Annotated in this window: 52 protein-coding genes, 1 tRNA gene, 2 pseudogenes and 1 riboswitch; of the genes and pseudogenes, 26 read left to right on the forward strand and 29 right to left on the reverse strand. The window is 64.3% G+C overall.

Going from position 1 to position 56,300, the window contains the following annotated elements; translation table 11 throughout:
- A pseudogene (locus HDG33_RS37580) lies at window positions 1-83 on the forward strand (IS5/IS1182 family transposase); the annotation flags it as partial.
- A gap of 85 nt (window positions 84-168) precedes the next feature.
- The gene (locus tag HDG33_RS23760) at window positions 169-1,119 is read left to right on the forward strand and encodes a LysR family transcriptional regulator (RefSeq protein WP_184034260.1); all 951 of its coding nucleotides are present in this window, start codon (window positions 169-171) and stop codon (window positions 1,117-1,119) included.
- On the opposite strand, the gene xdhC is transcribed toward HDG33_RS23760, so the two are convergent.
- Genes xdhC through xdhA form a run of 3 tightly spaced genes read right to left on the reverse strand, consistent with a single transcriptional unit; the run spans window position 1,116 to window position 5,659 of the window.
- Window positions 1,116-1,706 carry a xanthine dehydrogenase accessory protein XdhC gene (gene xdhC / locus HDG33_RS23765; RefSeq protein WP_184034262.1) on the reverse strand — a complete coding sequence of 197 codons (591 nt, stop codon included), beginning with the start codon at window positions 1,704-1,706 and terminating at the stop codon, window positions 1,116-1,118. The genes HDG33_RS23760 and xdhC overlap by 4 nt on opposite strands.
- Before the next feature lie 31 nt (window positions 1,707-1,737).
- On the reverse strand, window positions 1,738-4,107 hold the full coding sequence (gene xdhB / locus HDG33_RS23770) for a xanthine dehydrogenase molybdopterin binding subunit (RefSeq protein ID WP_184034266.1): 2,370 nt from the start codon (window positions 4,105-4,107) through the stop codon (window positions 1,738-1,740).
- 34 nt (window positions 4,108-4,141) lie between these two features.
- Entirely contained in the window at window positions 4,142-5,659 is a 1,518-nt protein-coding gene (gene xdhA, locus HDG33_RS23775) for a xanthine dehydrogenase small subunit (RefSeq protein ID WP_184034270.1), read from the reverse strand.
- Between the two features lie 228 nt (window positions 5,660-5,887).
- Between xdhA and HDG33_RS23780 the strand changes: the two genes are divergently transcribed.
- Entirely contained in the window at window positions 5,888-7,099 is a 1,212-nt protein-coding gene (locus HDG33_RS23780; RefSeq protein WP_184034274.1) for an MFS transporter, read from the forward strand.
- Between the two features lie 112 nt (window positions 7,100-7,211).
- Here the strand turns inward: HDG33_RS23780 and HDG33_RS23785 are convergent, their stop codons facing one another.
- The 6 genes from HDG33_RS23785 to HDG33_RS23810 all read right to left on the reverse strand — a co-directional run bounded on the left by HDG33_RS23785 (window position 7,212) and on the right by HDG33_RS23810 (window position 16,072).
- Complete coding sequence (locus HDG33_RS23785; protein WP_090803222.1) at window positions 7,212-8,501, reverse strand: oligosaccharide flippase family protein; 1,290 nt, start codon at window positions 8,499-8,501, stop codon at window positions 7,212-7,214.
- Between the two features lie 31 nt (window positions 8,502-8,532).
- On the reverse strand, window positions 8,533-10,269 hold the full coding sequence (locus HDG33_RS23790) for a hypothetical protein (RefSeq protein WP_184034277.1): 1,737 nt from the start codon (window positions 10,267-10,269) through the stop codon (window positions 8,533-8,535).
- 58 nt (window positions 10,270-10,327) lie between these two features.
- Window positions 10,328-11,242 (reverse strand): glycosyltransferase family 2 protein, encoded by a 915-nt coding sequence (locus HDG33_RS23795; RefSeq protein WP_184034281.1) that lies wholly within the window; start codon window positions 11,240-11,242, stop codon window positions 10,328-10,330.
- Window positions 11,243-11,399: 157 nt separating this feature from the next.
- Window positions 11,400-12,605, reverse strand: a complete 1,206-nt coding sequence (locus HDG33_RS23800) for a hypothetical protein (RefSeq protein WP_184034284.1) — start codon at window positions 12,603-12,605, stop codon at window positions 11,400-11,402.
- A gap of 4 nt (window positions 12,606-12,609) precedes the next feature.
- Entirely contained in the window at window positions 12,610-13,710 is a 1,101-nt protein-coding gene (locus tag HDG33_RS23805) for a glycosyltransferase (protein ID WP_184034287.1), read from the reverse strand.
- 142 nt (window positions 13,711-13,852) lie between these two features.
- Window positions 13,853-16,072, reverse strand: a complete 2,220-nt coding sequence (locus tag HDG33_RS23810; protein WP_184034290.1) for a GNVR domain-containing protein — start codon at window positions 16,070-16,072, stop codon at window positions 13,853-13,855.
- Between the two features lie 220 nt (window positions 16,073-16,292).
- Here HDG33_RS23810 and HDG33_RS23815 point away from each other — a divergent pair, with 220 nt between their 5' ends.
- Window positions 16,293-16,676: a hypothetical protein gene (locus HDG33_RS23815; RefSeq protein ID WP_184034293.1), complete on the forward strand. Its 384-nt coding sequence runs from the start codon at window positions 16,293-16,295 to the stop codon at window positions 16,674-16,676.
- Between the two features lie 463 nt (window positions 16,677-17,139).
- Here HDG33_RS23815 and HDG33_RS23820 read toward each other — a convergent pair whose 3' ends face one another.
- From HDG33_RS23820 to HDG33_RS23840, 5 genes are all read right to left on the reverse strand, one after another.
- Entirely contained in the window at window positions 17,140-18,384 is a 1,245-nt protein-coding gene (locus HDG33_RS23820; protein WP_184034296.1) for a glycosyltransferase, read from the reverse strand.
- A 92-nt stretch (window positions 18,385-18,476) separates the two neighbouring features.
- Complete coding sequence (locus HDG33_RS23825; RefSeq protein ID WP_184034642.1) at window positions 18,477-19,361, reverse strand: polysaccharide deacetylase family protein; 885 nt, start codon at window positions 19,359-19,361, stop codon at window positions 18,477-18,479.
- Between the two features lie 61 nt (window positions 19,362-19,422).
- Window positions 19,423-20,676 (reverse strand): NAD(P)-binding domain-containing protein, encoded by a 1,254-nt coding sequence (locus HDG33_RS23830; RefSeq protein ID WP_184034299.1) that lies wholly within the window; start codon window positions 20,674-20,676, stop codon window positions 19,423-19,425.
- Window positions 20,677-20,711: 35 nt separating this feature from the next.
- Window positions 20,712-21,701: a carboxylate--amine ligase gene (locus HDG33_RS23835; RefSeq protein ID WP_260330580.1), complete on the reverse strand. Its 990-nt coding sequence runs from the start codon at window positions 21,699-21,701 to the stop codon at window positions 20,712-20,714.
- Between the two features lie 718 nt (window positions 21,702-22,419).
- A complete protein-coding gene (locus HDG33_RS23840; protein WP_184034304.1) occupies window positions 22,420-23,643 on the reverse strand; it encodes an alanine--glyoxylate aminotransferase family protein in 1,224 nt (407 codons plus the stop codon).
- Between the two features lie 223 nt (window positions 23,644-23,866).
- Between HDG33_RS23840 and HDG33_RS23845 the strand changes: the two genes are divergently transcribed.
- Window positions 23,867-24,862: a 2-hydroxyacid dehydrogenase gene (locus tag HDG33_RS23845; RefSeq protein ID WP_184034307.1), complete on the forward strand. Its 996-nt coding sequence runs from the start codon at window positions 23,867-23,869 to the stop codon at window positions 24,860-24,862.
- A gap of 44 nt (window positions 24,863-24,906) precedes the next feature.
- Here HDG33_RS23845 and HDG33_RS23850 read toward each other — a convergent pair whose 3' ends face one another.
- Window positions 24,907-25,488, reverse strand: coding sequence for a plasmid fertility inhibition factor family protein (locus tag HDG33_RS23850; RefSeq protein ID WP_184034310.1), 582 nt, complete (start codon window positions 25,486-25,488; stop codon window positions 24,907-24,909).
- 140 nt (window positions 25,489-25,628) lie between these two features.
- Here HDG33_RS23850 and HDG33_RS23855 point away from each other — a divergent pair, with 140 nt between their 5' ends.
- The 6 genes and pseudogenes from HDG33_RS23855 to HDG33_RS23880 all read left to right on the forward strand — a co-directional run bounded on the left by HDG33_RS23855 (window position 25,629) and on the right by HDG33_RS23880 (window position 31,205).
- Window positions 25,629-26,447 carry a crotonase/enoyl-CoA hydratase family protein gene (locus tag HDG33_RS23855; protein ID WP_184034313.1) on the forward strand — a complete coding sequence of 273 codons (819 nt, stop codon included), beginning with the start codon at window positions 25,629-25,631 and terminating at the stop codon, window positions 26,445-26,447.
- Window positions 26,448-26,546: 99 nt separating this feature from the next.
- A complete protein-coding gene (locus HDG33_RS23860) occupies window positions 26,547-26,939 on the forward strand; it encodes an SRPBCC family protein (protein WP_184034316.1) in 393 nt (130 codons plus the stop codon).
- 199 nt (window positions 26,940-27,138) lie between these two features.
- A complete protein-coding gene (locus tag HDG33_RS23865; RefSeq protein WP_090805596.1) occupies window positions 27,139-28,296 on the forward strand; it encodes an MFS transporter in 1,158 nt (385 codons plus the stop codon).
- A 71-nt stretch (window positions 28,297-28,367) separates the two neighbouring features.
- Window positions 28,368-28,925 (forward strand): hypothetical protein, encoded by a 558-nt coding sequence (locus tag HDG33_RS23870; RefSeq protein WP_184034319.1) that lies wholly within the window; start codon window positions 28,368-28,370, stop codon window positions 28,923-28,925.
- A 14-nt stretch (window positions 28,926-28,939) separates the two neighbouring features.
- Window positions 28,940-29,257, forward strand: a pseudogene (locus tag HDG33_RS38390) (MFS transporter); the annotation flags it as partial.
- Window positions 29,258-29,414: 157 nt separating this feature from the next.
- A complete protein-coding gene (locus HDG33_RS23880) occupies window positions 29,415-31,205 on the forward strand; it encodes a PQQ-binding-like beta-propeller repeat protein (RefSeq protein ID WP_184034322.1) in 1,791 nt (596 codons plus the stop codon).
- Between the two features lie 107 nt (window positions 31,206-31,312).
- Here HDG33_RS23880 and fahA read toward each other — a convergent pair whose 3' ends face one another.
- The 3 genes from fahA to HDG33_RS23895 form a co-directional block, all read right to left on the reverse strand.
- Entirely contained in the window at window positions 31,313-32,611 is a 1,299-nt protein-coding gene (gene fahA / locus HDG33_RS23885) for a fumarylacetoacetase (RefSeq protein ID WP_184034325.1), read from the reverse strand.
- Window positions 32,608-33,954: a homogentisate 1,2-dioxygenase gene (gene hmgA, locus HDG33_RS23890; protein ID WP_184034328.1), complete on the reverse strand. Its 1,347-nt coding sequence runs from the start codon at window positions 33,952-33,954 to the stop codon at window positions 32,608-32,610. Before hmgA ends, fahA begins: the two co-directional genes overlap by 4 nt.
- Before the next feature lie 62 nt (window positions 33,955-34,016).
- Complete coding sequence (locus HDG33_RS23895) at window positions 34,017-34,157, reverse strand: hypothetical protein (RefSeq protein ID WP_184034654.1); 141 nt, start codon at window positions 34,155-34,157, stop codon at window positions 34,017-34,019.
- 267 nt (window positions 34,158-34,424) lie between these two features.
- On the opposite strand from HDG33_RS23895, the gene HDG33_RS23900 reads away from it, so the two are divergent.
- Window positions 34,425-35,258, forward strand: coding sequence for an EAL domain-containing protein (locus HDG33_RS23900; RefSeq protein ID WP_090803193.1), 834 nt, complete (start codon window positions 34,425-34,427; stop codon window positions 35,256-35,258).
- 41 nt (window positions 35,259-35,299) lie between these two features.
- Here HDG33_RS23900 and HDG33_RS23905 read toward each other — a convergent pair whose 3' ends face one another.
- A complete protein-coding gene (locus HDG33_RS23905) occupies window positions 35,300-36,085 on the reverse strand; it encodes an IclR family transcriptional regulator (RefSeq protein WP_184034331.1) in 786 nt (261 codons plus the stop codon).
- A 94-nt stretch (window positions 36,086-36,179) separates the two neighbouring features.
- Here HDG33_RS23905 and HDG33_RS23910 point away from each other — a divergent pair, with 94 nt between their 5' ends.
- Window positions 36,180-37,370: an acyl-CoA dehydrogenase gene (locus tag HDG33_RS23910; protein ID WP_184034334.1), complete on the forward strand. Its 1,191-nt coding sequence runs from the start codon at window positions 36,180-36,182 to the stop codon at window positions 37,368-37,370.
- 74 nt (window positions 37,371-37,444) lie between these two features.
- On the opposite strand, the gene HDG33_RS23915 is transcribed toward HDG33_RS23910, so the two are convergent.
- Entirely contained in the window at window positions 37,445-38,083 is a 639-nt protein-coding gene (locus tag HDG33_RS23915; protein ID WP_184034337.1) for a peroxiredoxin, read from the reverse strand.
- 348 nt (window positions 38,084-38,431) lie between these two features.
- Here HDG33_RS23915 and HDG33_RS23920 point away from each other — a divergent pair, with 348 nt between their 5' ends.
- The 3 genes from HDG33_RS23920 (at window position 38,432) to HDG33_RS23930 (ending at window position 39,828) form a co-directional block, all read left to right on the forward strand.
- The gene (locus HDG33_RS23920; RefSeq protein WP_026225611.1) at window positions 38,432-38,734 is read left to right on the forward strand and encodes a YqjD family protein; all 303 of its coding nucleotides are present in this window, start codon (window positions 38,432-38,434) and stop codon (window positions 38,732-38,734) included.
- A 131-nt stretch (window positions 38,735-38,865) separates the two neighbouring features.
- The gene (locus tag HDG33_RS23925; RefSeq protein ID WP_184034340.1) at window positions 38,866-39,255 is read left to right on the forward strand and encodes a phage holin family protein; all 390 of its coding nucleotides are present in this window, start codon (window positions 38,866-38,868) and stop codon (window positions 39,253-39,255) included.
- 57 nt (window positions 39,256-39,312) lie between these two features.
- Window positions 39,313-39,828, forward strand: a complete 516-nt coding sequence (locus HDG33_RS23930; protein WP_184034343.1) for a DUF3318 domain-containing protein — start codon at window positions 39,313-39,315, stop codon at window positions 39,826-39,828.
- A 79-nt stretch (window positions 39,829-39,907) separates the two neighbouring features.
- Here HDG33_RS23930 and HDG33_RS23935 read toward each other — a convergent pair whose 3' ends face one another.
- From HDG33_RS23935 to glyA, 7 genes are all read right to left on the reverse strand, one after another.
- The gene (locus tag HDG33_RS23935) at window positions 39,908-40,339 is read right to left on the reverse strand and encodes a type IV pilin protein (protein ID WP_184034346.1); all 432 of its coding nucleotides are present in this window, start codon (window positions 40,337-40,339) and stop codon (window positions 39,908-39,910) included.
- A 22-nt stretch (window positions 40,340-40,361) separates the two neighbouring features.
- Complete coding sequence (locus HDG33_RS23940; protein ID WP_184034645.1) at window positions 40,362-40,832, reverse strand: pilus assembly protein; 471 nt, start codon at window positions 40,830-40,832, stop codon at window positions 40,362-40,364.
- Window positions 40,833-40,960: 128 nt separating this feature from the next.
- Window positions 40,961-41,767: a PilW family protein gene (locus HDG33_RS23945; protein ID WP_184034349.1), complete on the reverse strand. Its 807-nt coding sequence runs from the start codon at window positions 41,765-41,767 to the stop codon at window positions 40,961-40,963.
- Window positions 41,764-42,213, reverse strand: coding sequence for a hypothetical protein (locus HDG33_RS23950; protein WP_184034352.1), 450 nt, complete (start codon window positions 42,211-42,213; stop codon window positions 41,764-41,766). Before HDG33_RS23950 ends, HDG33_RS23945 begins: the two co-directional genes overlap by 4 nt.
- A complete protein-coding gene (locus tag HDG33_RS23955; protein ID WP_184034355.1) occupies window positions 42,210-42,776 on the reverse strand; it encodes a GspH/FimT family pseudopilin in 567 nt (188 codons plus the stop codon). Before HDG33_RS23955 ends, HDG33_RS23950 begins: the two co-directional genes overlap by 4 nt.
- 213 nt (window positions 42,777-42,989) lie before the next feature.
- Complete coding sequence (nrdR, locus tag HDG33_RS23960; RefSeq protein ID WP_008919734.1) at window positions 42,990-43,472, reverse strand: transcriptional regulator NrdR; 483 nt, start codon at window positions 43,470-43,472, stop codon at window positions 42,990-42,992.
- A gap of 3 nt (window positions 43,473-43,475) precedes the next feature.
- Window positions 43,476-44,723, reverse strand: a complete 1,248-nt coding sequence (glyA, locus tag HDG33_RS23965; RefSeq protein WP_184034358.1) for a serine hydroxymethyltransferase — start codon at window positions 44,721-44,723, stop codon at window positions 43,476-43,478.
- A gap of 178 nt (window positions 44,724-44,901) precedes the next feature.
- Window positions 44,902-45,028: riboswitch (ZMP/ZTP riboswitch) on the reverse strand.
- A gap of 247 nt (window positions 45,029-45,275) precedes the next feature.
- On the opposite strand from glyA, the gene ydfG reads away from it, so the two are divergent.
- The 10 genes from ydfG (at window position 45,276) to HDG33_RS24015 (ending at window position 54,111) form a co-directional block, all read left to right on the forward strand.
- A complete protein-coding gene (gene ydfG / locus HDG33_RS23970; protein ID WP_090803174.1) occupies window positions 45,276-46,022 on the forward strand; it encodes a bifunctional NADP-dependent 3-hydroxy acid dehydrogenase/3-hydroxypropionate dehydrogenase YdfG in 747 nt (248 codons plus the stop codon).
- 200 nt (window positions 46,023-46,222) lie between these two features.
- Window positions 46,223-46,687: a tol-pal system-associated acyl-CoA thioesterase gene (ybgC, locus tag HDG33_RS23975; protein WP_184034361.1), complete on the forward strand. Its 465-nt coding sequence runs from the start codon at window positions 46,223-46,225 to the stop codon at window positions 46,685-46,687.
- Between the two features lie 187 nt (window positions 46,688-46,874).
- On the forward strand, window positions 46,875-47,552 hold the full coding sequence (gene tolQ / locus HDG33_RS23980; protein ID WP_090803171.1) for a protein TolQ: 678 nt from the start codon (window positions 46,875-46,877) through the stop codon (window positions 47,550-47,552).
- Window positions 47,553-47,562: 10 nt separating this feature from the next.
- Window positions 47,563-48,009 (forward strand): protein TolR, encoded by a 447-nt coding sequence (gene tolR, locus HDG33_RS23985; protein ID WP_184034364.1) that lies wholly within the window; start codon window positions 47,563-47,565, stop codon window positions 48,007-48,009.
- On the forward strand, window positions 48,006-49,043 hold the full coding sequence (gene tolA, locus HDG33_RS23990; protein WP_184034366.1) for a cell envelope integrity protein TolA: 1,038 nt from the start codon (window positions 48,006-48,008) through the stop codon (window positions 49,041-49,043). The genes tolR and tolA overlap by 4 nt, the downstream gene beginning before the upstream one ends.
- A 138-nt stretch (window positions 49,044-49,181) precedes the next feature.
- Window positions 49,182-50,474, forward strand: coding sequence for a Tol-Pal system beta propeller repeat protein TolB (gene tolB / locus HDG33_RS23995; protein WP_184034369.1), 1,293 nt, complete (start codon window positions 49,182-49,184; stop codon window positions 50,472-50,474).
- Between the two features lie 32 nt (window positions 50,475-50,506).
- On the forward strand, window positions 50,507-51,013 hold the full coding sequence (gene pal / locus HDG33_RS24000) for a peptidoglycan-associated lipoprotein Pal (protein ID WP_018419502.1): 507 nt from the start codon (window positions 50,507-50,509) through the stop codon (window positions 51,011-51,013).
- A gap of 20 nt (window positions 51,014-51,033) precedes the next feature.
- The gene (gene ybgF / locus HDG33_RS24005) at window positions 51,034-51,783 is read left to right on the forward strand and encodes a tol-pal system protein YbgF (RefSeq protein ID WP_184034372.1); all 750 of its coding nucleotides are present in this window, start codon (window positions 51,034-51,036) and stop codon (window positions 51,781-51,783) included.
- A gap of 183 nt (window positions 51,784-51,966) precedes the next feature.
- Window positions 51,967-52,042 (forward strand) — tRNA-Lys (locus tag HDG33_RS24010).
- A 326-nt stretch (window positions 52,043-52,368) separates the two neighbouring features.
- Window positions 52,369-54,111 carry a hypothetical protein gene (locus tag HDG33_RS24015; RefSeq protein ID WP_184034375.1) on the forward strand — a complete coding sequence of 581 codons (1,743 nt, stop codon included), beginning with the start codon at window positions 52,369-52,371 and terminating at the stop codon, window positions 54,109-54,111.
- A 100-nt stretch (window positions 54,112-54,211) separates the two neighbouring features.
- Here HDG33_RS24015 and HDG33_RS24020 read toward each other — a convergent pair whose 3' ends face one another.
- Complete coding sequence (locus tag HDG33_RS24020) at window positions 54,212-55,594, reverse strand: HAMP domain-containing sensor histidine kinase (protein ID WP_184034377.1); 1,383 nt, start codon at window positions 55,592-55,594, stop codon at window positions 54,212-54,214.
- Complete coding sequence (locus tag HDG33_RS24025; RefSeq protein ID WP_184034380.1) at window positions 55,572-56,294, reverse strand: response regulator transcription factor; 723 nt, start codon at window positions 56,292-56,294, stop codon at window positions 55,572-55,574. Before HDG33_RS24025 ends, HDG33_RS24020 begins: the two co-directional genes overlap by 23 nt.
- Window positions 56,295-56,300: the final 6 nt, after the last annotated feature.

Consider the following 56,300-nt stretch of genomic DNA (forward strand, 5'->3'; position numbering starts at 1 on the left):
CCGAAACCCTGGCAGGCCTGCACTTCGTCGTCTTCGCCATGCTTATGCTCGTTCATGCTGCACCGATTATGAAAAGTGCCTAACACGCTCTAAGGTTAAGCTTTCGCACCCCACGCGCGCGCCGCGCGGCGAGCTCATCGGCAGCGCCCGCGCCACCACGCTTCGATCATGGACGACACCGCCGCCTCACTCGATATCTGGCTCGTGCGCGTGCTGCGCACGCTGCTCGTCGAGCGCAGCGTCACGCAGACCGCGTTGCGGCTGAACCAGACCCAGCCCGCGATCAGCACCGCGCTGCGCAAGCTGCGCGAAACGCTCGGCGATCCGATTCTGGTGCGCGGCAAGTCGGGCATGGTGCCGACCGAATACGGCGAGTCGCTGCTCGCGGCCGCGCAGCGCGTGTTGCGCGATGTCGATTTCGTCGCGACGCCGCATGGCGATTTCGACCCGGGCCGCTCGCGCCGCACTTTTCGCGTCGCCGCGCCCGACTATCTGAACGACTTCTTCATGCCGACCGTGATCGCGCGGTTTCGCGAAGCGGCGCCGCATGCGCGGCTCGAAATCGAATCGCTGGGGCCGCTGCTCGATCATTCGGCCGCGCTCGACGCCGGCAAACTCGATCTGGTGATCGGCAACTGGCCGAAGCCCGATCCGCGCTTCGAGCGCAGCGACCTGTTCGCCGATACCGTCGTGTGCATGATGCGCGCGGACCATCCGCTGACACACGAGCCGCTCACCCGCGAAGCCTATCTGGCCGCGCCGCATCTCGCGCCGACACCCTACAGCGGCGCGCGCGGCGGCGCGATCGATACCGGCTTCGCGCGGGCGAAGGCGAGCCGGCGCATCGTCGCGACGCTGCCCTACTTCGGGCTCGTCGCGCAGACGCTACTGCAATCGGATCTGATCTTCACGACGACGCGGCGTTTCGCGATGCACTACGCGAGCATGTTGCCGCTCGCGGTCGTCGACGTGCCGATCGCGTTTCCGCGCATCCGCTGCTATCAGTTGTGGCATCCGCAGCCGGATCGGCCGAGCGATATCGGCTGGCTGAGGACGTTGATGTCCGAGGTGTCGGGTGAGCTGGTCGCGCGCAAGCCCCCGTTGCGCCGTATGGCTTAAACCGTGATCTGCTCCGTTGCGCGGACGTGGTTCGCGGCGTACCCCAAAGCATGAACCGTCGCGGCCTGCCGTGTCCTCAGTCGCAGCAGTTGCGCGCACACCGCAATCGCGATCGCGGCGGGCGCCTTGTCGACGATCCCTTCGACGCCGATCGGGCAGGTCATCTGCGCGAGCCGCTCCAACTCCACGCCTCGTTCGAGCAGTCGCCGCTCGAACTTCACGCGCTTCGTGTTCGAGCCGATCATGCCGAAGTAGCTGAAATCACGCCGTCGCATGATGCGCGAGGCCAGCGAAAAATCGAGCGCATGGTTGTGCGTCATCACCAGAAACCACGCGCCGGGCGGCGCCGCGTCGACGATCGCCTCGGGCGTGTCGGTCGCTTCGACCTGCACGTTGGGCGGCGTTTCGTCGGGGAACAGCTCGTCGCGTTCGTCGACCCACTGGACCACGCACGGCAGGCTGCCAAGCAGATGCGCGAGCGCATGGCCGACGTGTCCCGCGCCGAACAGCACGATGTGCATCGGCGCCGGCCGCGGTGCAAGCTCGGACCCGGTCCCGCCCGGACAATAATTCAGGCGTGCTTGCATATTGCGCTCCCAACTCGTTTGCCAGTCGCCATCACGCCTGCCGCGCGGCCGCCGTCGCGGCCCGCACCGCGCCGACCGCCTTTAGGATTTCCTCGCTGGTCGCGGGCGCATTGAGCGGCGGATTGACCTGATGGCCGCCGACCGCCGACACCGCGTCGCGCACCGCGAAAAACACCGAGAACGGCAGCAGCAGCGGCGGCTCGCCGGTCGCCTTCGAACGATGGATGCTGTCCTCCGCGTTACGGTTCCTGAACAGCCTGACATTAAAAACCGGCGGCACGTCGTTGACGGTCGGGATCTTGTACGTCGAAGGCGCGTGCGTCATCAGCTTGCCGCCCGCGTCCCACCACAGCTCCTCGGTGGTGAGCCAGCCCATGCCCTGAATGAACGCGCCTTCCACCTGGCCGACGTCGAGCGCCGGATTCAGCGAGGCGCCGACATCGTGCAGCGCATCGGCGCGCAGCACGCGCATTTCGCCGGTCAGCGTGTCGATCACGACTTCCGATACCGCCGCGCCATACGAGTAGTAGTAGAACGGCCGTCCTTGCAGCTTCGACTGATCCCAGTAGAGCTTCGGTGTCGCGTAGAAGCCGTCGGACCACAACTGGATGCGCGCGAGATAAGCCTTCGCGACCACTTCCTCGAACCGCACGGCGACCTCGCCGACCATCACGCGATCATGCGCGAAGCGCACGTCCCGCGGGTTCACGCTGCCCGCGCCGAAGCGCTCGGCCGCGAACGCGGCAAGCCGCTCGCGCAACTGGCGCGCGGCGTCCTGCGCGGCTTTGCCGTTCAGGTCGGACCCGGTCGACGCGGCCGTCGCAGACGTATTGGCGACCTTGCTGGTATCGGTCGCGGTCACCCGAATCCGGTTGAAGCCGACGCCGAGTTCATGCGCGACGACCTGCGCGACCTTCGTGTTCAGCCCCTGGCCCATTTCGGTACCGCCGTGGTTCACGAGCACCGAGCCGTCGGTGTAGATATGCACGAGCGCGCCGGCCTGGTTGAAGTGCGTGACGTTGAACGCGATGCCGAACTTGACCGGCGTGAGTGCCAGGCCCTTCTTCAGGATCTCGTTGTTCGCGTTGAATGCGTCGATCTCCTTGCGGCGCGCGCGATAGTCGCTGGTCGCTTCGAGCTCGTCGATCAGCTCGTGAATCACGTTGTCTTCGACCACCTGGCCGTACGGCGTCTGGTTGCGCTCGGTCTTGCCGTAGAGATTGCGGCGGCGCACGTCGAGCGCATCGACGCCGCACGAGCGCGCGACGTTGTCGAGGATGTACTCGATCGCGAACGCGCCCTGCGGGCCGCCGAAGCCGCGAAACGCCGTGTTCGACTGCGTGTTGGTCTTGCCGCAGAAGCCGTCGATCGAGACGTCCGACAGCCAGTACGCGTTGTCGAAGTGGCACAGCGCGCGCGTCATCACCGGGCCCGACAGGTCGGCGGAAAAGCCGCAGCGCGAGGTCATGTCGACCGCGACGCCTTCGATCACGCCCTCTGCGTCGTAGCCGACTTCGTACGTGTAGTGGAAATCGTGGCGCTTGCCGGTCACCATCATGTCGTCGTCGCGATCCGGGCGCAGCTTGACCGGGCACAGCAGCTTCCACGCGGCGAGCGCGGCGCAGCACGCGAACAGCGCCGACTGCGATTCCTTGCCGCCGAAACCGCCACCCATGCGCCGGCATTCGATCAATACGTTATGCGATGCAACGCCTAACGTGTGCGCGACGAGGTGCTGCATTTCGGTCGGATGCTGGGTCGAGCAGTAGACGTGCATGCCGTCGTCGTCCTTCGGCACCGCGTACGAGATCTGCCCTTCCAGATAGAACTGCTCCTGGCCGCCGAGCCACATCTCACCGGCCTCGCGATGCGCGGCACGCGCGATCTTCGTGCCGGCGTCGCCGCGCGCGAGCTTCATCGGCGGCAGCACGAACTGGTTCGCGGCGCGCGCCTGCTGCGCGCTCAGCACCGCCGGCAGTTCCTCGTAGACCACCTCGGCGCGCCGTGCGCCGAGACGCGCCGCCTCGTGCGACGTCGCGACCACGATCAGCATCGGCTGGCCGACGTATTGCACGACGCCGTCGGCGAGGATCGGATCGTCGCCATGAACGATCGGGCCGACGTCGTTGTCGCCGGGGATGTCGTCGGCGGTGAAGACCGCGACGACGCCGGGCGTCGCGCGCACCTTGTCGAGCGCGATCGAGACGATCTTCGCGTGCGCCTTCGACGACAGCCCCAGCGCCGCGTGCAGCGTGCCGGCCAGCTCGGGAATGTCGTCGGTGTAGGTCGCGCGGCCGCTTACGTGCAGATGCGCGGACTCGTGCGGACGCGACACGTGCACCTGGGTGAAGTCGTCGAGTTCTTGAACCTCTTTCAGGAACGGTTCGGCTTGCTGGTTCATGGTTGTGTTCTCCGTATCCTTGAACGCGCGGCGCTCAGGCGCTCGCGCCGGCCGGCGCGACCGCGCGCACGTCGAGCGCGCTCTTCGGCAGCGGCTGCCGCGCGCGCGTTTCGAGCCAGAAGCGGTACAGCGTGTTCTTCGCCGCTTCGAGGCGGTAGTCACTAGTCGCGCGCATGTCGGTGAGCGGCGCGTAGTCGGTGCCCAGCGCGAGCATCGCGGCCTGCGCGGTCGCCTCGTGCCATTCGGCGTCGCGCAGCACAGCTTCGGCATTGAGCGCGCGCTTCGGCGTCGCGGCCATGCCGCCGAACGCGATGCGCGGCTCGCGGATCGCGTCGCCGTCGGCGATGAACGAGAACGCCGCGCAGACGGCCGAGATATCCGAATCGAAGCGCTTCGACAGCTTGTAGGTACGAAACCGCAGGTTCGCGCGCGCACCGCCGCGCGCGGGCACCTTCAGGCCGACGACGAACTCGTGCCCGGCCATGTCCTTCTTCTGATACGCGAGGTACAGCTCTTCGAGCGGCATCTCGCGCTCGATGTCGCCGCCCCGCACGATCACGCGCGCGCCGAGCGCGATCAGCCCCGGCATCGAATCGCCGATCGGCGAGCCGTTCGCGATGTTGCCGCCGAGCGTGCCGGCGTTGCGGATCGGCAGCGACGCGAAGCGCTGCCACATTTCGGTCAGCTCCGGGTACTGCTTCGCGATCTCGGCATACGCTTTTTCGACGCTGACGCCGGCGCCGATCTCGATCCAGTCGTCATTGGTTTCGAGCTTTTGCAGCTCGGCGATCTGTCCGACGTAGACGAGGTCGCCGAGCTCGCGCATCTGCTTGGTGACCCACAGGCCGATGTCGGTGCTGCCCGCGAGCAGGCGCGCGGCCGGTTCCTGCTGTTTGATCCGCGCGAGCGCCGCGACCGTGCGGGGCGCGGCGAAGCGCTGTCCCGCGTGCTCGTACTGAAACGTGTCGCGGCGTTCGAGCGTCGCCAGCGTGTCGGCGAGCGCCTTTACGTCGACTGGCGCTCGCGGCGCGGGCGCGTCGAACATACGCTCGGCCGCGTCGACGATCGGCCGGTAGCCGGTGCAGCGGCACAGGTTGCCGGTCAGCGCATTGCCGATCGCCTCGCGCGACGGCACCGTGCGGTTCGCGCAACCATGCTCGTGGCCGTGCTTCTCATAGAGCGCCCACATCGACATGATGAAGCCCGGCGTGCAGAAGCCGCACTGCGAGCCGTGGCAGTCGACCATCGCCTGCTGCACCGGATGCAGCGAGCCGTCCGGCTGGCGCAGGTCTTCGACCGTGAAGAGCGCGCGGCCGTCGAGGGTCGGCACGAACTGGATGCAGGCGTTGACCGCCTTGAACTCGACGCCGCCCGCCGGATTGCGCTCGCCGATCACGACGGTGCAGGCGCCGCAGTCGCCTTCGGCGCAGCCCTCCTTGGTGCCGGTGCAATGCGCGTCCTCGCGCAGATACTGCAGCACCGTGCGGGTGACGGGCGCGTCCTCGATTTCGCGGATCGCGTTGCGGTGATAGAAACGAATCGGCTCGGTCATGTCTCGGTGCTCTCGTCTGTTGCGTGTTCGCGCGGACACGCCGCGTCGATGGTTTGAAAGCTATCACCGTCAATAAACCTAACCCATAGCCTGAATCGCATGGGGGACATATTGTTCGCGCGATATGACCCGCCCTTGATTCGTCCCATTTTTTAGGCAAACCCTGCAAGGGAATCGGTTCCATGGGAGAATCACGCCTTCCCGCCGAATTCAAGTCTCGTTTTCCCGATGTCCACCGACTCCGCGTCCGCCCGCAGCGAATTTGCAACGACCCTGCAGATCATTCCGGTCGTCTTTTTCACCTTTCTTTGCTACCTCGCGATCGGTATTCCGCTCGCGGTGCTGCCCGGTTACGTGCACGGCGACCTCGGCTACAGCGCGGTGCTGGCCGGCGCGGCGATCAGCGTGCAGTACCTCGCGACGCTCGCGTCGCGGCCGCTCGCGGGCCGCTCGGCCGATACGCTCGGGCCGAAGCGCACGGTGTCGATCGGTCTGCTCGGCTGCGGCGCGAGCGGTGTGCTGCTGTTGCTCGCCGCGCTGACCGGTCGCTGGCCGGGGCTGAGCCTCGCACTGCTCGTGTGCAGCCGGCTCGTGCTCGGTTTCGGCGAGAGCCTGTGCGGCACCGGCGCGATCCTGTGGGGAATCGGCCGGGTCGGCACCTCCAACAACGCCCGCGTGATTTCGTGGAACGGCATCGCGACCTACGGGGCACTCGCGATCGGCGCACCGCTCGGCGTGATGATCTCGCGCTCGATCGGCTTTACCGCGCTCGGCATTCTGGTGATCGCGCTCGCGGGGCTCGGCTATTACCTCGCGCGTCTGATCGCGCCGGTGCCGGTCGTGCACGGCGAGCGGATGTCGTATCGCAGCGTGTTGACGCGCGTGCTGCCGCACGGTATGGGTCTCGCGCTCGGCTCGGCCGGCTTCGGTTCGATCGCGACCTTCATCACGCTGTTCTATGCGGCGAAGCACTGGCCGAATGCGGCGCTGTCGCTGACGCTGTTCGGCACGCTGTTCATCGGCGCGCGCCTGCTGTTCGCGAACACGATCAAGACCTACGGCGGCTTTCGTGTCGCAATCGCGTCGTTCTCGTTCGAATGCGCGGGTCTGTTGATGCTGTGGCTCGCGCCCGAGCCGCACATCGCGCTCGCGGGCGCCGCGCTGACCGGCTTTGGCTTCGCGCTGGTGTTTCCGGCGCTCGGCGTCGAGGCGGTCGGGCTCGTGCCGCCGGCGAGCCGCGGCGCAGCGCTGTCCGCGTACTCGGTGTTTCTCGATCTGTCGCTCGGCATTACCGGGCCGCTGGCGGGGTATATCGCCGGCGAGTTCGGTTACGGCTCGGTGTTCCTGTTTGCCGCGATCGCGGCTGCCGCGGCGGTCGTGCTGTCGACGGTGCTGTATCTGCGCAACGCGAAAGTAACCGGTCTGTCTACCGCGCAGTAAGCACTCGCAGTGAACGCGCGCAACGAACGCGCGGCGCTGACGCAACAAGGCCGCGACGCGCAAAGTCTTCACGACGCGCGCCGCGGCCATTCGATCCCTCTCATCCTCGCGGCTAATCTCTCTCCGCCGCCATCTCCTGCTTGATCGTCGTCTGCGCGCGCACCGCGATCTGGCCGTGATTGATTCGGCTCGACACGTTGTACACGCCGATCAGCATGAACAGCTCAGTCGCGGCCACCGAGCACGCGGTGCCGACACCGCCCCAGAAGTAGATGCTGATCGGTGCCTGCACCAGATGGAACAGCGCGCCGTAGATATAGATCCGCTTCAGCAACGACTGATTGCCCGACGCGATGATCGTCAGCATCACCTGGGTCGTCGTCATGCCGACGATCGCCGGCACGAACACGAGAATGCGCAAAATGCGGAACGTCTCGCCGAATGCCTCGCCGAGAAAACGTCCGACGAACCATTCGCCGAGCACCGTAAAGCCGACCAGAATCAGCACCGCCGACGCCGCGAACGCGACCATGAAGCCGCGGTTGACCTTGTGGATATAGGCGATGTCGTTGCGCTCGTAAGCGACGCAGATCTTCGGAAAGAACGCCTGGATGGCCGGCGCCGTGCACGCGCGTAGCGCGTTGGTGAGTCGCTCGGCCGCCACGTAATAGCCGACCGCGCCCGGGCCGCTGATCATGCGCAGCATGATCACGTTCGCGTACATGTACACGGACGTCAGCGCCGAACCGAGAAAGATGTGATACGCCTCTTTCGCCTCGGCCATCACGTCGGCCCAACTGACCCGCACGCTCAGCAGGATCTCGCGCTTCCAGATCAGCGCGCCCATCAGGATCACGCCGCACACGAAGGTCGGCGCATATTGCAGAGCGGCCGCGAGCATCACGTCGTCGCGAGTCCTCACGAACAGGAACAGCGGAATCAGCAGACCCACGCGCGTCGCGAGCAGCGTGCCCGCGAGCACCGGCAGGCGCTGCGTGCCTTCGTAGAAGCAGCCGGGCGTCAGCACGCCGCCCCAGATCACGAGCGAGCCCAGCAGCGTCGCACCGCGCTCCTGCGGCGACATGTGCGCGGCGAAGGCCCAGCCGACCAGCACCAGCGAGCACAGCAACGCGAGAATCGCGCGGCCGATCGTGGTCGACCAGTAGATGCGGTTCACGACCTCCGGGTTATCGATGTGCACCGCCACCTTGCGCGCGCTCGACAGGCCGAAGCCGAAGTCGACGATGACGAGAAGAATCTGCGAAATCGATTGCGCGTAACCGATCACGCCCAACCCGGCCGGCCCAAGTACGTGCGACAGATACGGCAACGTAACGAGCGGCAGCACGTAGTTCAGTGCGTACACCGAATACAGCGCGATGATGACGTTTCTCGTCGACACAATCGTCCTGTTTGCAGTAGGCGGTTAAAACTCAGGTCGAAAAAACAGAATACGACACGAAAGCAGGTTCACTTAGTGCGATATCGATCTTGTTGTAGCGATCGTCTTCGCCATTTGCGTTCAACACCGCGCTCTTCACCGCATTGCCGATCAGATTGCTTACCACGGTCTTGTAGTTGGCGTCGGTTGCGTCGGTTGCGAACAGGATTTCGGCGAGTAGAGCATGGCCGCGTGTGGCCGCGCGCAACACCACGCGGCCCGAGGTCGAGCGCAGCACGTTGATCGCGATGCGCGTCGTCTCCTGCGACACGGTCTGGTTTCCGCAATGCAGCGCCGCCGCGACGCCGCCGCGTTCGTAGCCGACGCCGAGATTCAGCGCATGCACGAGGCTCGCGTCCTTGCCGCCCGCGATCGCGCCGCCGCCCGGATACGCCTTGGCGTAACCGACGATCGTGTCACCCGCGCGATCGCCGAAATTGCCCTGAATCGTGATGCCGTCGAGCGGTGTGCTGCCCGGCGCGGTCGAACTGCCATACACGAACTGCGGGCCGTCGCAGCCGGCGTTCTCGTCGTCCTGGCCGGGGCGGTAGCGATTGCCGACGATCGTCGCCCCCTGCTGGTAATCGATCTGGATGTGGCAACTCTGACCGGGCGGCACATCGAGGTACGACGGATGGCCGCGCGTCGAGAATTTCCAGCGGCCGATCTTGCCGTCGCCGCCGCAACCGTTGCGCGAGAAGTAATTGCCGTTCACCACCTTGCCCCAGTTGCCGCTCTTCATATAGACGCCGGCAAAGCCATTGCGATCGAACACCGCGCCGACGATCAGCGACTCCGCGCCGAGAATCACGCCGTATCGCGCATTCCATTCCCAGCGTCCGCCGATCACCTGCCAGAAGTTGTCGACGATATCGGCGCCGGCCGTATGGCAGAACATGCCGATGCAATTGATCAGCGAGCCGTCGGTGTGCTCGGTCGCGTAGAAGCCGCGCTCGCACATGTACGCATAGCAGCGCTCGAGCGTCGAGGTGACGCCGAGTTCGTAGCCCGCGCGCGAAAAACCGATCGCCGTGCAACGACTAGCCCCGGCCGACGTACCGAAGTGGATGCCGATCGCCGTGTTGCCGGTGTGCGCCGGATAGTTGGCGAGGTAGTAGATGACCTTGTCGTAATGCGCGGGCCGCACCTGCACATGCTCGACGAACGCCGAGTCGCCCAGCGTCAGCGCCGCCGACCTCGGGCCGCCCGAGTCCTGTCTCTCCAGCACGGTCGCCCCCATCGCGATGTCGGTGATCACCACGTATTCGCCGCCGCCGTCGCCGCGCAGTCTCGAGCCGTTCGCGGTGGTCAGGTCGCCGGTGTAACGCCAGATGCCGCGCGGTAGATACAACCCGCGCGCACCGCTCGCGAACGCTTCCCTGAGTTCAGCGCCGCAGTCGTAACCGGACGCGCCGCGCTGGATCGCCGCCAGCCGGTGCGGATCGACGAAGCGCGCGACGCTGACCTCGAGTCCCGCGACGATGTCGCTGAGCGTCTTCAGATAGCTCGGCGCAACCGGTTCCGATGCGGCACGCTCGGGCACGGACGCGGCGACGCGCAGTATGCCGCCGGCGCCGTCGCCCGCGCCGTTACCCATACTCGCGAACGCGCCGCGCGCGCGCGGCGCGTGCCCCGTCGCGCGCGCGATGCCCAAATCGGCTGTGCTTGCACTGGCCCCGGCCAGGCCGCCGAGCAGGAACGTCTTGAGCGCCTGTCGCCGGGTTTTCATCTAGCCTTCCCCCATTGCGTTACTCCGTTCTTTTTTCACGTCGAGACATCGACAGGCATCAGTCCACCGTGATGCTTTGCCCCTGCTCGGCGGCCGCCGGACGCGCGCTCACGGTCATGGGGACCGGCACCGCACGCGCCTTCGCGCTGCGACTCAGGCCCTGCACGCCTGGCGGTCTGAACAGCGGCACACGATACTTGCGGCTGAAACGCCACAAGCTGTTCATATGCCGGCGCCCCGCTTTGCTCAGGAAGCCCGCTGCCGACGCACGCTGATGCTCGTGCGTGAGTCGCGCGCCCGGCACGCACAGCACGCGGTAGCCCGCCTGCCAGATGCGCGCGCAAAAATCGACGTCCTCCATATAGAGAAAGAAGTGTTCGTCCATGCCGCCGAGTTCGCCGAATAACGCGCGCCGCACGATAAAGCCCGTGCCCAGCACCCAGTCGGCCTCGAACGGCGTGCCCGCGGCCCACGCTTCGCGCATCATGTGGTTGTCGATGCGGCGCTTGAACGCGCCGAGCCGCCCGAGCGGCGAACGCCGGCCGAGTATGTCGAGCACCGAATAAAAGCGCCGCGCGGAAAACTGCCGCTCGCCATCCGGATAGATCAGATCGAGACCGACGAGGCCGACATCCTTCTCCGTTCTGAACAACTGCACCGCGTTTTCGAGCGATGTATCGACGAAATAGGTGTCCGGGTTCAGCACGAGCACGAGTTCGCGCAGACAACCGACCATGCCGAAATTGACGCCGGCTCCGAAGCCGCGATTGATCGACGTTTTGACGAGCCTCACTCCCGTCGGAAGCGTCTCCCTCAGATAGGAAAACGAATTGTCGGGTGAAGCGTTGTCCACCACGACGATGTCCTCCTTATCCGCAATCGACAGTTCAAGCACGGAGCGAACGCAATTTCCGACCAGTTTTGGCGTGTTGTAATTGACGATCACCACGCTAAACATTCCCTTCAGGTTCATCCCCACCTCCTGCTTTACATCAGGTGTTTGTGGAATTACCCCCAAACACGGCTTTCTGGTTCTTGCACCTTGCTTCGCGCTGTTCGCGCGCACTACCGACTACCCACTGCTCGTCCGCGCGATGCAGACGATCTGGAACGCACTGCCTTCTGGTTCGCTACGTGCTGTTTGCACGCGGTCCGCCCACGTAATCGAACACTGGCAATGTCATCAGGATGAAGACAAACGGAATCACTTCGATCGATTGATAGAAGAGCGTTTGAAATAAAGCGGCCCACATGCACAACGAAATCCGGCTCGCGCTGCTCGCGAGTTTCGTCACCGATATCAGCACGCCGTAATAGAAGATCGCGCCCATCAGGCCGATATTCAGAATCTGCTGCAGCACGCTCGATTCGACGACGCCGAACTCCTGTTTCACCGGCTCGGGTGCCGAGTTCGTGACGAGCCCAAAGTACGTGCCGGCGATCACGTTGACCGGCAATACGAGCGACTTGGCCTTTTCCCATGCTTCGGTGCGGCCGTCGTTGCCGTCCGATTGCAGATCGGTCGCGCCTATGATCCGTTCGGTGCCGACGTTGACGACACTATCGTTCTGACTGCTCACCGCGACGCCGAAGATCATGATTGCCATCGTCGCGAACACGGTGGCAACGATCAGTTTCGCGTTTCTCGTGATGAACTGGATCGGCGCCTGCAGGAACGCGAGCCCGAACGTGCCGAGAATGATCAGCATGCCGCTGCGCGACAGCGCCGAGAAAATCGCGAAGCTGAGCACCGCGCACGCGAGGCCCGACAGCACGTTCTTGCGCACCAGATAGTCGACGCCGCACAGCGACGCGGCAATCGCGACGAACAGCGGGTAGTGCAGGTAGCTGCCGGTCAGCGACGGCGCGCGCAGATTGTCGAAGCCGTACGTCGCGCCGGGCAGATCGATCGGGAAGACGTTCTGCTGCTGCGCGAGCGCGACACCCGCCTCGATCAGCGCGATCAGCACGAGCCCCGCATAGGCAACGCGCGGCTGCACGAAGCGCCTCTGATAGTTCGAGATCGCGTAGAAGTAGATGAACAGCGTGAAGATGAAGACGAACAGATAGGACGGCCCGAACTCACCGGTGAGCGCGAGCGTCGCGACGATCGACAGCCCGGTCGAGAACAGCATGCCCACGAGGAAGCCGAACGACAGGCGTCCTTCGTCGCGGAAGTAAGCGGCGATCGCCGTCGGCGAGATGTACCACACGAGCAGCCCGACGATACCGCCGACCTGGATCAGATAGGCGGCGTCCTTGCCGATCAGATACTCGAGCACGCCGCGCGAGGCACACAGCACGACGGCCAGCAGATAGGCGATGGTTGCGATCATGGTGTCAGGCCTGATACGCCACGGAGGCGTTGACGTTGACCGGATCACCGCGGTAGATGCGCTCGATCACGTCCTGGAACTCATCGATTTCGCAGACGTTGAGCAAGGTGCCGTCGTGCTCGACGCCTTCCGCGCCGAGCGGCGTCGAGACGACCGGCAGTTTCGCCGCGAGCATTTCGAGCGTCTTCAGCTTGACGCCGGCGCCCGACAGCAGCGGCACCACGCCGATATCGGCGGACTCGAAGTACTTGCCCGGATTTTCGACGAAGCCGGTCACGCAAATATCGTCGCTATTCAGGCGCTTTACGCGGTCGCTCGGATCGGAGCCGACCACGAACAGCTTCAGTAGCAGACCACGCCGGCGCAGCGGCAGAAAAATCGTGTCGATGAAATTGAGCAGCGCCTCTTCGTTCTCACGGCGTTGCATCGCCCCCCAGAACAGGATGTTGCCTTTCTCGACCGTGTCTTTCGAGCGCCGCACTTCCTTCAGAAACGCCGGCAGTGAGATCGGCACGACCTGCAACGTGCCGACCCCGGGGTACAGGCCGTTGATCAGCTGCGCGTCCTTGCTGGACAGCACGAGCACCTTGTCGGCCAGCTTCAGCAGACGCTGCTCGAGCATGAAGGTCTGCCGGGTGAACAGCCATCCTTCGATGGACTTGACGCGCAATATGACCTGGATCTGCAAGTCATGCGCGCACATCACGATCTTCACGCGGTCGTGCAAACGCTCGCGCAGATTCTGGGCATACGCAAAGCATTGCGAGAACTCGAGCCGCACGGTGTCGTATCGGTTCCTGTCGACGAGCTCGCAGAGGAACTTACCGATAGCGGGCTTATAGCGCGAGAACAGGCGCGGTGAAAAAGTCAGCGGATTCGCGAGGAACGACGGAATCAGGTCGAACCGGCTCACGTACCGGATGTACACGTTGCGCACGTTCGCGCGGAACTCGATGGCTTGTTCGTCGACCGGCACGCGCGACACGATCAGCACGTCGAGCTCCGATTCCGCGCTCAGTTTGATCAGGTAGTCGTAGGCCAAACGGTGGCCAGCTTGCGGCGCGTTTTTCTGAGGCAGAAACGGCGTGACAAATAGCTGTTTCATCCGAGTAGTCCCTTGCCTGTACGGTATGCGCTCGGCAAGCGCGGCCGTAAGATCCCTTCGCATTGCCATGTTGCTGTTCTGATCGGTCCAGTCGGGCGCTACGCCCCGCACCGCGGGCGCGTCGCGAACCAGGCGCCCGGGCTTATCTGTCGTACGGTTTGTAGATGTAGGCCGCGTAGCGATAGCGTCCGTAGCCGTAGCTGTAGCGTCCCGGCCGCATCCGCAGTCCGTTCATGATCACGCCGCGCACCGGCAGGCCGACCTTCTGCATCTGGCGGACCGACTCACGCAGCTCGCCGATGCCCGTGACACCCTGACGCGCGACGAAGAACGTCGTACCTGCCACGCAGGCGAGCCGGACCGCATCCGCGGCGAGCAGCACCGGCGGTCCGTCGAGCAGCACGACGTCGTAGCCGGTCGCGACCTGGCGCAGCACCGCTTCGAGCCGTGTGTTCGACAGCACGTCGCTCGGGCTCGCCACCTGGCGGCCGCTCGCGATGAAGTCGACACCCTGGAAACGGGTCGCGCGAATCAGCTCTTCGGGACGGTACGCGCCCTGGATCAGATCGGTGAGGCCAGGACCGCGATCGCCGCCGAGATGCCGATGCAGGAAGCCGCGACGCAGGTCGCCGTCGATCAGCAGGACGCGCTTGCCGGTCGCACCGATTACCGCGGCGAGATTCAGCGACACGAACGACTTGCCGATGCCCGGCGTCGGGCCCGTGATCAGCACGATATGGTTGCGCGCCTTGGTCATCGTGAATTCGAGCGCGGTGCGAAAGCCACGCAGACTTTCGATGGCCGGATCGATCACCGCTTCGCCCGCAAGCACGAGCGCCTTCGATTCCGGACGGCGACGGCTGTGCGCGAACCGCTCTTCCTGACGGCTGAACGGCACGCTCGCGTAGACCGGCAAACCGGTGCGCAGCTCGACTTCGTACGGATCGTCGATCGCGTCGAACAGACGCTGACGCACGAGCGCGATCACCGCGCCGACGAACACGCCCAGCATCAGCGCGCCGATGATGATCAGCAGCGGCTTGGGCCGCACCGGCGTATCGGGCGCGACGGCGCCGTCGACGATGCGCACGTTGCCGGACTTACCCGCCTTGATCAGCTTCAGCTGTTCGAGCGTATTGCGCAGCGACGTATCGAGCTCGGTGCCGACCTGCACGTCGCGCTGCAGGCGCAGCACGTTCTGTTCGAGCGGCGGCAGCGATTGCGTCCGGCTCGCGAGATCTTTCGCTTCCTGTTGCGCCGCATGCAACTGCGCGTTGACCGACTGCACGGCCGGATGCTGGTCGGTGAAGCGCGTCAGCAGTTCATTGCGCTTCTGTTGAAGTTCCGCGAGCCGCGTTTGCGCCTGAACCGACAGCTGCAGCAGGTTGCTCGCTTCCTCGCCGAGATCGACGGTGCCATGCTTCGCGCGGAAGTCGTTGAAGCGCGTTTCCGAAGCGGAAAGCTGCTGGCGCATTTCCGGAAGCTGTATTTCGAGGAAACGGATCGAACGCTCCGCTTCCTCGGATTTGCGCTTCAGGTTCTGGCTCACGTATTCGCCAGCGATGGTCGCGAGAATCGCGCTGATCTTCTTCGGATCGCTGCCTTCGAGCGACACGCCGAGGATGTCCGATTCCTTGCCTTTTTCCGAGATCGTCAGTTCCTTGCGCAGCTTTTCGGTCGTCGTCAGCGCGGACTGGCGCCGCACTTCGAAGGTCGCGCCGGGATTCGCCTCGATCCGGTCGACGACGAGCGTGAGCGGCCCGTAGTTGGTCGTCGCGCTCAGCGGTTGGCCGACCGTGCCTTCGAGCTTCAGCTTGCCGTATTGCAACTCGTAGCTCGATCCCTCGCCCATCTTCAGCACGAACGGACGGTCGAATAGCTCTTCGGGGACGTCGAATTTCGACACCGTGATGCGCTCGTCGCCGTACACGTAGCCGTGCGGTCCCGGCGTCGAGAGGTGATCGGAATGACGGGCGAGCCAGCGGCCAAACAGCGGGAAGTAGCGCGGCGCCGCTTCGATGTCGAGATTGAGCTTGTCGACCGCGCGGCCCACCACCATGCGCGAGCCGATCACCTGTGCCTCGCCTGACGTCGCGGTCTTCACGTCGAACATCGCGGACACGTCGCCGATCACGCTCCTGGACGAGGTACCCGCGTTCTCCTCGACCTGCACCAGAATGTCCGCGCGATACACGGGTTGGGAGAACACCGAATAAGCGATGCCGAGCGCGACCGCGATGGCCGTCGTGATGGCAATCAGCTTGCGATTGTCGTACAGCGCATCCAGATAATTCGCGAAGCCTGCCGGCGCATGTTCGCTGTTGTTGGTCCGGCTATCGAATGGTGCACTGCTTTGGTTCATGCGAGTTCTCCCAAAGTCTCGACGGTTTGCCACTTGTTCTCGGCGCCGGGACCGGCACGTCGCCGCATCCAGTCACGCCTGTGTCCAGCGAGCTGACCGCCTCGATCGGACGGGGGTAGCTGATTTACGCCACATCGGCTACCTTTGTGTGTAACAGCGCCTATGCGAGGTCGGCTCTTTTCCCTAACATCGCATCACATGCTTTCTTACGGATCCCGAAATGAAAAAACTTCTTGCCGCCGTAATGCCCGTATTGCTGAGCGCCCAGGTGGGTTACGCCCAGAGCATCGTGTCCGCCGCCTCTTCGTCTTATGCGCCGAGTTATGTCGCCAAACACTCGCAACTCGACGCGATGACGCCTCATGCGGCCAGTTCCACCACGCTCTACGGCTCCTCGTCGGATTTCGCGTACGCTAAAAAGAACCGCTATGTCGCGCCCAACGTGTACACCCAAACGAAAAACAGCCTTCCGAAGCAGAAACGTACAAGCGTTGCACAGCCTGTCCGCGGCAAGAACTCAGCGGACCCCTACGGCAGCGATTTGTGGAATTCAGACCAGACCTACGCGTCTCCCGAGACCGCCGATCCGTACAGCGTGCGCTGAGCTGTAGCGCATCACCGTCTGGACCCCCCGTATCGCCGATGTGGCCGCTTGCGGCCACATTCCTGTTTGGTTTGAACTGACTGCCGGGCCCGGTCGCGAAGATGCCCCGATTAGCCGCGTCTCGTCCGCCGTTTTTCCACGCAAACGCTCACGACATGCACATGCTTTTGTTCTGATGAGTCTGGCTTTTTCGCCGACCCATTGAGCCGGTCATCGCCAACTCCGCGCCGTCACCGCGGCTTCGTTTACTCTGTCGAGCCACGCGCTTCAGCGCTCGATAAAATGCCTTTCCTTGGCGATCATAATATTCAGAGAGCCCGTCCTTACAACGTTCGGCAGCGCACACAAAAGCCGATTGCTACAGGATTGCTTCAGACAAATCACGCGATAAAAAACACGTGTTTAAAGCGACGATAACGGCACGGATATACACGCCGTTTGCCACAATCAGCGCCGACTATTTTCAGGGCGCCGGACGCGGATTATCCGCATAGCGCGCGCGACGGCGCGACGGCGCGACGTGCGTCGAACTTTCGCCGATGTGCATGATTTCAGCCAGACGCCGCGCGTAATGCTCGGGCAGATATTCTTCGACGTCGTACCTTCTGTGCTCATCGGCCAGATGAATGGCGAGTTCGCCGAGCGCCTGTTTCAGGCTGCCCGGATCGAACTTGAACTTGATCTTGTTGCCGACCGATTCCGCGGTCACCGCCATGCTGCCGCCATCGCGAACCAGCACCGGCAGACCGAGCATCGCCGCCTCGATCACGACAAGGGGCGCGTTCTCCGCGCCCACCGACGGCACGACCACCGCATCGGCGAACTCGCGCATGGCGGGAAACAACTGCTGCTGCGGCATCGTGCCGAACAGAATCAGCTTGCGCTGTGCGATCAGCGACGCGTAGCGCTGCTCGATCGCCGCGCGGTCCGGGCCGTCGCCGTACACGCCGATGCAATTGATGCGCTCGAAGCCCGTCGCCTCGCAGAGCGTCAGAAATTGCAGCAGGCCTTTCTCCGGCGAGATCCGTCCGACGAACGCGATGTTGAAGCGCTCCTTGTCACGCACCGTGACGATTGGCATCGCGCTCGGCACCGCCGACGGATTGTGCACGATGACCGTATTCTCGATGCCGACGCGATGCAGCGCCTGCTGCATGAACAGGCTCGGACACAAGATCCTGTCGAACACGCGCGCGGGTTGATAGGCCGCGCGCACCGCGTGCCACCACGCCTTCGTCATCAGATCGTGCACGAGGCCCTTTGGCGTCGGCCGCAACGTGAAGACCGCGCGTGTGCGCAGCACGTCGAGCGGCAGAATGATCGGACGCTTATCCTTGTCGAAGTACTGCAGCGACGGGTTGTAGTAGACGAGGTGATAGTCGTGGCAGGTGTGATACGCGCGATAACCGAACTGACGCTCGTGCCGCGCAATCATGCTGAGAATCGAAGGCGACAGCACGTTGTGGTAGTTGTGCACCATCAGCCGATGCGGCCGGAAACGATGCAGCGCCTTTTCGAGCGCGCGCGCGGCGGTCGTGTTCCAGGAGCGCGACAGCATCGTCGAGCGCGCGGAAAACTGGCTATCGTCGAAACGCTCGACCTCGACGCCGGGCAGCGTGCCCAACAGCTCGGCCGATTGTTGATAGACCACTTCCGCGCCGCCCATGTGGGCGTAATCGTTGATCACCAGTACCCTGCAGCGCTGCATGTCCCCTCCTGTCGTATGCCCCTCGTGCCGTCTCGCGAAACAGCCGGACGGCGTTGCCCGGACGGATCGCTTCGTCCAGGCGCTCCCTCTGTTCAAAACTGCGGAAACTTGCCGCGCCAGCCTCCACCCTCGCGCAGATAGCGCAGAAACAGCGCAATGCCGCTCAATTGCGCCGCGAAGCGCAGCGTCGATGCCGCATCGTCGATGATGATCGTGCGCAGCCGGTACGGATCGGTGTGCTGATCGTTCCAGCCGATGTCGCAGGTGCGCGCGGTTTTGAAGCCCGCGGCCCGCACGAACGCCACTTCGCGTTCGCCGTAATTGCCGTTCGGATACGCGAAGTGCTCGCACGGTTGTTGCAGCAACGCCGCGATCTCATGGCGGCTGTCGCGGATTTCGGCCTCGCTTTCAGCGTCGCTGCAATGCGTGAGGATCGGATGGAAGCGCGTATGCGCCTGGAAGTCGATGTGCTCGCGCATCGCCTGCATCGCTTCGATCGACAGGCCGGTCGGCCGGTCATCGCCGTCCTGCTGGTAGCCTTGGGCCGCCAGCGCGGCGAGGCGCTCGTCGTTCGTCATCCGCTTCAGACGTTCATGGCCGACGCGCAGCGAGCCCGGATGCAGCCACCAGTGACTGCGCGGCCGTCCGACGATGCGGCTGCACAGGAAGATCGTCGGGCGCACGTTGTGCTTGATGAACACCGGCAACAGCTTCGCGTTGCCCGCGTGGCCGTCGTCGAGCGTGATCGCCACGCGTGGCCGGCCGCGGCCGGGCGCGCTGACGTCGGTCAACGGCACGAACTCGCACAGCTTGCCGAGATAAGTCAGGTGACGGTCGAGCGTGTCCGGATCGGGATCGTGATAAAGCAGCACGGCCACGCGATCGCGCCACAGCACCTTGCGCGTGAACCACGCGAGACCCGAAATCAGGACGAAGCCCGCGAGCATCTCCTTCACGAGCATCTTGTAGCGCTTCATGCGGCGCCCGCGGTAGCTGTCGGACAGGTGCGAGCGCGCAGGCGCGCCCGTTGCTTGGGTTTTATTCACCTGAGCGCTCCGGCATGGGTGCATGGGCGACGGCCCACGTGCGTTGCCGCGCACCCGCTTTCAACGAACCGATAATGTGCCGCGCCACGGTCGGCGACGCGTGCTTGGTTCCATAGACGAAGCGCATCACGGGCCCGAAGCTGTGCGCGCACGCGGGTCCGATCACATAGAGGCCGCGCACGCGCGTTTCGTAGTGCGACGTCAGGTCGGGCATGCCGCCCTGATTCGAAATCGCATCGGCCAGATCTTTGGAGAGGAACGCGTGCTGCCGCATGTCGGTTTTGAAACCGGTCGCGGCGATCACGTGATCGGCGCTCACCCGCGCTTGCTTGCCATCGCTCAGCACGTTCAGTACGACGCGGTCGTTTTCGATCGCCGCGGAGCGCACCACGGTGCGATGCGAGATCTGCACCTTGCCGACCACGCGATCGTGCAGCCACCACGCGCCGGACGCGCCGTACGTGTGCTCCATGATCTGCTTGCGGCGTCGCGGATCGAGCATGTGGAACACGCCGGGAAACTCGGACAGGAACAGCGAGCGCCAGCCGCGCCCCAGTCCCGCGTCGGGCCCCTTGATGCGCGACAGGATGTTGCGACCGCCCTGCGGCCGCTCGTGCCACACCACGCCGCTCTCGCGCATCAGCACATGGGCGCGCGCGCCGAGCTCGTTGAGCAGCGCGGACAGCCCGAGCGCCGACTGCCCGCCGCCGACGATCGCAATGTCCTTGCCGCGCGTCCACTCGAGGTTCCCATACAGCTCCGAATGCGACGCATATTGCGCCGGCAAGTCCCGCAGCGCCGGCGGGGTTTGCGCGAAGCCCTTCAGGCCGAGCGCGATCACGACTCTGCGCGCGGCGAGCGAGCGGCCGTCGCTGAGCGACAGCTGGAACTGATCGCCGACGCGGCGCAATGCGAGCACGTCGACCGGCTGGATTTCGCCGACCAGATTCGCCTGGAACCACAGCCCGTACTCGACGAAGGTTTCGAGCGGCAGCGCCATGCCGAGCGGTTGGTAAGGCAGCCCTGTCAGGCGGCAGTAGTCTTCGACGGTAAAGCCGCTGCGCGGCGCGTGCAGGCTCGACGCGAAAGCCTCGGAGCGCAGCAGCATGCCGGGCGGCATGTAGTTGCGCCACGCTCCCATCGGTTCCCCGAGGATCTGGTGATCCACGCCGGCGGCCTTCAGATGCGCGGCAAGAGATGACCCGTAGGGCCCCGCGCCAATGATGATGGTATCGGTCAAAGACATGCTGGTCTCCAGGGGAACGGCTTTCGTTGCCAGCGTCAGGCTTTGGCCTGACGCGACTCGGGCGCCCTGATCGCTTTTTTCCAGCTGCGCTTCATGCGTCGCAGCGGATTCATCACGACATAGTGCTGCAACGCCGGGAACGGATCGTTCCAGCGGAAATAGCCATCGAAAATTTTCGTGCGCTCGCTCAGCAATTCGGGCGGCGGCCGGTCGGAAAACGTCGCGCGCCACGCGACCGGTTGCCGGCTCAGGCGCTCGACGGGCAATGGCAGGCCGAGTTCATGGCGGTACGCGGCAAGCGGAATGTTGACGCCGCACAGCGTCGCGATCTCCTCCTGCCAGTCCGTGCGGCCGACCGTGGGCTCGACCATCACGAACTCGTTGTAGTTGTCGTCCCACTTGTACTCGATGCTGCCCATGCCGTCGAAACCGGCCAGCTCGGCGAAGCGCCGCGTCAGCGGTTCGAGCGTCCCACGGGCTTCGGGCGCGGCCACGCAGATCGCGGTATTGCCGACACCCGGCGGCGAGCTCAACACCTTGCGGCCGGTGAACATGCTGACCATGTTGCCGTCGGCGCCGCGATAGAACAGCGTGAAGTGGATGTTGCTGTCAGGCCCCTCGATCCACTCCTGCGCGATGATGCCACCCGGCGTCGCGAGCATCGCGATCGCGCGATCGCGTGCATGCTGCAGCATGTCGACGCGCACCGCGCGTTCTTTCTCGCCGCGCAGCACGTTGCGCTTGTCGTCCGGTTTCAGCACGCACGGGTAGCGCAATTCGGCCAGCCTTTCGATGTCGGCAAGCTTGTCGAGCACGACCGAGCGCGGCACCGGAAAGCCATGCCGCTGCGCGAATTCGTGAAAACGCGCCTTGCTCGACAACATCTTGACGGTGTCGTCGGCCGGCAGGCGGAACCGATACCAGTGCGACAAAGCCGCCCGATTTTCCGACACCGCATGCACCGCGTCTTCGTCGGTCAGAATCAGAACTGGCAGACGATCGAACCGCTTGCCGAGTTCGATCATTTCATCAACGAATATTTTCCCGACAAAACTCTTTACCTGATGCGCATGAACGTGTCGGCACCACGTCGCCGCGCGGGTCCTCGTATCGACTGCGATAACCGGAACGCGGGCCTGCGCGAGCGAGCGCGCCACCCCCAGTCCGTTCAACTCTGCTCCAACGATAACCCCTGCCGATTGACCTGAGTCGTATGCGCTCGCCATAGTGTCGATATCCTTGCTTCGTACGTGCGCGGACCCTCGAAGACAGTCTTCGAGACTCCACGCGATCGAATTATCGGATCGGATAGAAATCCTTTTTTGTCGCCTCGCGGGGGCGCTTTGGCGTTAAAGCTTGGTTCCGGCGGCATGCATGCATGAGCGCGGCAGGCACGTCCTGGCACGCGCCGTGTGTCGAATCATGGTCTTGCGATTTACCGCAGCGTGAGCATTGCGCTGCTCTTGCCTTGACCTACTTTACGTTTCGGCCTGATCTCGATACGTGCGCCGGCGCACAGAGAACAATAGAAAGTAAGAAAGGAAGAAAACCCTTTAGAAAGGCGCAGAGCCTTATTCCGTAAGGGTTTCGGAGATTTCGCCATTGTTATGTAAAAAGGTTGCGAAGCATTAATTTATTGCAACGCAATAATGGCGGGAAAAAACTTTCTAATGGGACTATAAAGTGCTGGATCGCACAAAAGATACGCGCTGCGAATGCTATTCGTAGCGCGTCGGAAAATGCTTATTTACCTTCGCTCAAGCCGCGCTCGAGCGCCGCGACACCCGCCGGCAGATCGACGTTGACGCCGAGATCGACCATCGTGCGGCCCAGCGCATGCACGGTGCGAAACAGATTGTGCTCGCGGCACTGTTCGCCCATCTGGCCGATACGCACGATCGGCAGACCGAACGAGCCGGAGATTTCCACCTGATGCTGCCGCGAGATATGCGCGCAGACGTCGGTGGGACTGAGGCCGTCCGGCACTTCGATGCCGACCACCGAATTCAGGCGGCAATTCTCCGGCGCATACAGTTGCAGGCCCATCGCGGTGACGCCTTGTTGCAACGCGAGCGAGCATTTCAGATGGCGCGCGAAGCGCTTCTCCAGCGTCTCCGCGCAGACGAGCCGCAGCGCCTCGTGCAGCGCGAGCACGCCCGACACCGGCGCCGTGTAGTGATACCCGGCGTTGTGCCAGAAGTTTTCCGCCAGCGACGCATCGAGGCACCAATGCGTATTGGGCGCCGAGCGGCCTTTGACGCGCGCCCAGGCGGCGTCTGAAAACGCAATCAGCGACACGCCCGGAATCGATGACAAGCCCTTCTGGCCGCCGGTGATCACCGCGTCGATGCCCCAGGTATCCATTTCGAGCGGCATCGTGCTCAGCGTGCAGACGGCGTCGACGATCACGAGCGCGCCCGCTTCCTTCGCAAGCGCGGCGATGTCTTTCAGATGATGATTCCACACGGTGTTCGAGGTCTCGCCCTGCACGACCGTGACGACCTCGGGACGCTCGCGGCGCAGCGCGTCGGCGATCTGGTCGAGACTCGCGACCGTGCGGTCCGCAACTTCGAGCATGCTCACGCGCGCGCCGACGCGCCGGCCCATTTCGCCCATGCGGTCGCTGAAGAAGCCGTTCTTGATGCACAGCATGCGCGTGCCTTCCCACGCGAGATTGGAAATCGCCATCTCCATCGCGCCCGATCCCGGTCCCGCGACGCCGAGCACCCACTTCGACTGCGTCTGGAACACGTAGCGCGCCATCGTTTTCACCTGGTTCACCACCTTCGCCATCGTGCCGCCCAGATGGTTGATCACGATCGCATTGGCCTTCGCGACCGCGGCGGGAATCGGCACGGGGCCGGCGCCCATCATCAGCAGCGGTTCTTCGGGAAGGATGGCGTCGAGCGATTCGACAATTGGACAGGGGACGGACGAAGCAACGGTAGTGGAGGTTGAAGTCGGCATGATCGGTATATGAATGTGAAGCGCAAAGGAACGAACGGCCTCGCGGCAGGCACGCCGCTCGAGGCCGTTCGTCCGATCATTCACCGAACCGCGCGATTGCGCAAGTTTCTTGGCCAAGGTAGCCAGCCGTCATGCGCGAGCGGTACCCGCGTTCACCACATCACCCTACTCTTTCATTCGCGAAGTCGCCTAACATCGAGAAACAGCTTCTTCGGAGCCCGATATGCGCACGATCCTGTTCAGCAGTCGTCAATACGACGTCGATACATTCACCGAGGCCAATGCCGCGCATGGCTATGAACTGCATTTCCAGGAATCCCCTCTCGACAGCGAGACCGCGATCCTCGCGCATGGCTACGACGTGGTCTGCCCGTTCGTCAACGACAGCGTCGACGCCGCCACGCTCGAACGGCTTCATGCGGGCGGCACGCGCATGATCGCGCTGCGCTCGGCGGGCTTCAATCACGTCGACCTCGCGGCGGCCGAGCGGCTCGGCATGCCGGTCGCACGCGTGCCGGCCTACTCGCCGTACGCGGTCGCCGAACATGCGGCCGGGCTGATTCTCGCGCTGAACCGGCGCCTGCCGCGCGCGGTCGCGCGCACGCGCGAAGGCGACTTCTCACTGCATGGGCTGCTCGGCTTCGACCTGCATGGCAAGACGGTCGGCGTGATCGGCGCGGGCATCATCGGCCGGGTGTTCGCGCGCATCATGGCGGGCTTCGGCATGCAGGTGCTCGCCTACGATCCGGGGCCGCCGGCCGACGAACTGCTCGCGCTCGGCGTGCGCTACGTGCCGCTCGATACCTTGCTCGCCGAATCGGACGTCGTCAGTCTGCATTGCCCGCTGTTGCCCGACACCTATCACCTGATCGACCGCGCCGCGCTGGCGAAGATGAAGCGCGGCGCGATGCTGATCAACACCGGGCGCGGCGGGCTCGTCGAGGCGAACGCACTGATCGGCGCGTTGAAGGACGGCCAGCTCGGCCATCTCGGGCTCGACGTGTACGAGGAAGAAGGCGGCATCTTCTTCGAGGATCATTCGAATCTGCCGCTACAGGACGACGTGCTCGCGCGTCTGTTGATGTTTCCGAACGTGATCGTCACCGCGCACCAGGCGTTCTTCACGCGCGAGGCGATGACCGAGATCGCGCAGACCACGCTCGCGAACATCGCGGCGTGGCAGGCGGGCACGCCGCGCAACGTCGTGCAGGCGGGGTAGCCGTGATAACCGTGGCGGACGCGAATTGCCGCGGACCACGAAAGTTAGACGTCGCTGTCGCTGCCCGATTGGGTCGCGCGAATCGCGGTGCGGGCATCATCGGCCGCGCCGCACAGCTCACGCAGCAATCCCGCCTCGCGCTCGTGCACTTCAACCGGACACCAGCGCGCGCCCGCCTCGGCCAGATAGCGCGCGCGATGCTGGCCGTTGCGAAACGCCACTACCCCCTCGCGCTCGATGCCGACCCAGCCGAGCAATCCCGGCGCGCGACGCGTGGAGATCGTCACGTACGGCATCTGCGGAATCCGCGGGCTGTCGGGATCGAGAAACTCGCGAATGCCGCGGACCTTGCCCGAGTGCCATTCGGCGACTGGCTTCAGCACGTAATCGGTGTTGTCGCGATCCGCGCACACGAGCAGCTTGCGCAGATCGATGAGCACGACCTGGTGACGTGTGCCGTCGGTGACGAAGACGCGCTTCAGGCGCACATGGTCGTACCACGAGTGGTCCTGCAACGGCACGACCCACACCGTTCCGGCGCAGGCTGGCGCGGCGGCCGGCGATGAATTGGGCAAAGGCAAGGACAAAGGTAGGCTCGGCAAGCTGGCGACAGGACGCCAGCGCATCAATAGAGCGCTAACGCTACGAGCCGGATGTGATGGAAACATGACAACTCACCGGATTAATCACGCTGCATGAGCGTGCTGTAACACTGCCGGATCAACAGGCCAGCAGCGACCTTCACGTACCCTTAAGGTACATAACGATGATAGCCAACCAATATTTCAATAACCATGTGCGAATCGAGTCGAATGACGGCAACGGCGTCGCTACGATCGTGCTGGAGAGGCCCGCGCAGCGCAACGCGGTCGATCGCCGGGTGGCCGATGCGTTGAGCGCCGCGTTCAGCCGCTTCGAGGCGGAGCCCGCGTGGCGCGCGGCCGTGCTGTTCGGCGCGGGCGGCACGTTTTGCGCGGGCGCGGACCTCAGCGCGCTTGCCGACGACGCGCGCCGCAACGAGTTGCATGCGGACGGCAGCGGCCCCGGTCCAATGGGACCGACGCGCATGCATTTCAGCAAGCCGGTGATCGCCGCGATCGCCGGCTATGCGGTGGCGGGTGGGCTCGAGCTTGCCGCGATGTGCGACCTGCGCGTCGTCGAGGAAGATGCGGTGCTCGGCGTGTTCTGCCGGCGTGTCGGCATTCCGCTGATCGACGGCGGCACGATCCGGCTGCCGCGACTGATCGGTCTGTCGCGTGCGCTCGATCTGATCCTGACCGGCCGCGCGGTCGATGCGCGCGAGGCGCTTTCGTTCGGGCTCGCCAACCGCGTGGTGCCGAAGGGCGAAGCGCGCGCAGCCGCCGAGCAACTGGCCGCGGAGCTCGCCGCGTTTCCGCAGGCGGCGCTGCTCGCCGATCGTCGCTCCGCGCTCGAGAACAGCACGCTGGACGATCTCGCCGAGGCATTGCGGCGCGAAGGCTCGGGCGGCTACGCGGCGGTCTTCGCCGAAGGCGTGGCGGGCGCGGCGCGCTTTGTGTCCGGCGCGGGCCGTCATGGCGACACGTTCGACGCGGATCGCGGATAAGACGGCGCCGCGCGATTGGTGACAGGTTTGCAATCGCCGGTCGCGACACCCCCGCGCGCACGAGACCTGGGTTACCCGAAACGAACAGGAGGAAGTGCGATGGCGACGATCTACCGGGAAATCGTCGTGGCAACCACCGCGGCCGATGCGTGGGCCGCGCTGCGCGATCCCGCCGGGGTCGCCCGCGTATTCGCGGGCGTGCTGATCGCGGCGCGCATGAAAGGCGACCTGCGCTGGGTCACCTTCGCCGACGGCACCGTGGTCGAGGAACGCGTGATTGCCGTCGACGATGCCCACATGCGGCTCGCCTACTCGGTGGGCGGCGGGCGCTTCGAGCATCATCATGCGACGCTGCAGGTCGTGGCCGACACGTCCGCACATTGCCGCGTGATCTGGATCGCCGACTTCAAGCCCGACGATCGCAGCAACGTGGTCGAAGCGCTGACGGATGCGGGCTGCGCGGCACTCGGGCGCAACCTCGCGCGGCGCTGAACGCCGCCCGGCGGCTCGGGCTCCCGCCGCCGCGTTCCACAAAAAACAACAGCTTTCCGGACAGCCTGCAAGCCAGATTTGACTTAGGTAGAATCCCCTACTGTTTTTCCCTATCCCGGCGACAGCGTTTCCGCCTTCGGAATCGCCCGTCCGGCGCCCGTTGTTCGCGCCGCTTCACGCGTCACACCCCATCATCGCCATGCCTTTGCCTCTGCTTGCCCTTGCCGTTGCCGCGTTTGGAATCGGTACCACCGAGTTCGTCATCATGGGCCTGTTGCCCGATGTCGCGCGCGATCTGTCCGTGTCGATTCCGGCGGCTGGCATGCTGGTGTCCGCGTATGCGCTCGGCGTCACGATCGGCGCGCCGATCGTCGCGATCGCGGTTGCCAACATGCCGCGCAAAAAGGCCCTGATGAGCCTGATCGGCGTGTTCATCGTCGGCAATCTGCTGTGCGCGATCGCGCCGGGCTACGCGGTGCTGATGGCCGCGCGCATCGTCACCGCGTTCTGCCACGGCGCGTTTTTCGGCATCGGCTCGGTGGTCGCGGCCGGGCTCGTCGCGCCGAATCGCCGCGCGCAGGCAATCGCGCTGATGTTCACCGGCCTCACGCTCGCCAACGTGCTCGGCGTGCCGCTCGGCACCGCGCTCGGCCAGGCGGTCGGCTGGCGCGCTACTTTCTGGGCCGTGACCGGCATCGGCGTACTGGCGGCGGCCGCGCTCGCGGTGTGCCTGCCCGCGAAAATCGAGATGCACAAGGCGAGCCTCGTGCGCGAATTCAGCGTGCTGAAGAACCCGCAGGTGCTGATGGTGCTCGGTATCAGCGTGTTCGCGTCGGCGAGCCTGTTTTCGACCTTCACCTACATCACGCCGATTCTCGAAGACGTGACCGGCTTCACGCCGCACGCGGTCACCCTGGTGCTGCTCTTGTTCGGCCTCGGCCTGACGGTCGGCAGCACGCTCGGCGGCAAGCTCGCGGACTGGCGGCTGATGCCCTCGCTGGTCGCGTTCCTGATGGCGATCGTCGTGATCCTGTGCGTGTTCGCGGGCACGATGCACGCGCGCACTCCGGCGATGCTGACCGTGTTCGTGTGGGGGGTGCTCGCATTCGCGATCGTGCCGCCGCTGCAGATGCTGATCGTCGATCGGGCGAGCCACGCGCCGAATCTGGCGTCGACGCTAAATCAGGGGGCGTTCAACCTCGGCAACGCGACCGGCGCATGGCTCGGCGGCATGGCGATCGGCGCCGGCGCACCGCTGACGACGCTGCCGTGGGTCGGCGTCGCGACCGCGCTCGGCGCGCTGTTGTTGACGTTGTGGTCGGTGTCGATCGAGCGGCGGGTGGCGGTGGCGGGGTGAGCTGGCCGGCGCGAAGTCATGGTTCGAGAGAGCGATTACACCGTTCTACACTTTGCCTATAAACCTCTTCGATGAAGCATCCTACCGTCTACACGACTCCCCCTGCCTCCGGCGTTTCTGCCATCGTGCGGTGGGATGAACAAAGCTCCACGCTGACCTGTGAGGTCAAATATCCACCTTTGGCTTCGCCGCCGGAACCGCAAAACAATCTCAGCGACTTGCTGGATGCGCGCTTCCGCATTGGCGCGCCCTCTTATGTCCTCACGGCGGGCACCTTGTCGATGCTTGTCGATCAGCATCGCCGGTTGATCGGATTGGACTTTTACACGAATCCCGAGCGATGGACCGTCCGCACGTCCGAACTCGCAGACCCAACCGACGAAACTCCGCACATCGAGTCAGAATTCGACGCGCACGGACATGCGCACGACATGGGAGCGCCAGAGGTCTTTTACGAGCCTCGCGACGGCACCCTTTATCTGTTGTGGGGTACCGTGTCTCACTGGTACGGTATTGCGCCAGCGCTCGCGATCGGCGTCGATGAGGACAAGCGCCTCACGCAGATCCGGCTGCGCGGCCTGACGATACCGCCGCGACGCGGCAAGGATGTGCGCGACCCACACGCGTAGTAGCATCCCCGCCGATGAAAGTCATCTTCACCCGCGATTTCCTCGCGCTGATCCTGAGCGTCGCTGTCGTCGGACTCGGCAGCCGCGCCACCCTTCCCCTCACCGCTCTCGCGCTCGCTCAAGCCGGTTACGGCACCGACGCGGTCGGTCTGTTGACCGCCGCGCAGGCGGGCGGCGGTCTCGCCGTGGTGCCGCTCGCCGGCTGGATCGCGGCGCGCTTCGGTGGCCGCCAGGTGATCGTCGGCGCGTTGATGAAAACGGTCGGCCACGAAGCGGTGGTCGGCGTGCTGTTGTGCGCGGCGCTCGCGTTTCTGGCGGCGCCGTGGGGGGAGCGTCGGCGGATCGCGCTGCGGGCGCTGAGTTGACGAATAGACGCTAATTGCTGGCTTTTACGATCTATACGCAGGGTGATAATCTCAACCCACGTTGCGCGGACACGACAAACGGCCCATATTTCGTGGCGCCGCCGCAAGCAACGGGGAGTCCGCCATGGTCTCGATGCGCCTGTTGCTCCGTGCCAGCCTGTTGGGCACGGCGATCGCGGTAGCCGCGATTGTCGCGGCGAACTGTGGAGGCGGCGGAGGCGGAAACAGCAGTGCCCCGACGGGCGCGAGCGTCGGCGCCGGCGGCAGCGGCGCATCGGCCCCGGCCGCAGCGAGCGGCGGCAGCACCACCAGCGGTGGCACCACGAGCGGTGGCACCACGAGCGGCGGCACCACCACCGGTAGCACCGGCGGCTCGGGCACCCCGATGGGCGGCACATCGGCGGCAGCCGTGCGCGACGTGCTCACCTATCACGACGACATCGCGCGCACCGGCCAGAACCTCGGCGAAACCACGCTGACGCCCGCCAACGTGGCGGCTTCGACGTTCGGCAAGGTCGGCTTCTTTAGCGTCGACGGCAAGGTCGACGCGCAGCCGCTATTCGTCGCTGCGCTGGCGATCGCGGGCGGCACGCACAACGTGCTGTACGTCGCGACCGAGAACGACAGTGTGTACGCATTCGATGCCGACACCGGCGCGACCCTGTGGCAGGTGCGCACACTCGGCACCGGCGAAACCCCGAGCGACAACCTCGGCTGCAGCCAGATCGTGAACACCATCGGCATCACCTCGACACCGGTGATCGACCGTTCGCGCGGCACGCACGGCACGATCTACGTCGTCGCGATGTCGAGGGACGCGGCCGGCGGCTACCATCATCGCATTCACGCGCTCGACCTCGCGACCGGCGCCGAGCTGCTGAACGGTCCCACCGAAGTCGCCGCCTCTTACCCGGGCAGCGGCGCGGGTAATACGAACGGCGTCGTGCCGTTCACCACGTCGTTGTACGCGGAGCGCGCGGGGCTGCTATTGCTCGGCAACACGGTCTACACGACGTGGACCTCGCACTGCGACGACGGCGGCTATACGGGCTGGATCATGGGCTACGGCGCCGACACGTTGCAGCAGACCACCGTGCTCAACCTGACGCCTAACGGCATCGGCGGCGCGATCTGGATGAGCGGCGCGGGACCGGCGTCGGACGGCTCGTCGATCTATCTGCTCGATGCCAACGGCACGTTCGACACGGCGATGACGTCGAGCGGCTTCCCCGCCAGCAAGGATTTCGGCAATACGTTCCTGAAGCTCGGCACGGCGGGAGGCCTGTCGGTGGCGGACTACTTCGCGATGACGAACGTCGTGCAGGAGGCCCACGACGACATCGACCTCGGCTCCGGCGGCGCACTGGTGCTGCCGGACCTGACCGACGCGAACGGCACCGTACAGCATCTGACGCTCGGCGCGGGCAAGGACAGCACCATCTACGTGCTGAATCGCGACTCGATGGGCAAGTTCAACCCGGCGGCCGACAACATCTATCAGGAGATTCCCGCGCAGCTGGCCGGCGGCGAGTTCGGCATGCCCGCCTATTTCAACGGGCGCGTGTATTTCGGCTCGGTCGGCGATCATCTGAAGGCGTTCACCGTGACCAACGCGAAGCTGTCGATCACACCGACCGCGCAAAGCGCGATGACGTTCGCCTATCCCGGGACGACGCCGAGCATCTCGGCGAACGGCACCACGAACGGCATCGTGTGGGCCGCCGAAAACGGCACCGTCGCGGCCTTGCATGCGTTCGACCCGAGCACGCTCAACGAGCTGTACAACAGCAACCAGATGGGCACGCGCGATCAGTTCGGAACGGGCAACAAGTTCATCACACCATCGATCGCAAACGGCAAGGTGTATGTCGGCACGACGAATGGGGTGGCCGTATTCGGGTTGCTGGGTGGGTGAAGCGGACGACGCGCCGATTCATTTCGACCCGGTACGCCCAGGGTCTCGCACAAACGACGAGGGCCGGCATACCGCGCCGGCCCTCGCTCATCGTGACTGCCGCGCGCTCACCCTCGCGCCGGCAGAATCTGTCCGGCACACGCGCCGAATCCCACGCGATACCCGTCGCCCTGACACCAGCCGACGAGCGTCAACTCATCGCCGTCCTCGATGAACGTGCGCGTGCCGCCCTCCTTCAACGCCAGCGGCTTCTTGCCGTTCCACGTCAGCTCCAGCAGGCTGCCGTACGAATCCTCGGTCGGCCCGCTGATCGTCCCCGAGCCCATCAGGTCGCCCACCCGCGTATTGCAGCCCGCCACCGTGTGATGCGTGAGCTGCTGCGCCATCGTCCAGTACATGTATTTGAAGTTGGTCCGCGCGATCGTGCTCGCTTGCCGCGCGGGTTGCGCACGCAATGTCACTTCGAGGTGAATGTCGAACGCATGCTTTCCTCGATGCCGCAGATAGGCGAGCGGCTCTGGCTCCTGCACCGGCTGCGCGACGCGGAAGGGTTCGAGCGCATCGAGCGTGACGACCCACGGTGAGATCGTCGTCGCGAAGGTCTTCGCATTGAATGGGCCGAGCGGCACGTATTCCCATTGCTGGATGTCGCGCGCGCTCCAGTCGTTCAGCAGCACCATGCCGAAAATGTGCGCCTCCGCGTCCTCGCACGCGATCGGCTCGCCCAGCGCATTGCCGCCGCCGATGATGAAACCCGTCTCCAGTTCGATATCGAGCTTGCGGCTCGCGCCGAACACCGGACGCTCCTGGTCGGGCAACTTCAGCTGACCATTGGGACGACGCACCGGCGTCCCGCTCACGACCACCGACGACGCCCGTCCGTTGTAGCCGATCGGCATCTCCGACCAGTTCGGCAGCAGCGCATTCTTCGGATCGCGGAACATCGCGCCGACATTGGTCGCGTGTTCCTTCGATGAATAGAAATCCGTGTAGCCCGGAATCTGCACCGGCAGATGCAGACGCGCATCGGCCGCGCGCACGAGCACCTTCGCGCGCAACGCGGCATCGTCGCGCAGCGTCGCGGTGTCGCGCGCGAGCAGTTGGCTCAGCTGGATACGCACGCTGCGCCACACGTCGCGGCCAAGTGCGATGAAATCGTTCAGCGCATCGCGCGCGAACACGTTGTGCGCCGGCACGTTCAGCAGACCCGCGGCCTGCAATCCGGCGAGATCGACGATCTGATCGCCGATCGCGACGCCCACGCGACGCGCGTCGTTGCCACGGTCGCTGAAAATGCCGAACGGCAGGTTCTGGATCGGGAAGTCGCCAGCCGGGTCGTTGGCCGACTCGATCCAGCTCTTGCGCGACGCATCGAGCGTCGCCTGGAGATCGTTCACCGCGTTCATCGTTGCTCCGGATTGAAGTGTTTCTTGAGGCCTTGCCAGCACTCGTAGTAATGCGCCTGCAGTTGCGCGGTTTCGAGCGCGAAGCGCGTCGGCTTGATCAGCGTGCGGGTCTCGAACATGAAGGCCATCGTGTCGTCGACCTTCTTCGGCACCGAGGTATCGATATACGACGCCTTCTCGAACGTGTCCGCGTCCGGGCCGTGGCCCGTCATGCAGTTGTGCAGGCTCGCGCCGCCGGGCACGAAGCCCTCGGTCTTCGCGTCGTAGACGCCATGCACGAGGCCCATGAACTCGCTCGCGACGTTGCGATGGAACCAGGGCGGCCGGAACGTATCTTCGGCGGCGAGCCAGCGCGGCGGGAAGATCACGAAGTCGATCGTATCGACGCCCGGCGTGTCGCTTTGCGATTGCAGCACGAGGAAGATCGACGGATCCGGATGGTCGAAGCTGATCGAGCCGATCGTGTTGAAGCGGCGCAGGTCGTATTTGTAGGGCGCGTAGTTGCCGTGCCATGCGACCACGTCGAGCGGCGAATGGCCGATGTCCGCGCGCCACAGATTGCCGTTCATCTTCGCGACGAGTTCGAACCCGCCTTCGCGGTCTTCGTATGCGGCGTGCGGCGTCAGGAAATCGCGCGGATTCGCGAGACCGTTGGAGCCGATCGGCCCCAGTTCCGGCAGACGCAGCAGCGCGCCGAAGTTCTCGCAGATATACCCGCGCGCGCTGCCGTCTGGCAGGCTGACCGCGAAGCGCACGCCGCGCGGAATTACCGCGATCTCGAACGGCTCGATATCGACGTGGCCCATTTCGGTCGCGATATGCAGGCGCCCTTGTTGCGGCACGATCAGGAGCTCACCGTCGGCGCTGTAGAAGAAGCGATCGCGCATCGAGCGGTTCGCCGCGTACAGATGGATCGCGCAACCGCTCATCGCTTCGGCCGAGCCGTTGCCCGCCATCGTGACCCAGCCGTCGATGAAATCGGTCGGATCGCTCGGCATCGGCAGGGGGTCCCAGCGCAGCTGGTTCGGCGGCGTCGGCGGCGCCTCGGCGAAGTTCGCGACGAGCCGCTCCGACGGCATCGACGTGAACGGCTTGTGCATGGCCGCCGGACGAATCCGGTACAGCCACGAGCGACGGTTGTGACCGCGTGGCGCCGTAAACGCCGTGCCCGAAATCTGTTCGGCATACAAACCATAGGCCGCGCGTTGCGGCGAATTGCGGCCGGTCGGCAGCGCGCCCGGCAATGCCTCGGTCGCGAATTCATTCGCGAAACCCGACTGATAGCCGGGCTCGATTTCAGGACGCAGGCGTTCGTCGGCCGGCGTACGTGTTGAGGTATCCATACAAGGTTCTCCGCGAGTTGCCCGATTCTTTCCCGGTTGATACGTGATCTTTGCAGTCAGGCTCAGGCCGGCTCCGCTTCGGCCGCGCGGCTGGGTTGCCGCGTCGCACCGGCGAGCACGACCACCAGCAGCGCCGAGCACAGCACCGGCAGCGCCGCCGCATGAAACAGCATGGCATTCGACCAGTTCAACGCGATCAGCATTGGGTCGTCCCCTCAGGCTGGCTAAAATCGCCTTTTACGAATAGTAAAACGAATTACGAATAGTGAAACTAACGTATACCCTCGGAAACACGGCCGCGAATCTCGTCATTCCGCGCTCAGCCCCGGCCGATAAGCGTGAGACCAATAACGATATGAGCATTTTGTTAATCTGCGCAGGGCGCGTACTGCTACCATCAATGAATGCGGCCATCGCGTCGCGCTGCCACGCGCCCGGTGCGCGTTCATCGTCGCCTTTCATTTGCCTTCATGATTTCGCCGACCATCCCCGATCTGATCGCCCGCGCCGCTCATCACCCGTTTCTCGGCGAGCATCTGGCAATGGGACAAGGCGGGCGCGCCGGCATAGCGCTCGCACATTTCGATGGCATCGAGCTCACGAGTGCCTACGAGCCGATCTTCGACATCAGCGTGCACGGGCTTGCGCAGTCGCTGTCATGCGGCGCGGAAGGGGTCGACCGCTTCGGTGATGAACTCGGCTTTCAGGCGGTCACGCACCGGCTCGACGCGCCGCCATTCGAGGTGTTCGATCCGTTCGACAACATCGCCGACGATCAGCAGCTGGTCGCGCTAGACCGCATGTCGCGCGCGCTGCACGCAATCAACTTCTTCGGCCCGCAGCGGCATGGGTTGCTGTTTCTGCGGGTGCACGAGAGGCTGTTGAAGAGCGTGAAGTACGACCACGGGCGGCATTTTTCGAGCGTGCTGACCTCGTTCAATTTGAGTCCGACGCGCATCGTGATCGAATTGCCGGCGGCGGCGGTCGCACACAAGACGTTCCTGGGCTATCTGACGCGCAGCTATCAGCACTATGGGTTCAAGGTGGCGGGCAATCTGTCGAACGCGGGGCAGATCCTGTCGGTATCCGAAACCGCGCGGCTCGACTTCATCAAGATGGATGCGGCGGCCGCATTGCGCGATGCGACCGTGAAGCCGCTCGTCGGCTACGCGGGCCGGCTGCGGGTGCCGCTGATTTTCAATCGCGTGATGGACGAGGCGCAATTCTCCGCGCTACAGCAGTACGACGTGCGGTTCGTGCAAGGGCCATTATTCAACGCGCATTATCACGACCGGGCGGCGTGACACGGTGTGAGCCCGGTTAGCCGGGGCGCCCCGGCATTACCTCAGCCCGGCTCCCCCAGCCGCGCCGCGAGCGCCTTCAGGCGCGGCGCGACATTCTCGCGAAACACTTCCTCCCCCATCGACGACGCCGGCCCGCTGCAGCTGAGCACGAGCCAGCGGTTTTCGCGCGGCTCGCGAAACGGCACCGCGACTGCGTTCACGTCGTCATGCCACGCACGAAACGAGTAGCAGCATCGCTCGGTCGCGAACGCGGCGATCTCCTGTTCGGCTTCGGCGACGAGCATCGCCCCCACTCTGCCAGCCGCTTTTTTCAGTTCCGCGAGTAACGCGGTACGCGCGTCGGGCGGCTGCACGGCGAGATAGGCGCGGCCCATCGAGCTCGTCAGCATCGACAGTTTCGAGCCGGATGCCAGGCCGAGCGTCAATGCGGTTTCGCTGCGAATCGTCTCCAGATACACCATGTCGAGCCCGTCCCGGCACCCGAGCGAGACCGCCGCGCCGACCTCGCGCGCCAGGCTGCGCAGGTGCGGGCGTGCCAGTTCGAGCATGTCGGTGCCCGACAGCAGCGCGAAACCGAGCGACAGCACGCCCGCGTCGAGCGCATATTTGCCGTGTCTTTCGTCCAGCCGCAGATAGCCGAGCACGGTCAGCGTGTAGGCGAGCCGGTTCACGGTTGCCTTCGGCAGACCCGTGCGTTCGACGAAATCTCGATTGCCGAGCATCGTCTCGCCTGGCCGGAACGCGCGCAACAGGTCCAGCCCGCGAGCAAGGGCGACGACGAATTTGCGTTCGTCGAGCGAAGCGGAGAAAGTGGATGGCAGCGTCATAGGGTGATACACTCGGGCGTCATTTGCAAAACATTGTTTCGCAAAGCGGAACTCTAGTCAAGCTGGTTCTGAGCGAGAAATCAGGAGATACGTCATGGCCGTAGCCGCGCAGTTTCACTGGGAAGACCCGTTGCTGCTGGATCAGCAGCTCACCGAAGACGAACGTATGGTGCGCGATGCCGCTGCGGCTTACTCGCAGGACAAGCTGCTGCCGCGCGTGCTGGAGGCGTTCCGCCACGAAAAGACCGATATCGGGATCTTTCGCGAAATGGGCGAGCTTGGCCTGCTCGGTCCGACGATTCCCGAACAGTACGGGGGCCCCGGTCTGAACTATGTCGCGTACGGGCTGATCGCGCGTGAAGTGGAACGCGTCGACTCCGGCTATCGCTCGATGATGTCTGTGCAGTCGTCACTGGTGATGGTGCCGATCTACGAATTCGGCTCGGACGCGCAGAAGGAAAAATATCTGCCGAAGCTCGCGCGCGGCGAGTGGATCGGCTGCTTCGGCCTGACCGAGCCGAACCACGGCTCCGATCCGGGCAGCATGGTCACGCGCGCGAAGAAGGTCGATGGCGGCTACTCGTTGTCGGGCTCGAAGATGTGGATCACCAATTCGCCGATCGCCGACGTGTTCGTCGTATGGGCGAAGCTCGAGGAAGACGGCAAGGACAACATCCGCGGCTTCATTCTCGAGAAGGGCTGGAAGGGTCTGTCGGCACCGGCGATCCACGGCAAGGTGGGTCTGCGAGCGTCGATCACCGGCGAAATCGTGCTCGACGAAGCGTTCGTGCCGGAAGAGAACATCATGCCGGGTGTCAGCGGCCTGCGCGGTCCGTTCACGTGTCTGAACTCGGCGCGCTACGGCATCGCCTGGGGCGCGCTCGGCGCGGCCGAAGCGTGCTGGCACATCGCGCGTCAGTACGTGCTCGATCGCAAGCAATTTGGCCGGCCGCTCGCCGCGAACCAGCTGATCCAGAAGAAGCTCGCCGACATGCAGACCGAAATCACGCTCGGGCTGCAAGGCGTACTGCGCCTCGGCCGCATGAAGGACGAAGGCACGGCCGCGGTCGAAATCACCTCGATCATGAAGCGCAATTCGTGCGGCAAAGCGCTCGACATCGCCCGCCTCGCGCGCGACATGCTCGGCGGCAACGGCATTTCGGACGAGTTCGGCGTCGCGCGTCATCTGGTGAACCTCGAGGTCGTCAACACCTACGAAGGCACCCACGACGTTCACGCGCTGATCCTCGGCCGTGCGCAGACCGGTATTCAGGCGTTCTTCTGATTCCGATGCTGGTGTATCGATAATGCAAAAAAGCCGGTTCCTTCGAACCGGCTTTCCGGTTCATGCCGCGCCGCTTACCGGTTCGGCTGCGGCGTCAGGCGCAGGTACGGACGCAACGCCTTGTAGCCCTTCGGGAATTTCTGCTTGATGACTTCCTCGTCCTTCAGCGACGGCACGATCACGACGTCATTGCCCTGCTTCCAGTTGCCCGGCGTCGCGACCGAGTGACTGTCGGTCAGTTGCAGCGAATCGATCACCCGCAGCACTTCGTCGAAGTTGCGGCCGGTGCTCGCCGGGTACGTGATGATCAGACGCACCTTCCGGTTCGGATCGATGACGAACAGCGAGCGCACCGTGAACGTTTCGTTCGCGTTCGGGTGAATCATGTCGTACAGCCCGGAGACCTTGCGATCGCCGTCCGCGAGAATCGGAAAACCGACGTTGGCGGCCTGCGTCTCGTTGATGTCCTTGATCCACTCCTTGTGCGACTCCGCGCTGTCGACCGACAACGCGATCGTCTTCACGTTGCGCTTTTCGAACTCGCCCGCGAGCTTCGCGGTCAGGCCCAGCTCGGTCGTGCAGACCGGCGTGAAGTCGGCCGGATGCGAGAACAGCACGCCCCAGCTATTGCCGAGCCACTCGTGAAACCTGATGCGGCCAATGCTCGACTCCTGTTCGAAATCCGGCGCAATGTCGCCAAGACGTAGACTCATAGTGCATCTCCTGTAGGTCTTCGGAAGGTATCCGGATAAGGTCGCGGGCGTGTGCCCGCGGTGGCCAGTCACGATAAAGCATAAGGCCGCGGTGGTACATGGCGAACCAACATCGCGTCAGTACTTTATGTGTTTTTGTAATTTTCTCCCGTTTGACGGAAACTTTGCGGGACAGATCAACTCAATCCAGATACCGGTCTGGAGCAGAGTGCCCTCAAACGGGTGTCTTGACGCCACGCGCTGGCGGGAACGAATCGTGCAGCGGCGGCATGCAACCGGCACTATGCTCGCCAGCGACCGTTTCTTTGGTTACGATTTACGCGTAGCGTGAGACAAAGGGAGCTGTCAATGTCGGAAGTCAACAAGGAGAGATTGATGTCGGATATCAAAACCGTCCTCGCGGACGCTGAAGACCTGCTGAAACAGGCCGCGAGCGCTACCGGCGAACGCGCGTCGGAGCTGCGCGAAACCGCGCTGACGCGCCTGAAGCAGGCGAAAGAAAAGGCAGCCGACGTTCAGGTCGTGGTCGTCGAAAAAGGCAAGAAGGCCGCCCGCGCCACCGACGACTACGTGCACGAGCATCCGTGGGCGTCGATCGGCATCGCCGCGGGCATCGGCGTGGTGGTCGGTCTGCTGATCAATCGCAAGTAAAGGCCGGTGAGGCCGCCGGAGCAGGCAGGTCCGGCGCACCGGCGACACGGGCGGACCGGCGCGAGCCTCGCCGGTCCCCTTCTGCTGGCGCGCGCGCGCCGGCCAGGCCCTCACGCGCAACGCCCACAGCCATGACGACCGAAACACACTCGCAGCGCGCAGAACGCAGCCCGTTGCGCCGTATTCTCAGTTCCGTGTTTGCGATCCTGCAGACGCGGCTCGAACTGGTGGGCATCGAACTCGCCGAGGAAAAAGACCGCCTGCTCGGCGTGCTGTTTCTCGGTCTTGCCGCGATGATGCTCGCCACGATGGCCTTGATCGCGTTGACCGCGCTCGTCGCCATTGCCTTCTGGGACACCTACCGATGGCAGGCGCTTGCCGGCATCACCGCGGTCTACGCGATTTCCGGGCTCGCCTGTGCGCTGAAGGCGCGCAGCGGTTTGCGCAACGCGCCGATGGTATTCGAAGCGACCATCGCGGAGTTCGAAAAGGATCGCGAAGCGTTTCGCAGCCGCGACTGATGGGAAAGTTCGTCTGCATCCGATCCATCGCCTCACCCTCACTGCCGCCGACACGCCATGAGCCCCTCCCGTCCTGATACCGCCTTTCGTAACAAGCGCCATCCGTCGAAGGATCTGAGCGCGCCGCATCTGCGGGCGCTGCGCAAGGAATTGCTGCTCGTGCGCGCGGACGTCGAGCGCGTCGAGCTTGCACAGGCCACCTTCGAACTGCGCCAGGCCGTCGCGCATTTCAGCTGGCTCAGGTTCGTGATCCCCGGCTTTGGCGGCGTGCGCGTCGGTAAAGGGCCAAAGGCGAGCGTGCTCAACGCGGGCACGATCGGCGCGTTGCTCAAGCAGTACCCGTTCATCAGCTCGATCGCTTCGCTGTTGCTCGCCAAACCGCTGCGCGCGAGAGTCGTCGCGAGCGCGAAGCCCGTGCTCAAGTGGGGCAGCCTTGCGCTCGGCGCGTGGGAAGCGTTCCGGATCTGGCAACAGATGAAGAACGAGTCGGCGGCGGCGCGGGCGGCCGCGGCGGCTTCCGCTACGGCGCAGTCGCCGGCTGCGCAGGACGATTCGTTGCGAAGCGGCTATTGAGGTCGTGGCCGCTGCGAGTGGCAGCGATCTATCGGACCTCCCGCTCGCAAGGTTGCGTGTGTCGGACTTCAATCACCCGCTAGCTGGTATTCCAGCATTCGCTGCTCGTGGGCGTCGCGCCGCTCGCATCGTTTCTATTGCCTCGCTGACCCGTCGCATCTAGCGTGAACGTGCCGCACGGGTCGTCGCGCATCGGGCCCGCTTCCGCGGGCGCCGCTTCGATCGAATAGCCGCCGTTCGTGTCGTCCGCGGGCAGCACGCGCACTCGATACACCGGGGCGCCGAACTGCGGCGCCTGATCGATACCCGCTGGCAAGGCCGGCACGCCATCGCTCGCCGCGGCCTCGACGAATTGCGCAGCCCGATATAACGCCGACGCCGCATCGATGCGATGCGTGCGCGCAATGTGGCTGCGATATGAAGGGATCGCAAACGCGGCGAGCGTGGCGGCAATCGCGAGCGCGATCACGAGTTCGAGCAGCGTGAATGCGGATGTGTTCGGCCTTTTCATACGTGTCCAGTCGGTGCGTTCCTCAGAATGGTCTTGCTGCAACGCGCCGCCAATGACGTTCGATCGCGCCATCTTCGGTCACGACCTCCATCTGCAACCAGACCTGCGACTCGCTGCTCCGCCCGAAGCCGCGCGCGGTCAGCAGATAAGCGCTGGCGTTGGGTCGACTCGCGAGACGCCAAGGCTCGATCAGGCATTGCGGCGCGCGCGATGATCCCGGCCATTGCGCCACAGGCGTGATGGCGCCTGCGTCGAACGCGGTTTCAAGCCTCCATTGAGTCGGCTCGCCGGATGTGAGCGGTGCATCGCGCGCGTCGCCACTTGCCGATAGCACGTTGCGCTCGCACCAGTTCAGCGCCGAATCCGCCGAGTGGAAAGCCTGCAGATAGTCGCGCACATTGGTCGCCGCCCGAGCGGCCGCGAGCGATGTTTCGAACCATATCGCGGACGTGGCGAGCATCATGGCCGAGATCAACAGCACGATGGCTAGCACGACGCCGCGTTGATGTGCCCGTCGGGCACCGCCCTGACAATTTCGCCTACCTAAGTGTTTCGCTGTTCCGCCTGGCCCGCCGCATATGTCGTACGCGCGGCCGCGTTGCGTTGCTGTGTCGCGATCCATCACGACGACACCTCCGCGCGATTACGCAGCGCAACGCGGCGGGAAAACACCTGTCGAGGCCGCAGGTCGGTACCGAGTGTACTCACGCCATCGCAGTCGATGTACTTCGAACGCTGTCCTTGCGGCGCGCCGCGCACCAGCACGCAGACATCGACCGCAACGACATTCGCCCATTGATCCGCCGCCACGGCCGACGCATTCACCGCATCCGCCGCGCCGTCCAGCCAGTAGCGCAACCGCACGCGCTCGACGCCTTCGATCAGCGGCTGCGCGGACCCCGCGTTGCCGCTGCCCACGCAGTAAAGCTCCGGCTCGCCGGTCGAGCCGCTGACGTTGGCGAAGTAGCGATTCACCACCGGCGCGCCCTCATCGCCAAGGACCGCGTCGCTGCTTTTGACGGCCTGTCCGACACAGTCGGTGACCTGACCGCTCGACGATGGCCATGTCGATACGACGTCTGCGACGTAACGGATCGCGACGCCATCCGAGCCGGTGCTCAAGGTGGTGCAAGCGAGGCTGTCGTCGGCGCCGGTCGGACGACCGCCCGAGCAGCCGAATAGCGCAGGCGCCGCGTTGTAGCCAATGACATTGGCAGGGACGAAGCCGGCCATCTGCAATTGCTGGCCGATCAGCATCAGCGCGGTCAAGCCCGCTTCGCGGATTCGGGTCGCGTTGCTCGCCTGCACGAACGCGTTGCGCTGCGCCGTGTAAAGGGACACGGTGCCCGCGATCACGAGCAACCCGAGCGCCATCGCGATCAGGAATTCGATTAGCGTATGACCGAGTGGGCAATGCGGCCGCTTCATTTCGCGAACGCCAACGCGACACACGACGATCCAGCCGGTGCATCGACGCCGCCGCAAGGCTCCGCCGGCTGGGCGCTCGCATCGTCCAAAGCGGGCCGGTCGCGCACGGACGCCCACGTCACGCGCGCCGCCGCGACCGCGCCGCTCTCGCCAATCGATACGTCGCCTTGCGGCAGCAGAACGCTCGCCCAGGTGCGCCATTGATTGAGCGCGACATCGCCCGTGGAAGGCGTGCGCGTCGCTTCGGCAATCGAGTCGGCTATCCACGCGGCGCTCTCGCGCAGCGTCATCGCGCGCGCTTCGCGTGCGGTCCACACCTGAACCGCGATCAAACCCAGCGCGCTCACCGCGACCAACGCGACCGCCAGCATCACCTCGATCAACGAGCTGCCATTACATGCCGATGCGTGCACACGCAAACCGGTCTTGAATGCGGGCTGTCTCATGACGTCGCTCCACACGCGCCCTCAGAGATCCGCGCGCGACCTCCTGCCGCGACACTGATGCAGCGCCGCCACGAGTTCCCCTGCATCGATTTCGATGGGCTTCGCGGCGCGATATCAAAACTTCGAAACGCGCCGATCAGTTGCCCTGCCGGCGGCGTGAACATCATATCCGTCTGCACGCCGGTGATGCTCACCGCCGCGAGCGCCGGCTGCGCGCGCAACAACGACGGCTTGCCGCCACGTTCGGCGAATACGGCCCAGCCGCAGGCCCAGTCGGCGATGCCGCCGGCGCAGGCTTGGCCCGACGCGAGACAGACGCGCGCTGCATCGACGCGGCACACCGTGATGCGCGCACCGCGCCGCAGCGCCTCGCTGCGCGCGTAGGCGAACGTGGACAGCAGCGCCTTCGAGCGCGCGTCGACCTGATCGCGCATATGCCATGCGACGAACGACGGCACCGCCATCACGGCCATCAGCATCACGAGCGCTATCACCGCCAGCGTTTCGACGAGTGTGAAACCGGCGCGCGATGGCCGGTAAATCCCCTTGAATTTCATCTGCATCCCTGAGCGTTACGAACGGATGCAGCCAATCTAGCGATTTGCGAGCGCGCCGACCATCGTCCGAATGGCCAGGTGGCATTCAGACGTTAGCGCGCGCAACAATGCACGTGACGATCGATCACGGAGGCGGGAGAAGCGATGCGTGAAAATAAGCGCGAAATGCGCGAGGCGATGGATGCGAATGACCGCAGGTCAGCTGCGACACGCGTGCGCTCAGCGCTTGCGGGAAGGCTTGGGCGGGGAAGAGGCGCGGCGGAATTCCTCGATCACGTCCTCGAATTCGGAGACGTCTTCGAAGCGCCGGTACACGGAAGCGAAACGGACGTAAGCGATCGTGTCGAGCGCGCGCAACTCGTTCATCACGAGTTCGCCGAGGCGCTCGCTACGCACCTCGCGCTCGCCGCTGCCGAGCAGCTGATACTCGATACGGGCGACAGCCGCTTCGATCGCGTCCACCGCAACCGGGCGCTTGCGCAGCGCCAGTTGCATGCTCGCGACGATCTTGCGGCGATCGAATTCCGTGCGCGTGCCGTCCTTCTTGACGACCGACGGCAACGCCAGCTCGACCCGCTCATACGTCGTGAAACGCTTGTCGCAGGCCGGGCAGCGGCGGCGCCGGCGGATCGTCGCGCCGTCTTCGGATACGCGCGAGTCGACGACTTGCGTATCGGCATGGCGGCAGAAGGGGCAATGCATGGTTTAGCCGTAAACCGGAAAGCGCTTGGTCAGATCGGCGACCTGAACCTTCACGCGCTCGATCGTCGCGGCATCTTCCGGGTTGTCCAGCACGTCGGCGATCAGATTGCCGACCTGCTCGGCTTCCTTCACGCCGAAGCCGCGCGTGGTCATGGCCGGAGAACCGAGGCGGATACCCGAGGTCACGAACGGCTTTTCCGGATCGTTCGGGATCGCGTTCTTGTTGACCGTGATGTGTGCCGCGCCGAGTGCCGCTTCCGCAGCCTTGCCGGTGATCTTCTTCGCGCGCAGGTCGACCAGCATCACGTGGCTTTCGGTACGACCCGACACGATGCGCAGACCGCGCTTGACCAGCGTTTCAGCAAGCACACGCGCGTTCTCGACGACCTGCTGCTGATACGCCTTGAATTCCGGCGAAAGCGCTTCCTTGAACGCGACGGCCTTCGCGGCGATCACGTGCATCAACGGACCGCCCTGGATGCCCGGGAAAATCGCCGAGTTGATCGGCTTCTCGAACTCGGCCTTCATCAGGATCACGCCGCCGCGCGGGCCGCGCAGGCTCTTGTGCGTGGTGGTGGTGACGAAATCGGCGTGCGGCACCGGGTTCGGATAAACGCCCGCGGCGACGAGACCGGCGTAGTGCGCCATGTCGACCATGAAGTACGCGCCGACCGACTTCGCGATCTTCGACATGCGTTCGAAATCGATGCGCAGCGCGAACGCGGACGCGCCCGCCACGATCAGCTTCGGCTTGTGTTCTTGCGCGAGCTTCCCGGCGGCGTCGTAGTCGATGTCTTCGGCTTCGTTCAAGCCGTAGCTGACCACGTTGAACCATTTGCCCGACATGTTGACCGGCGAGCCGTGCGTGAGGTGGCCGCCGTGCGCGAGGCTCATGCCCATGATCGTGTCGCCCGGCTTGAGCATCGCGAAGAACACGCCCTGGTTCGCCTGCGAGCCCGAGTTCGGCTGCACGTTCGCGGCTTCGGCGCCGAACAGCTGCTTCACGCGGTCGATCGCCAGCTGCTCGGCAACGTCGACGTATTCACAGCCGCCGTAATAGCGCTTGCCCGGATACCCTTCGGCGTACTTGTTCGTGAGTTGCGAGCCTTGCGCGGCCATCACGGCCGGGCTCGTGTAGTTTTCCGACGCGATCAGTTCGATGTGCTCTTCCTGACGGCGGTTTTCCTGCTCGATGACCTTCCAGAGTTCAGGATCGACGTTGGCGATGGTGCTTTGGGCTCTGTCAAACATACGGGTTCCGTTGAGTGTTTTCAGGTTGACCGGATCGTGCGCCGAATCCTGCGTAGAGGGTACACAGCGGGGTACGCAGCGCTTTGGGCGGCGAGGCTTGCCCTGACGTGGCGAGTGGAGAGTCGCCGCACACGCGAGGCGAGCCAGCCACCGTCAGCGCAGATTAATGCGCGCGGTTCACGGCTGCCCAGGCGAACGGCAAAACGGCACCCTGCGCTTCACGGTGGGTTGTTCCACCTTGAACCCGATTGGTTGAATCGGCTGAGTCGGACGACTCGGTTCTATCGCCAGTCACGCAGGGTCGAGCGCGTTAGTGTATTGGAAGAGGCCCGAATAGGCAACCGACTTGCGGGTGCTCCGGCGGCCGCTGGCGGGGCCTCCGGACGGTTTGGCGGCCCCGCTGCGCAACCATCTGAGGAAAGCGCGCCGGTCGCGCCGCGCACCCGTTGCGCGCCGCCGCGGCAGCCGCCGATCCGGCTCGTGCATCCTTGCCGCAGCGTGCCATTGGAAGTAGGCTTTGGGCCTTTGTCTCTTACCGACCAGGGAACTGCAATGATCGTGTTTGTCACAGGAGCGTCGGCCGGATTCGGCGCCGCCATCGCCCGCTCATTCGTCAAGGGCGGCCATCGTGTCGTCGCCACTGCACGCCGCAAGGACCGTCTGCAAGCACTCGCCGACGAGCTCGGCGACGCGCTGCTGCCGTACGAACTCGACGTGCGCGATCGCGCCGCCGTCGAAGCCGTGCCCGCCTCGCTGCCGGCGGACTTCGCCGCGATCGACGTGCTCGTCAACAACGCCGGCCTCGCGCTCGGCACCGAGCCGGCTCACAAGGCAAGTCTCGATGAATGGAACACCATGATCGAGACCAATTGCACGGGCCTCGCGCAGGTCACGCATGCGCTGTTGCCCGGCATGGTCGAGCGCAACCGCGGGCATATCTTCAATCTGGGTTCGGTGGCGGGCCGCTGGCCGTACGCGGGCGGCAACGTGTACGGCGCGACCAAGGCGTTCGTGCGCCAGTTCAGCCTGAACCTGCGCGCCGACCTCGCCGGCACCGCGCTGCGCGTGACTGACATCGAGCCGGGTCTGTGCGGCGGCACCGAATTCTCGAACGTGCGTTATCGCGGCGACGACGACAAGGCCGCCAAGGTCTACGAAAACGTGCAACCGCTGACGGCCGAAGACATCGCCGATTCCATCTACTGGATCGCCACGCGCCCAGCCCACGTCAACATCAACACGATCGAGCTGATGCCGGTCGCGCAGTCGTTCGCCGGTCTGTCCGTGCATCGCGGCTGAGTTTGAAGGCGGGCGGACGCGGCCGCCGCTACCATTGGTCGCGCCGCCGCCCATCATCGTGCTGGCTTTCTTCTGCGGCACGTCGATAGCCCGCTCCGCCAGTCCCGGCCCGGCCGGCAAAGCCGGCTCCCATCGCCGCCGACGCCCGCCGCAAGCAACTCACACTTCGAAACAGACCCCGGGTTGTGCGTTCCGGTAGAATGCGCCGCATGAATATGTCGACCAGCCAGCCAGGCACGGAAATCGGCTATACGTGGCCGATCCGCGTGTACTACGAAGATACCGACGTCGGCGGCATCGTGTTTTACGCCAATTACCTGAAGTTTTTCGAACGCGCTCGCACCGAATGGCTGCGCGCGTGCGGCGTCGACCAGCACCGGCTTGCGGAAGAAAACGACGCGATTTTCATCGTGCGCAGTACCGCGGTCGATTACCGGGCTCCGGCCCGACTCGACGACATCGTGAAAATTATCAGCCGGATCGAGCGTCTTGGCCGAGCTTCGGTAGACTTCGTGCAGGAAGCATGGCGCGAAGGCACGCTGCTTGCCACCGGTTCGGTCCGGATTGGCTGTGTGGACCGCGCGACGCTGCGGCCAGCCGCGATCCCGCCGTCGGTTCTCGCCGCGCTGCGGCACGGGCCGGGCACTAGCGAGAGCGCTGACTGAACGACGGCGGCATGTCAACGGACGATCCCTGAGCCTCGTTGTTACGGGGCCAGTGAACTCATACCGGTCAGGTAACACAAAGCATGGTTCGGCTTCGATATCGCCGAAGCTTCCGTTTTGCCCACGGCAAGCTTGAAGCGGCCTTGCAGCCGGACGCCCCCTTCCCGGGACGTTAAAACGAACCTTTATGAACACTACACAAGATCTGTCGATCGTTTCACTCGTACTCAACGCGAGCCTGCTGGCCCAGGCCGTCATGGCTCTGCTGCTGTTGCTGTCGCTACTCTCCTGGACTTTCATCTTCCGCAAGTGGTTTGCGATTCGCCGGGCGCGCGCGCAAACTGAACGCTTCGAGCGTGATTTCTGGTCAGGCGGCGACCTGCAGGCGCTGTATCAGAGCGCCGCGAACAACCGTCACAGGATCGGCGCGCTCGAGCGGATTTTCGAGTCCGGCATGCGGGAATTCCTGAAGGGCAAAGAGAAGCGCCTGAACGATTCGGGCGCGATTCTCGACGGCGCCCGGCGCGCGATGCGCGCGGCGTTCCAACGCGAAATGGACGTTCTCGAAGCGAATCTGGCGTTCCTCGCGTCGGTCGGTTCGGTCAGCCCGTATATCGGTCTGTTCGGCACGGTGTGGGGGATCATGAATGCGTTCCGCGGCCTCGCCAACGTGCAGCAGGCCACGCTCGCGAACGTCGCGCCGGGCATCGCCGAGGCCCTGACCGCCACCGCGATCGGCCTGTTCGCCGCAATTCCGGCCGTGGTCGCCTACAACCGCTACGCGCACGACATCGACCGTCTGGCGATCCGTTTCGAAACTTTCATCGAAGAGTTCTCGAACATCCTGCAGCGCCAGGCACACTGAGGAGGCCATGATGGCAGGCTCCCGTTCCTCCAGCATGCGCGGCTCGCGCTCGCGTCGCGCAATGGCCGACATCAACGTCGTGCCGTACATCGACGTGATGCTCGTGCTGCTAGTGATCTTCATGGTCACGGCGCCGCTCGTCGCGCCGTCGATCGTCAATCTGCCGACCGTCGGCGGCGCGGCGCCCCAACAGCAGACGCCGCCCGTCATCGTCAACATCCGCGCGGACGGCAATATGAGCGTCAAGTACAAGGACGACTCCGGCACGCAGCAGCAGGAAGACATGACGAAGGCCGGCCTCAACGGTTTCATCGCCGATCGGGCACAATCGCACCCCGATCAGCCCGTCGTGATCGCCGCCGACAAAACCGTGAAATACGAAGTCGTGATGAACGTGATGTCCGATCTGAAGGCTCGGGGCGTCAAGCGCGTTGGATTGCTCGTCAAATCGCAATGATCCGCAAGAACTCCGAATACCCGCTTCAGCCGCCGCGTGAACGCGGCACCGGGCGAGCTTTTCTGTTCGCGCTGGTGATGCATGCGCTGCTCGGATTCTTCCTGTATCGCGGCATCCAATGGCAGAACAGCACGCCCGAGGGCGAGCAGGCGGAACTGTGGACAGAGGTGCCGGATTCGGCGATTCCGCGTCCCGTCGTCACGCCGCCGCCCGCGCCGGTCGCCCCTGCTCCGCCCGTGCGCGACGAACAGGCCGACATCGCGCTGCAGGAAAAGAAGCGCCAGCAGCAGGAAGCGGCTCGCGCGGCCCAACTGGCCGAACAGCAGCGCCAGTTGAAGCTGAAAGAGCAGCAGGAAGCGGAAGCGAAGCGGCAGCAACAGCTGGCGGCCGAACAGGCGGCCCAGCTCGCGGCGCAGAAGGCCGCGAAGCTCAAGCAGCAGCAGGCGCAACAGCAGCAACAGCAGCAGGCCGAGAAGCTCAAGCAACAGCAGTTCGCCGAGCAGCAGAAGCAACAGCAACTGAAAGAACAGCAGGAGCAGCAGCAAAAGCAGGCTCAGGCCGAAGCGCAGAAGAAGGCTGAGGCGGAGAAAGCGGCGAAGGCCAAGGCGCAAGCCGATGCGGCCGCGCAGGCGAAAAAGCAGCTCGACAACGAACGTCGCGCGCGGCTTGCGCAGATGCAGGGTCTGGCCGGCGGCGTGGGCGGCAGCAGTTCGAGCAGCAACGGACTGGGCAAGAGCGGAACGGGTAGCGGCTCGGGCGGCACGGCGGCATCGCCGGGTTACGCGGACAAGGTACGACGGCTGGTGCTTCAGCATGTGAACTGGGGCGGCGAAACGGAAGGTCTCGAGACCGTGATCGCCGTGCGTTGTTCGCCGGACGGCAATCAGCTGGGCGCAAACATTACCCACAGCAGCGGCAACGCCGCGTGGGACGCCGCCGCGTTGCGGGCGGTGAAAGCCTCCGATCCGATGCCTCGGGACGTCAATGGCAAGACGCCGGACTACTTCACTATCACGCTGCGTCCGGCGGCTTGATGTGCAGGCTGACAGCCGACCGGCGACCAACGCCGCGCCCCACCCGGCGCGGCGTTGCGCGGGAACGAAATAGCCGTTTTCCGGTCTGTCTGCTGTCTTCGAGTATTAAGTAAAACCGTTTTGAGGAACCCATACAGCATGAGTTTGATGACCAAGCTAGGCCTGCGAACACTCGTGGCAACGTGCCTGATCGCCGTCGGCGGCGCCGCCAACGCACAACTCAACGTCCTCGTGACGGGCGTCGGATCCACTCAGTTTCCGATCGCAACGGCGAATTTCGCCAATGAAGCGAACTCCCCGCAGCAGGTCAGCACGATCGTGCGTCAGGATCTGCAACGCAGCGGCAAATTCACGAATATCGACGCAGGCTCGACGCCGGTGTCCGAGACCGATTCCGTCGACCTCGGCGCATGGAAGGCGAAGGGCGCCAACGCGTTCGTCGCGGGCAGCGTGAACCGCCTGCCGAACGGCCAGTACGAAGTGCGCTTCAAGCTGTACGACACGGTCAAGGGCGAAAGCCTCGGCGGCCTCGTGCTGGTGAGCCCGGAAAGCGGTCTGCGCATGAGCGCGCACAAGGTCGCGGACTACATTTACGCCAAGCTGATGGGCAATCGCGGCGTGTTCGCCACGCGCCTGTCGTATGTGATCAAGTCGGGCAACCGCTACCAGCTGCAGATCTCGGATTCGGACGGTCAGGACGCGCACATCGCGCTGTCGAGCCCCGAGCCGATCATCTCGCCGGCCTGGTCGCCCGACGGCACCAAGGTCGCTTACGTGTCGTTCGAGAAGAAGAAGCCGATCGTCTATATCCACGACCTGCCCACGGGCCGGCGCATCGTCGTATCGGACCAGAAGGGCAACAACAGTGCGCCGGCGTGGTCGCCGGATGGCCGCACGCTCGCCGTCGCGCTGTCGCGTACCGGCAATACGCAGATTTTCGCGGTCAACGCGGACGGCAGCGGTCTGCGTCGTCTGACGCAAGGCAGCTCGATCGACACCGAGCCGACCTACTCTCCTGACGGTCAGTGGATCTATTTCACGAGCGACCGCGGCGGCGCGCCACAGATCTACAAGATGCCGGCGCAAGGTGAAAGCGCGGGCGGCGCGCAACGCGTCACGTTTACGGGCAGCTACAACACCAGCCCGCGTGTGAGTCCTGACGGCAAGGAGCTTGCCTACATCTCGCGCGTCGGCGGTGCATTCAAGCTGTACATCCAGGACCTGCAAGGCGGATCCGCCACGGGCCTGACGGACACGACACATGACGAATCGCCGAGCTTCGCGGCGAACGGTCAGTACATTCTTTACGCCACTCAGGTGAACGGCCGTGGCGTGTTGGCCGCAGTATCGACCGACGGTCGCACTCGGCAGGTCCTGTCCGTTCAGGGGGGCAGCGTACGCGAGCCGTCCTGGGGCCCGTTTATGCAATAACGTTGATGCAATAACACAAGGAGAGTAATCAAATGATGTCCAAACTTCGTTTCGCATTCGCCGTCGTGATGGTCGGTGCACTGGCCGCATGTCACTCGGGCGTCAAGCTCGACGAAAACGCCAACAAGGGCGCAGGCTCGGCCCAACCGAACCCGAACGACGTCGCGACGGTCAACGTCGACCCGCTGAACGATCCGAACAGCCCGCTCGCGAAGCGCAGCATCTACTTCGACTTCGACAGCTACTCGGTGAAGGATGACTATCAACCGCTGCTGCAACAACACGCGCAATATCTGAAGAGCCACCCGCAGCGTCACGTTCTGATCCAGGGCAACACCGACGAGCGCGGCACCAGCGAATACAACCTCGCACTCGGCCAGAAGCGTGCTGAAGCCGTGCGTCGTTCGCTATCGCTGATGGGCGTGTCGGATTCGCAAATGGAGGCCGTGAGCCTCGGCAAGGAAAAGCCGCTGGCAACGGGTCATGACGAAGCGTCGTGGGCACAGAACCGCCGCGCCGACCTCGCGTATCAACAGTAAGTCAACGGGTGGTGAGCCGAATGACGCATCGTTTCTCCTGGCTGCGGTTTGCCGCAGCGGCCTGCGTCGCAGGCACGGCCCTCACGGCCGTGCCCGCCCATGCGGGCATGTTCGACGACGATCAGGCCCGCCAGGCCATTCTCGATCTGCGCTCGAAGACCGATAGTCTGTCGAGCCAGCTATCGGCGGCGCAACGCACGATCCTCGATCAGTCCAACCGTCTCGACCAGCTCAACCAGCAGGTCGCGACGCTGCGCGGACAGAACGAGGACATGGCGAACCAGCTCACGACGCTGCAAAAGCAGCAGAAGGACTACTACACCGATCTCGACACGCGCCTGAAGAAATTCGAGCCGCAGCAACAGACGGTGGACGGCGTCCAGGGCGAGGTGCAGCCGGGTGAAACCGATGCGTTCAACGCGGCTTCACAGCAATTCCGCAGCGGCGACTTCAAGAACGCGGCGGCATCGTTCCGCAGCTTCATCTCCAAATATCCGAACAGCCCCTATCAGCCGACCGCGCAATACTGGCTCGGCAACGCGCTGTATGCACTGCGCGACTACAAGGGTTCGACGACTGTCTGGCAAGGTGTCGTGAAGAACTATCCGCAGCATCCGCGTGCACCGGAAGCGCTGCTCGCGATCGCGAACAATCAGCTCGAACAAGGCCAGAAGGCCGCGGCGAAAAAGACGCTCGAGCAGATCGTCGCGCAATACGCCGGCTCGGACGTCGCGCAGTCGGCGCAGAACAAGCTGTCGCAGATCAAGTAGATCGTGGTGTCGGATTGATCACGTTTTGATGTAGTTGGCAGTAACGCGCAGTGTCCGAAGTGATAGCCACGCGTGCCTCTCGCTGGAAAGCCCGGGTAGTGATGCCCGGGCTTTTCATTTTGGGCGACGGTCTTGCCGAGTTGACAGGGCATTGGTGCGCCGATATAATTTCGCTTCTCTTTTGGGTCGTTAGCTCAGCTGGTAGAGCAGCGGACTTTTAATCCGTTGGTCACAGGTTCGAATCCCGTACGGCCTACCAAAAGATTCGAGGGCTGACATGCGAAAGCATGTCGGCCCTTTTCTTTTTCCTTTGCCCGCGTGTGTAAAGGTACGCGCGCGGCAAACGAGCCGCCTCTTCCCGCCCGCCTCAACGTAGCCTACCGTTCAGGCACTGCCCTCCGCCCTCCAACGCCACCAAAAAACACCCGGCATCCCGCAACGAAATCGCGCCAACGCGCCAGCGCATTCTTATCTTTTTAGTAATTTTCGATTCATGTTTGTGCCACGGGTGGTTTGTAGCCTCGCGACTTGCAATACCGGCTGCAACTTTCAAAAAATTTCACCCACCCTACTCAAACACACAGAATGCAAACCACCCTGAAGGCGCTTCCGGTCGCGGTTCTGATCTCCGCCATCTACGGCTGCGGCGGCAGCACCCAAAACCCGTCGAGCACGAGCGCGCCGCAAGGCACCACGAGCAGCACCCCGGCCACGACGACGACGCCCTCGACTTCCGCCAGCAACTACACGGCTGGCAACCTGCTGGTCTCGCGCACAGCCTATGACCCGGCGTTCGCTCTGAGCGGCACGCTGCCTTATAACGCGACGCCCACGACCACCAATGCAGCCCCCGTGACCGCAGTCACGCCGGGCACCTTTCCGAATGTGCTCACCAACGACGCGAACGACGCCAACTTCGGCGTGACGTCGGAAGCGTATCTGGATCAGTGGGCACCGGACGCGACGAGCCCGTCGCAAACGCTGGACATCACCGCGCAGGCCGCGAAGAGCAACGTGAATTTCGCCACCAGCTTCGCCTCGAAGTCGGAGCTCGCGCTGAACGTGTCGCTGGATCAGAAATCGCTGACCTTCACCGGCTACAACGCGTCGATCGACCAGCTCGATATCTCAAACACGAATACGCCAGGCGTGGTCGACACGACGAATACCGACGTCGCAACGCCTACCTACCGTACCGTCGCGCAGCTGAATTTCGCCGATAACAGCCTGTCGTTCACGAACACCAACGCGTACGCCGGCAACAACAGCCGCGCGGCTGTGCTCGCCAACGGCATGTACTACATCGTCGGCAATGCCGGCAATTCGGGCAAGAATCCGAAGCCGACGACGGCCCAGCTCGACATGCTGACGATGAACACCGGCGTGCAAAGCATCGCTCCGGGCAGTCAATGCGCGTTCACGCAAGTGATCGGCGCATTCCAGTCCGGCACGGGCACTGGCACGTACGCGGTCGCACCGGCTGGAACGGCGTGCTCGCTGGCGTCGATGGGTTCGATCACGGGCGGTAGCTCGACGGGCGACCAGTTCGGATTCTCGATCGCGAGCCTGCCGACGACGCCCGCGACCGCCGCCGACAAAACCGGCAAGGACGCCAACTACCGCGGCCTGTTCGTCGGCCCGGACGGCACGATGTATGTCTCCAAGGGCAGCGGCAGCAATGGCGTGAACACCGTGTACCAGGTCGGCGCGACCGGCGCGCTCGCCAATGGCGGCAAGTTGCCGCAAAACGCCGCGACGACGATCGTGCCGGGTTTCCCGACGACCCTCGCGACCAACCTGACGGCGCTCACGTCGCCTGGCCAGGTGACCGGCACGGTCTATCCGTTCGGCATGTGGATCCCCGCGTCGAATCCGTCGATCATGTTCGTCGCCGACGAAGGCGACGGCACGCCGGGCGACCAGGTTAGCGGCAGCGGCGGCCTGTGGGTCTATGAGAACCAGAACGGCACGTGGAAGCCGCTCGCCAACCTGACGACCGGCCTGAACCTCGGCACGGCCTACACGGTGACGGACACGACCGGCGCGTACGGAACGAAGGGAGCGAGCTATACGACGACGCCTGACGGCTTGCGCAACATCACGGGCCAGGTCAACAGCGACGGTTCGTTCACGATCTACGCGGTGACCTCGACGATCGGCAACAGCCTCGGCACCGCGTTCGATGCGGGCGCCGACTCGAACCAGCTCGTCAAGATCACCGTGAGCATCAACGGTTCGACGGTGAGCTCGGCGAAGGGCTTCACCGTGATGCAGACCGCGCCGTATGGCCAGGCGCTGCGCGGCGTCGCACTCGTGCCGAAGTCCTGAGCGGGTTAGTAGATTCAAAAGAATCGACCTGCCATCCGGCAGGTCGTTTTTTCTTGCACGCTCCAACGTAAAATCCGTCGCGAGCAATCGCCGTCTCGCCTCAACGCGCCGGCAGTCCCGCATTGAACCGCAACACGATCCTGCAGCCTGGCGTGTTGTCGTGAATCTCCACGACGGCCTCGTGCACCCGCGCGATCGCGGCCACGAGACTCAAGCCGACGCCATGCCCCGAAGTCGCCGCCTCCTGCCCGTTTCTGCTGCGATAGAACGGACGCAGGACAGCATCGCGCTCACCTGCCTCGATACCGGGTCCAGTATCCGCGACCTGCACGACGGGCCTTCCCGCTTCAAGCGTTGCTTGCAGCGTCACCGCGCCGCCACCGGGCGTAAACTTCAGCGCGTTATCGAGCAGATTCTCGATAGCGCCGAACAGCAGATCCACGTCGCCGCGCGCGAAAACTGGTTCGGACGCAAGCACCGCGACCGACAAACGACGGTTCTCCGCGACCGGCTCGTACAGCTCCGCGACGTCGCGCAGGATGGTGTCCAGCGACACGTCGCAGAAGCTCGCGCGTCTGACATCCGCTTCGACCTCCGCGATCCTCAATAGCGCGGTGAAACGGTTCAGCACGACGTCCGATTGCGCGATCGCAGTGTCGACGGCGCTCGTGTAGTCGTCGACGGTATGCGAGCGCCGCCGCGCGCGTTCGAGGCCCGCGCGCAGATGCGTCATCGGCGTGCGCAGATCGTGCGCGATGCCCGCGCACACGCCGCGCACTTCGGCCACCAGCCGCTCGATTTCATCGAGCATCAGGTTGACGATTTCCGCGAGACGATCGAGATCGTGATGCGTGCCGCGATTCGACAGACGCCGACTCAACTGGCCCGCCATGATCTCGCGCGCCGTCAGACTCATCGAGCGGATACGCCGGTTCGACATCACGTGAAGCGCGGCGCCGCAGCCGACGGCAAGCAGAATCGTCAGCATGAGCCCGAGGCACAGGATCTTCACGAGCGTATGGTCGAAATGAATGATCTCGTCGATCGAGTGACCGACGACCACCCGCAGACCGCTACGCGTCGGCACGATGATGCCGCGAAAATGACTGGCCAGCGACGGCGGCCCGTCGTCCATTGCTTGCGTGTAGTAGAACGGCCGGCGCTCGCGCTCGGCCGGCAACGCATGGATATTGCCGGCGAGCCAGCGGCCTTCTTCGTCGAACACGCCATAGGGCCGGCTGCTCGCGATGTCGCGCCGGCTCAGCGCCGCGATATTGGCGATCGCCTCGGCGCGGCCGATCGAGCTGAACTCGGCCACTTCTCCGCGCAGCCGTTCATCGACCTCGTGCAGCAGATACGTGTGCATCATCCAGTAGAGCATCGCGAACAGCACGACCGCGCAACTGATGAACACCATCAGCAGCCATGTGACGTTGTTCGCCGGCAGGCGCAGCCAGCGCCTATTCGCCGGCACGGAGGACATAGCCGACATTTCGAACCGTGTGAATCATGAGCGAAAATCGTCCGTTCATACTGATCTTGCGGCGCAGGTGACCGATATGCATGTCGATCACGTTGGTCTGCGCATTGAAGTGGTAATTCCAGACTGACTCGAACAGCATCGCGCGCGTCACCGGCTGCTCCGTATGCAGCATCAGGTATTTGAGCAACTGGTACTCGCGGGGCTTCAACTCGATCGACTCGCCCGCCCGGCTGACCTGGCGCGTGCCAATATCGAGCACGAGATCGCCGACGCTCAGCATGAGCGGCTGCTCCGTGGAAGAGCGGCGGCGCAGCAGCGCATTGAGGCGCGCGGTCAATTCCAGACTGTCGAACGGTTTGGTCAGGTAATCGTCGCCGCCGGTGCGCAGGCCGCGCACGCGTTCGTCGACCGCTGACAGCGCGCTCAATATCAGCACCGGCGTCTCTTTGCCGACGTTGCGCAACGTGGACAGAATCGACAAGCCATCCACGTCGGGCAGCATCCGGTCGAGCACGACGGCGTCGAAATCGCCGTTGAGCGCGCGCAGCAGGCCGGCATGGCCGCTCGGCACGCTTTCCACGGCGAATTCGTAGTCCTCGAGCGCGATGGAGACTTCGAGCCTCACACGCTCGTCATCTTCGACGACGAGAATGCGGGGTCTGCGCCCCGCGGGGTAGTTGATCGCTGCTCTGCTTTTCAAGAGGAC

The organism is Paraburkholderia sp. Cpub6 (assembly GCF_014201065.1).
GTDB classification, from domain to species: Bacteria; Pseudomonadota; Gammaproteobacteria; order Burkholderiales; family Burkholderiaceae; genus Paraburkholderia; species Paraburkholderia tuberum.

Excerpts from the sequence above, each read along its gene's own strand:
- HDG33_RS23760 (WP_184034260.1), top strand. The coding sequence starts at position 169 with ATGGACGACACCGCCGCCTCACTCGATATCTGGCTCGTGCGCGTGCTG.
- xdhC (WP_184034262.1), bottom strand. The coding sequence starts at position 1,706 with ATGCAAGCACGCCTGAATTATTGTCCGGGCGGGACCGGGTCCGAGCTT.
- xdhB (WP_184034266.1), bottom strand. The coding sequence starts at position 4,107 with ATGAACCAGCAAGCCGAACCGTTCCTGAAAGAGGTTCAAGAACTCGAC.
- xdhA (WP_184034270.1), bottom strand. The coding sequence starts at position 5,659 with ATGACCGAGCCGATTCGTTTCTATCACCGCAACGCGATCCGCGAAATC.
- HDG33_RS23780 (WP_184034274.1), top strand. The coding sequence starts at position 5,888 with ATGTCCACCGACTCCGCGTCCGCCCGCAGCGAATTTGCAACGACCCTG.
- HDG33_RS23790 (WP_184034277.1), bottom strand. The coding sequence starts at position 10,269 with ATGAAAACCCGGCGACAGGCGCTCAAGACGTTCCTGCTCGGCGGCCTG.
- HDG33_RS23795 (WP_184034281.1), bottom strand. The coding sequence starts at position 11,242 with ATGAACCTGAAGGGAATGTTTAGCGTGGTGATCGTCAATTACAACACG.
- HDG33_RS23800 (WP_184034284.1), bottom strand. The coding sequence starts at position 12,605 with ATGATCGCAACCATCGCCTATCTGCTGGCCGTCGTGCTGTGTGCCTCG.
- HDG33_RS23805 (WP_184034287.1), bottom strand. The coding sequence starts at position 13,710 with ATGAAACAGCTATTTGTCACGCCGTTTCTGCCTCAGAAAAACGCGCCG.
- HDG33_RS23810 (WP_184034290.1), bottom strand. The coding sequence starts at position 16,072 with ATGAACCAAAGCAGTGCACCATTCGATAGCCGGACCAACAACAGCGAA.
- HDG33_RS23815 (WP_184034293.1), top strand. The coding sequence starts at position 16,293 with ATGAAAAAACTTCTTGCCGCCGTAATGCCCGTATTGCTGAGCGCCCAG.
- HDG33_RS23820 (WP_184034296.1), bottom strand. The coding sequence starts at position 18,384 with ATGCAGCGCTGCAGGGTACTGGTGATCAACGATTACGCCCACATGGGC.
- HDG33_RS23825 (WP_184034642.1), bottom strand. The coding sequence starts at position 19,361 with ATGAAGCGCTACAAGATGCTCGTGAAGGAGATGCTCGCGGGCTTCGTC.
- HDG33_RS23830 (WP_184034299.1), bottom strand. The coding sequence starts at position 20,676 with ATGTCTTTGACCGATACCATCATCATTGGCGCGGGGCCCTACGGGTCA.
- HDG33_RS23835 (WP_260330580.1), bottom strand. The coding sequence starts at position 21,701 with ATGATCGAACTCGGCAAGCGGTTCGATCGTCTGCCAGTTCTGATTCTG.
- HDG33_RS23840 (WP_184034304.1), bottom strand. The coding sequence starts at position 23,643 with ATGCCGACTTCAACCTCCACTACCGTTGCTTCGTCCGTCCCCTGTCCA.
- HDG33_RS23845 (WP_184034307.1), top strand. The coding sequence starts at position 23,867 with ATGCGCACGATCCTGTTCAGCAGTCGTCAATACGACGTCGATACATTC.
- HDG33_RS23850 (WP_184034310.1), bottom strand. The coding sequence starts at position 25,488 with ATGCGCTGGCGTCCTGTCGCCAGCTTGCCGAGCCTACCTTTGTCCTTG.
- HDG33_RS23855 (WP_184034313.1), top strand. The coding sequence starts at position 25,629 with ATGATAGCCAACCAATATTTCAATAACCATGTGCGAATCGAGTCGAAT.
- HDG33_RS23860 (WP_184034316.1), top strand. The coding sequence starts at position 26,547 with ATGGCGACGATCTACCGGGAAATCGTCGTGGCAACCACCGCGGCCGAT.
- HDG33_RS23865 (WP_090805596.1), top strand. The coding sequence starts at position 27,139 with ATGCCTTTGCCTCTGCTTGCCCTTGCCGTTGCCGCGTTTGGAATCGGT.
- HDG33_RS23870 (WP_184034319.1), top strand. The coding sequence starts at position 28,368 with ATGAAGCATCCTACCGTCTACACGACTCCCCCTGCCTCCGGCGTTTCT.
- HDG33_RS23880 (WP_184034322.1), top strand. The coding sequence starts at position 29,415 with ATGGTCTCGATGCGCCTGTTGCTCCGTGCCAGCCTGTTGGGCACGGCG.
- fahA (WP_184034325.1), bottom strand. The coding sequence starts at position 32,611 with ATGAACGCGGTGAACGATCTCCAGGCGACGCTCGATGCGTCGCGCAAG.
- hmgA (WP_184034328.1), bottom strand. The coding sequence starts at position 33,954 with ATGGATACCTCAACACGTACGCCGGCCGACGAACGCCTGCGTCCTGAA.
- HDG33_RS23895 (WP_184034654.1), bottom strand. The coding sequence starts at position 34,157 with ATGCTGATCGCGTTGAACTGGTCGAATGCCATGCTGTTTCATGCGGCG.
- HDG33_RS23900 (WP_090803193.1), top strand. The coding sequence starts at position 34,425 with ATGATTTCGCCGACCATCCCCGATCTGATCGCCCGCGCCGCTCATCAC.
- HDG33_RS23905 (WP_184034331.1), bottom strand. The coding sequence starts at position 36,085 with ATGACGCTGCCATCCACTTTCTCCGCTTCGCTCGACGAACGCAAATTC.
- HDG33_RS23910 (WP_184034334.1), top strand. The coding sequence starts at position 36,180 with ATGGCCGTAGCCGCGCAGTTTCACTGGGAAGACCCGTTGCTGCTGGAT.
- HDG33_RS23915 (WP_184034337.1), bottom strand. The coding sequence starts at position 38,083 with ATGAGTCTACGTCTTGGCGACATTGCGCCGGATTTCGAACAGGAGTCG.
- HDG33_RS23920 (WP_026225611.1), top strand. The coding sequence starts at position 38,432 with ATGTCGGAAGTCAACAAGGAGAGATTGATGTCGGATATCAAAACCGTC.
- HDG33_RS23925 (WP_184034340.1), top strand. The coding sequence starts at position 38,866 with ATGACGACCGAAACACACTCGCAGCGCGCAGAACGCAGCCCGTTGCGC.
- HDG33_RS23930 (WP_184034343.1), top strand. The coding sequence starts at position 39,313 with ATGAGCCCCTCCCGTCCTGATACCGCCTTTCGTAACAAGCGCCATCCG.
- HDG33_RS23935 (WP_184034346.1), bottom strand. The coding sequence starts at position 40,339 with ATGAAAAGGCCGAACACATCCGCATTCACGCTGCTCGAACTCGTGATC.
- HDG33_RS23945 (WP_184034349.1), bottom strand. The coding sequence starts at position 41,767 with ATGAAGCGGCCGCATTGCCCACTCGGTCATACGCTAATCGAATTCCTG.
- HDG33_RS23950 (WP_184034352.1), bottom strand. The coding sequence starts at position 42,213 with ATGAGACAGCCCGCATTCAAGACCGGTTTGCGTGTGCACGCATCGGCA.
- HDG33_RS23955 (WP_184034355.1), bottom strand. The coding sequence starts at position 42,776 with ATGCAGATGAAATTCAAGGGGATTTACCGGCCATCGCGCGCCGGTTTC.
- nrdR (WP_008919734.1), bottom strand. The coding sequence starts at position 43,472 with ATGCATTGCCCCTTCTGCCGCCATGCCGATACGCAAGTCGTCGACTCG.
- glyA (WP_184034358.1), bottom strand. The coding sequence starts at position 44,723 with ATGTTTGACAGAGCCCAAAGCACCATCGCCAACGTCGATCCTGAACTC.
- ydfG (WP_090803174.1), top strand. The coding sequence starts at position 45,276 with ATGATCGTGTTTGTCACAGGAGCGTCGGCCGGATTCGGCGCCGCCATC.
- ybgC (WP_184034361.1), top strand. The coding sequence starts at position 46,223 with ATGCGCCGCATGAATATGTCGACCAGCCAGCCAGGCACGGAAATCGGC.
- tolQ (WP_090803171.1), top strand. The coding sequence starts at position 46,875 with ATGAACACTACACAAGATCTGTCGATCGTTTCACTCGTACTCAACGCG.
- tolR (WP_184034364.1), top strand. The coding sequence starts at position 47,563 with ATGGCAGGCTCCCGTTCCTCCAGCATGCGCGGCTCGCGCTCGCGTCGC.
- tolA (WP_184034366.1), top strand. The coding sequence starts at position 48,006 with ATGATCCGCAAGAACTCCGAATACCCGCTTCAGCCGCCGCGTGAACGC.
- tolB (WP_184034369.1), top strand. The coding sequence starts at position 49,182 with ATGAGTTTGATGACCAAGCTAGGCCTGCGAACACTCGTGGCAACGTGC.
- pal (WP_018419502.1), top strand. The coding sequence starts at position 50,507 with ATGATGTCCAAACTTCGTTTCGCATTCGCCGTCGTGATGGTCGGTGCA.
- ybgF (WP_184034372.1), top strand. The coding sequence starts at position 51,034 with ATGACGCATCGTTTCTCCTGGCTGCGGTTTGCCGCAGCGGCCTGCGTC.
- HDG33_RS24015 (WP_184034375.1), top strand. The coding sequence starts at position 52,369 with ATGCAAACCACCCTGAAGGCGCTTCCGGTCGCGGTTCTGATCTCCGCC.
- HDG33_RS24020 (WP_184034377.1), bottom strand. The coding sequence starts at position 55,594 with ATGTCCTCCGTGCCGGCGAATAGGCGCTGGCTGCGCCTGCCGGCGAAC.